This window comes from Pseudomonas sp. GD04015 (assembly GCF_029837675.1).
GTDB lineage: Bacteria > Pseudomonadota > Gammaproteobacteria > Pseudomonadales > Pseudomonadaceae > Aquipseudomonas > Aquipseudomonas paralcaligenes.
In genome coordinates this window covers 1-55712 of sequence record NZ_JAOEEE010000022.1, presented here as the reverse complement: position 1 = coordinate 55712, position 55712 = coordinate 1, and the positions used below count along the sequence as shown (strand labels likewise).

The 55712-nt window shown below is 67.9% G+C and carries 50 protein-coding genes and 1 pseudogene (1 of these 51 running past the window's edge); 20 read left to right on the top strand and 31 right to left on the bottom strand.

The genetic code is table 11. The features are described from left to right. A protein-coding gene (locus tag N7640_RS17550; RefSeq protein WP_001138014.1) for a Tn3-like element TnAs1 family transposase crosses the window boundary here: on the bottom strand, nucleotides 1-362 show its start. Its footprint begins 2605 nt before the window's first position; the window shows 362 of its 2967 coding nt (coding positions 1-362); it begins with the start codon at nucleotides 360-362; its stop codon lies off the left edge, out of view. Between the two features lie 3 nt (nucleotides 363-365). Next, complete coding sequence (locus N7640_RS17545; protein ID WP_001161490.1) at nucleotides 366-926, bottom strand: recombinase family protein; 561 nt, start codon at nucleotides 924-926, stop codon at nucleotides 366-368. A gap of 309 nt (nucleotides 927-1235) precedes the next feature. On the opposite strand from N7640_RS17545, the pseudogene N7640_RS17540 reads away from it, so the two are divergent. Further along, a pseudogene (locus tag N7640_RS17540) lies at nucleotides 1236-2812 on the top strand (PAS domain-containing methyl-accepting chemotaxis protein). Between the two features lie 147 nt (nucleotides 2813-2959). Here N7640_RS17540 and N7640_RS17535 read toward each other — a convergent pair. The 12 genes from N7640_RS17535 to glgA all read right to left on the bottom strand — a co-directional run bounded on the left by N7640_RS17535 (nucleotide 2960) and on the right by glgA (nucleotide 19386). Next, nucleotides 2960-3172, bottom strand: coding sequence for a hypothetical protein (locus N7640_RS17535; protein ID WP_279902563.1), 213 nt, complete (start codon nucleotides 3170-3172; stop codon nucleotides 2960-2962). A gap of 44 nt (nucleotides 3173-3216) precedes the next feature. Then, nucleotides 3217-4200 carry a lysylphosphatidylglycerol synthase domain-containing protein gene (locus N7640_RS17530; protein WP_220815108.1) on the bottom strand — a complete coding sequence of 328 codons (984 nt, stop codon included), beginning with the start codon at nucleotides 4198-4200 and terminating at the stop codon, nucleotides 3217-3219. After that, nucleotides 4197-5408, bottom strand: a complete 1212-nt coding sequence (gene clsB / locus N7640_RS17525; RefSeq protein WP_279902562.1) for a cardiolipin synthase ClsB — start codon at nucleotides 5406-5408, stop codon at nucleotides 4197-4199. The genes N7640_RS17530 and clsB overlap by 4 nt, the downstream gene beginning before the upstream one ends. Further along, complete coding sequence (locus N7640_RS17520) at nucleotides 5405-6187, bottom strand: endonuclease/exonuclease/phosphatase family protein (protein WP_279902561.1); 783 nt, start codon at nucleotides 6185-6187, stop codon at nucleotides 5405-5407. Before N7640_RS17520 ends, clsB begins: the two co-directional genes overlap by 4 nt. Next, nucleotides 6184-7083, bottom strand: coding sequence for a DUF72 domain-containing protein (locus N7640_RS17515; protein WP_279902560.1), 900 nt, complete (start codon nucleotides 7081-7083; stop codon nucleotides 6184-6186). Before N7640_RS17515 ends, N7640_RS17520 begins: the two co-directional genes overlap by 4 nt. Before the next feature lie 70 nt (nucleotides 7084-7153). After that, nucleotides 7154-8437, bottom strand: coding sequence for a glutathione-dependent formaldehyde dehydrogenase (locus N7640_RS17510; protein ID WP_279902559.1), 1284 nt, complete (start codon nucleotides 8435-8437; stop codon nucleotides 7154-7156). Nucleotides 8438-8886: 449 nt separating this feature from the next. After that, on the bottom strand, nucleotides 8887-11013 hold the full coding sequence (glgX, locus tag N7640_RS17505; RefSeq protein WP_279902558.1) for a glycogen debranching protein GlgX: 2127 nt from the start codon (nucleotides 11011-11013) through the stop codon (nucleotides 8887-8889). A 9-nt stretch (nucleotides 11014-11022) separates the two neighbouring features. After that, complete coding sequence (locus N7640_RS17500) at nucleotides 11023-11295, bottom strand: DUF2934 domain-containing protein (RefSeq protein ID WP_220815102.1); 273 nt, start codon at nucleotides 11293-11295, stop codon at nucleotides 11023-11025. After that, nucleotides 11282-14089, bottom strand: a complete 2808-nt coding sequence (locus N7640_RS17495; RefSeq protein WP_279902557.1) for a malto-oligosyltrehalose synthase — start codon at nucleotides 14087-14089, stop codon at nucleotides 11282-11284. Before N7640_RS17495 ends, N7640_RS17500 begins: the two co-directional genes overlap by 14 nt. After that, nucleotides 14082-16139 (bottom strand): 4-alpha-glucanotransferase, encoded by a 2058-nt coding sequence (gene malQ, locus N7640_RS17490; RefSeq protein WP_279902556.1) that lies wholly within the window; start codon nucleotides 16137-16139, stop codon nucleotides 14082-14084. Before malQ ends, N7640_RS17495 begins: the two co-directional genes overlap by 8 nt. Continuing rightward, a complete protein-coding gene (gene treZ, locus N7640_RS17485) occupies nucleotides 16136-17890 on the bottom strand; it encodes a malto-oligosyltrehalose trehalohydrolase (RefSeq protein ID WP_279902555.1) in 1755 nt (584 codons plus the stop codon). The genes malQ and treZ overlap by 4 nt, the downstream gene beginning before the upstream one ends. After that, nucleotides 17890-19386: a glycogen synthase GlgA gene (glgA, locus tag N7640_RS17480; protein WP_279902584.1), complete on the bottom strand. Its 1497-nt coding sequence runs from the start codon at nucleotides 19384-19386 to the stop codon at nucleotides 17890-17892. Before glgA ends, treZ begins: the two co-directional genes overlap by 1 nt. A 301-nt stretch (nucleotides 19387-19687) precedes the next feature. Here glgA and N7640_RS17475 point away from each other — a divergent pair, with 301 nt between their 5' ends. Continuing rightward, nucleotides 19688-20170 carry a CinA family protein gene (locus N7640_RS17475; protein WP_220815097.1) on the top strand — a complete coding sequence of 161 codons (483 nt, stop codon included), beginning with the start codon at nucleotides 19688-19690 and terminating at the stop codon, nucleotides 20168-20170. Between the two features lie 676 nt (nucleotides 20171-20846). Here N7640_RS17475 and N7640_RS17470 read toward each other — a convergent pair. The 3 genes from N7640_RS17470 to N7640_RS17460 are packed head-to-tail and all read right to left on the bottom strand — an operon-like array spanning nucleotide 20847 to nucleotide 22835. Further along, nucleotides 20847-21971 (bottom strand): mechanosensitive ion channel domain-containing protein, encoded by a 1125-nt coding sequence (locus N7640_RS17470; RefSeq protein ID WP_279902554.1) that lies wholly within the window; start codon nucleotides 21969-21971, stop codon nucleotides 20847-20849. Further along, nucleotides 21964-22311: a hypothetical protein gene (locus N7640_RS17465; protein WP_279902553.1), complete on the bottom strand. Its 348-nt coding sequence runs from the start codon at nucleotides 22309-22311 to the stop codon at nucleotides 21964-21966. Before N7640_RS17465 ends, N7640_RS17470 begins: the two co-directional genes overlap by 8 nt. Continuing rightward, nucleotides 22308-22835, bottom strand: coding sequence for a DUF4142 domain-containing protein (locus tag N7640_RS17460; RefSeq protein WP_279902552.1), 528 nt, complete (start codon nucleotides 22833-22835; stop codon nucleotides 22308-22310). Before N7640_RS17460 ends, N7640_RS17465 begins: the two co-directional genes overlap by 4 nt. A gap of 166 nt (nucleotides 22836-23001) precedes the next feature. Between N7640_RS17460 and N7640_RS17455 the strand changes: the two genes are divergently transcribed. After that, nucleotides 23002-23472, top strand: a complete 471-nt coding sequence (locus N7640_RS17455; RefSeq protein WP_279902551.1) for a hemerythrin domain-containing protein — start codon at nucleotides 23002-23004, stop codon at nucleotides 23470-23472. 64 nt (nucleotides 23473-23536) lie between these two features. Here N7640_RS17455 and N7640_RS17450 read toward each other — a convergent pair whose 3' ends face one another. Next, the gene (locus N7640_RS17450) at nucleotides 23537-24667 is read right to left on the bottom strand and encodes a carboxylate-amine ligase (RefSeq protein WP_279902550.1); all 1131 of its coding nucleotides are present in this window, start codon (nucleotides 24665-24667) and stop codon (nucleotides 23537-23539) included. Between the two features lie 102 nt (nucleotides 24668-24769). Here N7640_RS17450 and N7640_RS17445 point away from each other — a divergent pair, with 102 nt between their 5' ends. From N7640_RS17445 to nudC, 9 genes are all read left to right on the top strand, one after another. Continuing rightward, nucleotides 24770-26131 (top strand): iron-containing redox enzyme family protein, encoded by a 1362-nt coding sequence (locus tag N7640_RS17445; RefSeq protein ID WP_279902549.1) that lies wholly within the window; start codon nucleotides 24770-24772, stop codon nucleotides 26129-26131. Then, nucleotides 26131-27075 carry a class I SAM-dependent methyltransferase gene (locus N7640_RS17440; RefSeq protein WP_279902548.1) on the top strand — a complete coding sequence of 315 codons (945 nt, stop codon included), beginning with the start codon at nucleotides 26131-26133 and terminating at the stop codon, nucleotides 27073-27075. Before N7640_RS17445 ends, N7640_RS17440 begins: the two co-directional genes overlap by 1 nt. 65 nt (nucleotides 27076-27140) lie before the next feature. Beyond that, nucleotides 27141-28055, top strand: coding sequence for a UTP--glucose-1-phosphate uridylyltransferase GalU (gene galU, locus N7640_RS17435; protein ID WP_220814243.1), 915 nt, complete (start codon nucleotides 27141-27143; stop codon nucleotides 28053-28055). A 145-nt stretch (nucleotides 28056-28200) separates the two neighbouring features. After that, nucleotides 28201-28953, top strand: coding sequence for a DNA polymerase III subunit epsilon (dnaQ, locus tag N7640_RS17430; protein ID WP_279902547.1), 753 nt, complete (start codon nucleotides 28201-28203; stop codon nucleotides 28951-28953). Between the two features lie 528 nt (nucleotides 28954-29481). After that, complete coding sequence (locus tag N7640_RS17425) at nucleotides 29482-31722, top strand: Orn/Lys/Arg decarboxylase N-terminal domain-containing protein (RefSeq protein WP_279902546.1); 2241 nt, start codon at nucleotides 29482-29484, stop codon at nucleotides 31720-31722. Nucleotides 31723-31771: 49 nt separating this feature from the next. Beyond that, entirely contained in the window at nucleotides 31772-33109 is a 1338-nt protein-coding gene (locus N7640_RS17420) for an amino acid permease (RefSeq protein WP_262880233.1), read from the top strand. Nucleotides 33110-33335: 226 nt separating this feature from the next. After that, entirely contained in the window at nucleotides 33336-34148 is an 813-nt protein-coding gene (locus tag N7640_RS17415; protein WP_220814239.1) for a crotonase/enoyl-CoA hydratase family protein, read from the top strand. Nucleotides 34149-34176: 28 nt separating this feature from the next. Then, nucleotides 34177-35850: a ferrous iron transporter B gene (locus tag N7640_RS17410; protein WP_279902545.1), complete on the top strand. Its 1674-nt coding sequence runs from the start codon at nucleotides 34177-34179 to the stop codon at nucleotides 35848-35850. Beyond that, the gene (gene nudC / locus N7640_RS17405; RefSeq protein WP_279902544.1) at nucleotides 35850-36683 is read left to right on the top strand and encodes an NAD(+) diphosphatase; all 834 of its coding nucleotides are present in this window, start codon (nucleotides 35850-35852) and stop codon (nucleotides 36681-36683) included. The genes N7640_RS17410 and nudC overlap by 1 nt, the downstream gene beginning before the upstream one ends. Before the next feature lie 147 nt (nucleotides 36684-36830). Here the strand turns inward: nudC and N7640_RS17400 are convergent, their stop codons facing one another. Together N7640_RS17400 and N7640_RS17395 are read right to left on the bottom strand one after the other, a co-directional pair. Next, nucleotides 36831-37196 (bottom strand): glyoxalase superfamily protein, encoded by a 366-nt coding sequence (locus tag N7640_RS17400; protein WP_220814236.1) that lies wholly within the window; start codon nucleotides 37194-37196, stop codon nucleotides 36831-36833. Between the two features lie 16 nt (nucleotides 37197-37212). Then, complete coding sequence (locus N7640_RS17395; RefSeq protein ID WP_279902543.1) at nucleotides 37213-37989, bottom strand: TSUP family transporter; 777 nt, start codon at nucleotides 37987-37989, stop codon at nucleotides 37213-37215. Between the two features lie 100 nt (nucleotides 37990-38089). On the opposite strand from N7640_RS17395, the gene N7640_RS17390 reads away from it, so the two are divergent. After that, nucleotides 38090-38740, top strand: coding sequence for a hypothetical protein (locus N7640_RS17390; RefSeq protein WP_220814234.1), 651 nt, complete (start codon nucleotides 38090-38092; stop codon nucleotides 38738-38740). Between the two features lie 134 nt (nucleotides 38741-38874). On the opposite strand, the gene N7640_RS17385 is transcribed toward N7640_RS17390, so the two are convergent. The 4 genes from N7640_RS17385 to N7640_RS17370 form a co-directional block, all read right to left on the bottom strand. Further along, on the bottom strand, nucleotides 38875-39642 hold the full coding sequence (locus tag N7640_RS17385; protein ID WP_279902542.1) for an SDR family oxidoreductase: 768 nt from the start codon (nucleotides 39640-39642) through the stop codon (nucleotides 38875-38877). A gap of 25 nt (nucleotides 39643-39667) precedes the next feature. After that, entirely contained in the window at nucleotides 39668-40735 is a 1068-nt protein-coding gene (locus N7640_RS17380) for a phosphotransferase family protein (protein WP_279902541.1), read from the bottom strand. Between the two features lie 200 nt (nucleotides 40736-40935). Further along, a complete protein-coding gene (locus N7640_RS17375; RefSeq protein WP_220814231.1) occupies nucleotides 40936-41250 on the bottom strand; it encodes an SCP2 sterol-binding domain-containing protein in 315 nt (104 codons plus the stop codon). Between the two features lie 60 nt (nucleotides 41251-41310). After that, nucleotides 41311-42021: a histidine phosphatase family protein gene (locus N7640_RS17370; protein WP_220814230.1), complete on the bottom strand. Its 711-nt coding sequence runs from the start codon at nucleotides 42019-42021 to the stop codon at nucleotides 41311-41313. A 200-nt stretch (nucleotides 42022-42221) separates the two neighbouring features. Here N7640_RS17370 and sohB point away from each other — a divergent pair, with 200 nt between their 5' ends. Both sohB and N7640_RS17360 read left to right on the top strand, forming a co-directional pair. Continuing rightward, nucleotides 42222-43244: a protease SohB gene (gene sohB, locus N7640_RS17365; protein WP_279902540.1), complete on the top strand. Its 1023-nt coding sequence runs from the start codon at nucleotides 42222-42224 to the stop codon at nucleotides 43242-43244. A 10-nt stretch (nucleotides 43245-43254) separates the two neighbouring features. Beyond that, nucleotides 43255-44244 (top strand): YhdH/YhfP family quinone oxidoreductase, encoded by a 990-nt coding sequence (locus N7640_RS17360; RefSeq protein ID WP_279902539.1) that lies wholly within the window; start codon nucleotides 43255-43257, stop codon nucleotides 44242-44244. 102 nt (nucleotides 44245-44346) lie between these two features. Here the strand turns inward: N7640_RS17360 and N7640_RS17355 are convergent, their stop codons facing one another. Next, nucleotides 44347-44784, bottom strand: coding sequence for a hotdog fold domain-containing protein (locus N7640_RS17355; RefSeq protein ID WP_220814227.1), 438 nt, complete (start codon nucleotides 44782-44784; stop codon nucleotides 44347-44349). A gap of 98 nt (nucleotides 44785-44882) precedes the next feature. Here N7640_RS17355 and N7640_RS17350 point away from each other — a divergent pair, with 98 nt between their 5' ends. Then, on the top strand, nucleotides 44883-45461 hold the full coding sequence (locus N7640_RS17350) for a TetR/AcrR family transcriptional regulator (protein ID WP_279902538.1): 579 nt from the start codon (nucleotides 44883-44885) through the stop codon (nucleotides 45459-45461). On the opposite strand, the gene N7640_RS17345 is transcribed toward N7640_RS17350, so the two are convergent. Continuing rightward, entirely contained in the window at nucleotides 45458-46414 is a 957-nt protein-coding gene (locus N7640_RS17345; protein ID WP_279902537.1) for a LysR family transcriptional regulator, read from the bottom strand. The genes N7640_RS17350 and N7640_RS17345 overlap by 4 nt on opposite strands. A gap of 100 nt (nucleotides 46415-46514) precedes the next feature. Here N7640_RS17345 and N7640_RS17340 point away from each other — a divergent pair, with 100 nt between their 5' ends. Further along, nucleotides 46515-47267, top strand: coding sequence for a sulfite exporter TauE/SafE family protein (locus N7640_RS17340; protein WP_279902536.1), 753 nt, complete (start codon nucleotides 46515-46517; stop codon nucleotides 47265-47267). Nucleotides 47268-47307: 40 nt separating this feature from the next. On the opposite strand, the gene N7640_RS17335 is transcribed toward N7640_RS17340, so the two are convergent. Next, nucleotides 47308-48159 (bottom strand): LysR substrate-binding domain-containing protein, encoded by an 852-nt coding sequence (locus tag N7640_RS17335; protein WP_279902535.1) that lies wholly within the window; start codon nucleotides 48157-48159, stop codon nucleotides 47308-47310. 97 nt (nucleotides 48160-48256) lie between these two features. Here N7640_RS17335 and N7640_RS17330 point away from each other — a divergent pair, with 97 nt between their 5' ends. Genes N7640_RS17330 through N7640_RS17320 form a run of 3 tightly spaced genes read left to right on the top strand, consistent with a single transcriptional unit; the run spans nucleotide 48257 to nucleotide 50669 of the window. After that, complete coding sequence (locus N7640_RS17330) at nucleotides 48257-48490, top strand: DUF1127 domain-containing protein (RefSeq protein ID WP_279902583.1); 234 nt, start codon at nucleotides 48257-48259, stop codon at nucleotides 48488-48490. A 36-nt stretch (nucleotides 48491-48526) separates the two neighbouring features. Further along, nucleotides 48527-49450, top strand: a complete 924-nt coding sequence (locus N7640_RS17325; protein WP_279902534.1) for a DMT family transporter — start codon at nucleotides 48527-48529, stop codon at nucleotides 49448-49450. 10 nt (nucleotides 49451-49460) lie between these two features. Further along, the gene (locus N7640_RS17320) at nucleotides 49461-50669 is read left to right on the top strand and encodes a crosslink repair DNA glycosylase YcaQ family protein (RefSeq protein WP_279902533.1); all 1209 of its coding nucleotides are present in this window, start codon (nucleotides 49461-49463) and stop codon (nucleotides 50667-50669) included. Between the two features lie 39 nt (nucleotides 50670-50708). On the opposite strand, the gene N7640_RS17315 is transcribed toward N7640_RS17320, so the two are convergent. The 4 genes from N7640_RS17315 to N7640_RS17300 form a co-directional block, all read right to left on the bottom strand. Further along, a complete protein-coding gene (locus tag N7640_RS17315) occupies nucleotides 50709-51461 on the bottom strand; it encodes a M48 family metallopeptidase (RefSeq protein WP_279902532.1) in 753 nt (250 codons plus the stop codon). Between the two features lie 158 nt (nucleotides 51462-51619). Beyond that, complete coding sequence (locus tag N7640_RS17310; RefSeq protein ID WP_220814220.1) at nucleotides 51620-52963, bottom strand: 3-deoxy-7-phosphoheptulonate synthase class II; 1344 nt, start codon at nucleotides 52961-52963, stop codon at nucleotides 51620-51622. A 208-nt stretch (nucleotides 52964-53171) separates the two neighbouring features. Continuing rightward, entirely contained in the window at nucleotides 53172-54959 is a 1788-nt protein-coding gene (locus N7640_RS17305; RefSeq protein WP_279902531.1) for an amidohydrolase family protein, read from the bottom strand. Further along, nucleotides 54956-55693, bottom strand: a complete 738-nt coding sequence (locus N7640_RS17300; protein ID WP_279902530.1) for a sulfite exporter TauE/SafE family protein — start codon at nucleotides 55691-55693, stop codon at nucleotides 54956-54958. Before N7640_RS17300 ends, N7640_RS17305 begins: the two co-directional genes overlap by 4 nt. Nucleotides 55694-55712 lie beyond the last annotated feature (19 nt).

Here is a 55712-nt window from a genome sequence, read left to right as displayed (position 1 = left end):
AAGTCGGACAGGCCGAACGGGGCCAGTTGCAGGTAGGTGCGCAGTTCCTGGGCATGCTCGCGACGGGTCACGTCGCGCTCGCCGTACTTTGCCCAGCTCGCCGGCTCGGCCTGGACTTGCTTCGCCACCCACAGGATGACCGGCTCGGGCAGCTCGCTGTCGGTTCCCAGCGCGTAACCGGGGTAGCGCAGCAGGCAGAGCTGCACGGCGAAGCCGAGGCGGTTGGCGTCGCCGCGTCGCTGGCGGATCAGCGACAGGTCGGAGTCGTTGAAGGTGTAGTAGCGGATCAGGTCATCCTGGCTTTCCGGCAGCGCAAGCAGGGTGTCCCGCTCCGTGGCCGAGAGGATCAAGCGACGCGGCATGTGTCAGTCGTCCGTGCGGAGGTACTGGTAGAGGGTTTCCCGGCTGATGTTGAACTCGCGGGCAAGCTGCGCCTTGGGCTCGCCGGCCGTCGCTCGCTGCCGCAGGGTAGCAGCCTGCTCATCGGACAGGGCTTTCTTGCGGCCCCGGTACGCGCCACGCTGCTTGGCCAAGGCGATGCCCTCACGCTGCCGCTCGCGGATCAGGGCGCGCTCGAACTCAGCGAAGGCCCCCATCACCGACAGCATCAGGTTGGCCATCGGCGAGTCCTCGCCAGTGAACACCAGGCCCTCCTTCAGGAACTCGATGCGCACGCCGCGCTGAGTCAGCTTCTGTACCAAGCGACGCAGGTCATCGAGGTTGCGGGCCAGCCGATCCATGCTGTGCACCACCACTGTATCGCCTTCGCGGACGAAGCTCAGCAGCGCTTCGAGCTGGGGGCGCTGGGTGTCCTTGCCCGATGCCTTGTCGGTGAACACCTTGCTCACCTGGGTTTGTTCCAGCTGGCGTTCCGGGTTCTGGTCAAAGCTGCTGACCCGGACGTAGCCGATGCGGTGCCCCTGCACGATGTCTCCTTGGTTGAAGGCGGCTTAAGTGCACTTTCTGTTCCGTTGTGCCTCAAAGCCCATTTCTGTCAGGCTGAAATCTATAACCTTCGCGGGCATGTGTCAAAAAATGGGAAAGCAGACTCTATTCTGACGAAGCGGCGCGGCCCTGCCTGACATCAAGTTAGGGTATAGCCTAGATTGACATGCGCGATGCAACCCTTAACTTGCTTGCACCTATCGTTTCCATGCTAGCTTTATCGTAACGCTCAAGAAATTGGGCTTAATGCCGAAAACAATAAAATAAAACAGCCAACCCTTGAGGTTCTTATGCGCCAGAATTTACCAGTGACGGGGCGAAACTTAGAACTCCCAAAAGATGCCAATATTCTTTCGACTACCTCCCCTCAAAGCCATATCACGTACGTTAATCCTGACTTCATTAAAATCAGTGGTTTCACTGAGGAAGAACTATTAGGCCAGCCTCACAACATCGTAAGACACCCAGATATGCCGCCTGCTGCATTTGAGCATATGTGGAGTACATTAAAATCTGGCCGCTCATGGATGGGGCTAGTAAAAAATCGCTGTAAAAATGGCGACCACTATTGGGTAAGTGCTTATGTAACGCCAATAGCTAAGAATGGTTCGATTGTTGAATACCAGTCTGTAAGGACCAAGCCTGAACCTGAGCAGGTTTTGGCTGCGGAAAAATTATATGCTCAATTGAGAAGCGGGAAGGCCGCAGGCCGAAATTGGCTGCTAGCTTTTCCGTGAAAATACTCTTGCTCATATGGGGTAGTATTATATCAAGCGCAATGGCTGCCGGCATGCTTACTGATACATCAATAAGCAGCTTATTGTTAGCCACTTTAATGTCAGGAAGCTTAAGCTCTGTTAGTGTTTTGGCTATTCTCTCTCCTCTTGGAAGACTGGTTGAAAGAGCCAGGAATATTTCCAATAACCCATTAAGTCAATCCCTCTACACTGGGCGCACCGATGAGTTTGGCCAAATAGAGTTTGCTTTACGAATGATGCAAGCTGAAACAGGCGCCATAGTAGGTCGCATAGGTGATGCATCAAATCGGCTTAGCGAACACACCCGAGGCCTACTAAAGGATATTGAGTCAAGCAATGTACTTACAGTTGAGCAGCAGGCAGAGACAGATCAAATAGCAACGGCAGTAAACCAAATGGTGGCAAGCATTCAAGAGGTTGCGAGCAATGCACAGCATGCTGCAGATGCGGCCGGAAGAGCAGACACTGAGACGGCATCTGGCCAGCGTCTGGTAGCCCACACAAGCCAGTCAATCACTGCCCTTGAAGGTGAAATTAGGCAAGCCGCTCAGGTTATTCATGAGCTTGAAGGTCAAAGTAACGAGATATCAAAAGTTCTTGACGTTATACGAGGGATCGCCGAGCAAACGAATTTGTTGGCACTCAACGCAGCAATTGAGGCCGCGCGTGCTGGTGAGCAGGGGCGTGGTTTTGCTGTTGTCGCCGATGAGGTTCGCAGTCTTGCTGCTCGCACACAGCAATCGACAACGGATATTCAAAGCATGATCAGCGCTCTACAAGAGCGAGCGCAATCCGCTGTTACAGTCATGGAGCAAAGTAGTCGGCAAGCGCACACGAGTGTAGCTCACGCAGAGGAAGCAGCTACAGCTCTTGATGGAATTGGCCAACGCGTTAACGAAATTACCGACATGAACGCGCAAATAGCGACTGCGGTCGAGCAGCAGGGAGCAGTAAGTGAAGACATAAACCGCAGTATTATCAATATACGCGATGCTGCTGATACCAATGTACAGACCGGGCAGAATAATTTGCAAAGTGCGAAATCTGTCGCTCAGTTAACTAGCGCTCTGAGCGAACTGGCAAAACAGTTTTGGGAAAAACGAGGATAACGCTTTTCAGTATCTCGACAGGGATAACTTACTTTACCATCGGTTATCCCTTTTAGCCGCACAAATTTTAGCCATGGCTTTTCAGGAAGTCAGGGCTATCAGAATGGCCTTAGAAAGCCTAGTCAAAGAGCTGTCACGAGAACACCGTTAGCTTAGCGTACGATTTTTTCCGAATTCTGCGGTTCCCCCCAGATCGTTCAGGCCCAGGGCGATGCTGCCGCCCCGTTCTCCATGGCCGCCGCCGATGGACTCGGAGAAGACGAAAGGCGTGGTACTCGCCCGGTCCAGATGCAGGGCGTACAGGTGATGGGTGGCGTGCTCGGCGGTGGGCGCGGCATTGCGGCGGGCGACAAGAAGCATGGCGGTACGGGCGCTGAGGGTTCAGCGCGCCGTTATACACCAACTCAGGCGCCTTCCGACTCCAGCCGGCCGGCGCGTTCCGATTTTTGCCGCAGTTTCTTCGCCCGTTTCTCCAGCACCAGGTAAACCACCACGGCCACCAGCAGCGGCAGCAGCAGGTAGATGGCGCGGTAGCCGATCAGCGCGGCCAGCACGGCGCCCTTGGGCACCTGGTCCTGGAGCATGGCGATGAACACCGCCTCCAGCACGCCGAGCCCGGCGGGAATATGGGTGACCACCCCGGCGATGCTGCTGACCAGCATGATGCCGAGCACTGTGGGGTAGTCGACGCCCTTGGGCAGCAGCAGGAACACCAGCAGGCTGGACAGCGACCAGTTGCACATGGACATGCCGGCCTGGGCCAGCGCCAGCTTCAGCGACGGCAGGGTCACCTCGTGGTCGCGCCAGGACCAGGAGCGGCGCGTGGCGAAGCGGCACGCCAGCAGGTAGGTGGCGGCGACCAGCAGCAGGCCGATGCCGATCGCCTGCAGCGCGGTGGCGCCGATCTCCCACTGCTCGGGCAGGCGCACCAGGCGCAGGGAGAACACCCCGCCGGCGAGGATCATGTAGCCCAGCCAGTTGGTGATCAGGCTGAAGGTGAGGATGCGGGTGACGGTGGCCACGCCGAGCCCCAGCCGTGAATACAGCCGGTAGCGCAGGGCGATGGCACCGACCCAGGAGCTGAGGTTGAGGTTGAAGGCGTAGCAGACGAAGGTCAGCGGCAGGATCTGCCGTGCCGGCAGGCGGTGGCCGGTGTAGGCGCGGCCGAGCAGGTCGTAGCTGCTGAACAGCAGGAAGCTGGTGGCGGTGATCGCCACGCAGCCCGCCAGCATCAGCGGGCTGTAGCTCTTCAGCGCCTGCACCACCTCGCTCCATTCGAGGTTCTTCACCAGCATGAACAGCAGCACCGGCACCAGGATGAAGAAGAGCGCCGTGAGCAGGCGCTTGCCCCAGCGCAGCCAGGGGTTGGTCTGGGTCTGCTGGCTCATGATGCCTTGCCCTGCGGGTAGATGTTCTCCGACGCGTCCGCCGGCTCGGGGTGCAGCGACGCCAGCCGCGGGGCATGGGCCGGGAACCAGCCGGCGATGGCCGGGAACAGCCGGGTGAAGTGGAAGCACAGGAAGATCAGCGGCGCGCGCCACCAATAGCCGCGGATGGCGCGCTCCAGGCTGATGCGCTTGCAGTGGTCGCCGGCCAGCCCCTGCAGGTGGTCGTGGAGCTGCCGGTTGAAGCGGCGGTCGCGGATGATCAGATTGGCCTCCAGGTTCAGCGCCAGGCTGAGTGGGTCGAGGTTGCTGGAGCCCACCGTGGTCCACTCGTCGTCGGCCAGCGCCACCTTGCCGTGCAGCGGCCGCTGGCAGTATTCGAAGATTTCCACCCCGTCGCGCAGCAGGTAGTTGTAGAGCAGGCGCGAGAAGCCCCGGGCCCAGGGCATGTCCGGCTGGCCCTGGAGGATCAGGGTGACGCGCACGCCGCGGCGCGCCGCGTTGCGCATCTCGCGCAGCAGGCGGTAGCCGGGGAAGAAGTAGGCGTTGGCCACCACCAGCCGCTGCCTGGCCGAGCGGATGGCCTGCAGGTACTGGGTCTCGATGTCCCGGCTGTGGCGCTCGTTGTCGCGTATCGACAGCAGCATGCGCGCGCTGCCGGCCGGGTCGGTCTGCGGGCGCACCTCGCTGGGCGCGTCCAGCGCCGGGCGCATCAGGCGCAGGCTGGCGCGGTGCAGGTCGGCGACGATCGGCCCGGTGACTTCCACCGCATAGTCCTGCTTGGCCATCGGACCGAAATCGCCCAGGTGGTCGGCCGAGTAGTTGATGCCGCCGACGAAGGCGCGCTCGCCGTCGATCACCACGATCTTGCGGTGCAGGCGGCGGAACAGGTTGGTGCGCACGCCCAACCGGCGCGGGCTGGGGTCGAACACGTGGATGTTGACCCCGGCGCCGGTCATGGCGGCGACGTACTCGCGGCTTAGCTCGGCGGTGCCGTAGCCGTCCACGGTCAGCTCCACCCGCACGCCGCGGCGGGCGGCGTCGATCAGCACCTGCTGCAGCTCGTTGCCGACCTTGTCCTCGTAGATGATGAAGGTCTCGATCAGCACCTCGTGGCGGGCTGCGCGGATGCACTCGAACACCCGGGGGTAGTATTCCTCGCCGTTGATCAGCAGCCCTACCTGATTGCCTTCGCGCCAGTCGTAACTCATAGGTGGATCTCCACGGCCAGGGGGGCATGGTCGGAAAGGTGGGACCAGGGGTGGCTGGACAGCACCACCGGCTCATGGCTGGTGGCGTTGCGCACGTAGATGCGGTCCAGGCGCAGCATCGGCCAGCGGGCGGGGAAGCTCCTGGCCGGCTCGCCGAACTGGCTGGCGAAGACTTCGTGCAGGCCCTGTTCGGCGAGAATCGCGCCGGCCCGCAGGCGCCAGTCGTTGAAGTCGCCGGCGACGATCACCGGGTCGTCCGCCGGCAGCCGCTCCAGCAGGCCGCAGAGCAGGGCCAGCTGCTGCCGGCGATGGCCTTCGCGCAGGCCCAGGTGCACGCAGATGGCGTGCACCTGGCGCGGGCCGGGCACGTCCAGCACGCAGTGCAACAGGCCGCGCTGCTCGACCACGCCGATGGACACGTCGAAGTTCTCGTAGTGGCTGATGGGGAACTTGCTCATCAGCGCATTGCCGTGGTCGCCGTCCGGGTAGACCGCGTTGCGGCCGTAGGCGAACTGCGGCCACATGCTGTCGGCGAGGAACTCGTAGTGCGGCGTCTGCGGCCAGTTGTCGTGGCGCCGGGCGTGGCGCTGGTGGGCGCCGAGCACTTCCTGGAGGAACACCAGGTCGGCGCCGGTGGCGCGCACCGCCACCCGCAGTTCCGGCAGGATGAAGCGCCGGTTGAGCGGGGTGAATCCCTTGTGGGTGTTGATCGTCAGCACCTTGATCCGGTGTACCGCGGGGGCGCTGTCGACGGTCATGATCGGCACGGAATCGCTCATGCCTGGGCTCCTTGGCGTGGGCGGGGCGACAGCCCCAGGCTTTCCAGCAGGTGGCGCGCGTCGTAGGGCGCGCGCACCTTCACGTCGTTGTCGAAGTAGCAGTACAGGTCGCGCCGGCGCTTGGCCGGCTTGTGCCCGGGGTCGATCAGGCGGGCGTCGTCCGGCTGCTCGCCGGTGGTCCAGGCCTCGATGCGCGCCTGCCAGCGGCGCAGCGCCTGGGGCGTGTAGCCGCTGGCGTACAGTTCCGAGTCGCCGTGCAGGCGCAGGTAGAGGAAGTCGGCAGTGACGTCCTCGGCGCAGGGCCACTTGCCCGCGGTGTCCGCCACCACCAGGGCCACCTGGTGCCGGCGCAGCAGCTCGACGAAGGCGGGCGTGGCGAAGCTGTCGTGGCGGATTTCCACGGCGTGGCGCAGGGCGGCGTCCGGCGCCGCTTCCAGGTAGCCGGGCCGATGCAGCCGGGCCTCGGCGTGACGGGCGCAGGCGCGGGCCTGCTCGGTGTCGCGCGGCAACTGGGCGAGGAAGTCGCCGAACAGCACGGCATCGAAGCGCAGGCTGGGCGGGAACTGCCAGAGGAAGGCGCCCAGCTTGTCCTTGAGTTGCAGCGGCCCGGAGGCGAAGAAGTTGGCCAGCGGCTGGGCCGGCTCGCGCAGGCGCAGCACGTGGGTGATGTAGCGCGGCGCCTTGACGCTGAAGACGAAGTCCTCGGGCGTCTCGGCGTACCAGCCGGCGTAGCGCTCGGGCGTCTGCAGGCCGTAGAAGGAGCCGTTGATCTCGATGCTGTTGACCTGCCGTGAGGCGAACTCCAGTTCCCGGCGCTGGACCAGCCCCTTGGGGTAGAAGTCGCCACGCCAGGGGGCGTAGCGCCAGCCTGAAATGCCGATGCGGATATCGCTCATGGAGTCTCTCGGGTCCTTTTCTCCGGGGTCGCTCGTTCTGCCGGGTTTCTCCAGCGGTGCCTGGGCGCCGTCATGGCCGGCGGGGCGCTGGGGAGTTCTCGATGGCGTCGTCCAGGGGCTGCCGCTCGATCCGTTCCTCGCTGCCCACGCCCAGCTGCATCTGCGGGTGCAGCTCGACCTTGATCCAGCCCGCGTCGCGCCGGTCGAAGGCCTTGAACGCCTCGATGGCGTCGCTCATCGGCTTGACCTGGGTGAGGATCTTGGCCGGGTCGATACGGCGGTTGAGCACCAGGTCGATCAACTGCGGGATGTACTTGCGGTGATGGCAGTTGCCCATGTTGATCGTCAGGTTCTTGTTCATCGCCATGCCGATCGGGAAGTGCCGCGCCTGCTCCGGATAGACGCCGATGATCGACAGCGTGCCGGCCTTGTCGAGCGCCTCCACGGCCCACTGCAGGGCCTGGCTCGGCGCCTTGCCGGGGTGCCAGGTGGCGCCGTCCGGGTGGGTGTTGGGGGCGACCTCGGCCATCTCCTCGCGGAACGCGCCGACCTGCGGCGCAGTGGCGTGGCAGGGGCACTCGGCGTCCACGCCGACGGCGTCGATGGCGCGGTCCACGCCGATGCCGTTGGTCAGCCGGCGCAGGGTCTGCACCGGGTCCTCGCGGTCGAAGTCGATCACTTCTGCACCCTGTTGGCGGGCCATGCGCAGGCGGTCTTCGAGATGGTCGATGGCGAACACCCGGGCGGCGCCGAGCAGCTTGGCGCTGGCGATGGCGAACTGGCCGACCGGGCCACAGCCGAACACGGCCACGGTGTCGCCGGGGGTGATCTCGGCCATCTCCGCACCGAAGTAGCCGGTGGGAAAGATGTCCGAGAGCAGGATCGCCTGGTCGTCGCTGATCTCGCTGGGCAGCCGCACCAGGCCGACGTGGGCGAAGGGAATGCGCGCCTTCTCGGCCTGCAGCCCGTGGAACGGGCCGGAGGCCGAGGGGCCGCCAAAGAAGGCCGTGCCGGCCTGCTTGCCGTTGGGGTTGGCGTCATCGCACTGGGCGTAGTAGCCGGCGCGGCAGTAGGCGCAGTTGCCGCAGGCGATGGTCGAGGGGATCACCACCCGGTCGCCGACCTGCAGGTTGCGCACGTCCTCGCCGAGGGCTTCGACGATGCCGACGCCCTCGTGGCCGAGGATGGTGCCCTTGGCCATGCCGCTGACCGTGCCACGCACGAAGTGCAGGTCGGTGCCGCAGATGGCCGACGCGGTGATGCGGACGATGGCATCGGTGGGCGCTTGCAGCGTGGGCTCGGGAACGTCGTCGAGGCGGATGTCGCCCACGTCATGGAATACCACGGCTTTCATCTCGGCTGTCCTCCGTCCGGCACGGCCCGTGGGCCTCAATGGGCCTGCGCGCCGCCGCGCAGCACGGTGTCTTCGGTGGGACGCACGGTGCGGGTGATGATTTCGCTGGTTTTCATGTCGTCCCCCTGTGTCGAAAGTGACGCCGCCGCGTTCGCGGCGCCTACTCAGGTTGGGACTGGAGGGGGTGGAGGCGGTTCAGGGTTTTTTGAGACCTGGACGGGTGATTCGCAGGGTGCGCCGCGCGCACCATCCCGGCGCCATTGGTGCGCATGGCGCACCCTACGGGACCAGGCAGCGGATCATCCCCGGATTTCATCCGGGCTACACAGTGAGCGGGAATTCCTCCGGGTTGCTGATGGCCCGGAGGAAATCAGGATTTTTGCGCGACCTGTCGTAGGGTGCGCCATGCGCACCGCCTCGGAGCATCGGTGCGCACGGCGTACCCTACGTCACTCGCTTTCCTTCTCCAGCTTGAACAGCAGCAACGAGCGCGGAGCGGCTTGATAGCGGCTGTCGAACGGCAGGTGCTCGGTGGTGCGCTGGCGCGGCTGGTTGCTATCGAGCAGGTTGGTCCAGGCCGAGCCTTCGGCGACTTCCGGGAGGAGGAAGTCCACCGCTTCGTGGTGCGCGTTGAGGATCAGCAGCAGGGTGGCGTCCGCGCCGCTGCGGCGGATGCCGGTGGGTTGCGCGCGGCCGTCCATGAGCATGCCCATGCAGCGCGCCTCGCCGTCGTGCCACTGTTCTTCGCCCATCTCCGCGCCGTCCGGGGTCAGCCAGGTGACGTCCTTGATCCCCAGTTCCTCGTTGTAGTGGCCGACCAGGAAGCGTCCGCGGCGGAGGATGGGGTAGGCCCGGCGCAGGGCGATCAGGCGCCGGGTGAAGGCGATCAGTTCCTGGCCTTCCTCGTCGATGTTCCAGTCGACCCAGCTCAGTTCGTTGTCCTGGCAGTAGGCGTTGTTGTTGCCCTGCTGGGTGCGGCCGAACTCGTCGCCGGCCAGCAGCATGGGCGTGCCCTGGGAGAACAGCAGGGTGGCCAGCAGGTTGCGCATCTGGCGCAGGCGCAGTTCGCGGATTTCCGGATCGTCGGTGGGTCCTTCGCTGCCGTGGTTCCAGGAGATGTTGTGGTCGGTGCCGTCGCGGTTGTCTTCGTCGTTGGCCTCGTTGTGCTTGTGGTCGTAGGAGACTACGTCGCGCAGGGTGAAGCCGTCGTGGGCGGTGATGAAGTTGACCGAGGCGAACGGTCGCCGGCCGCGCTGGTTGTACAGGTCGCCGGAGGCGGTGAGGCGGCTGGCCAGCTCGGCCAGCTGGCCTTCGTCGCCCTTCCAGAAGGCGCGCACGTTGTCGCGGAACTTGTCGTTCCACTCGGCCCAGCCGGGCGGGAAGCCGCCGACCTGGTAGCCGCCCGGGCCGCAGTCCCAGGGTTCGGCGATCAGCTTGACCTTGCTCAGCACCGGGTCCTGGCGGCAGGCGACGAGGAAGCTGTGGCGCTCGTCGAAGCCGTCGGCGTAGCGGCCGAGGATGGTCGCCAGGTCGAAGCGGAAGCCGTCCACGCGCATTTCGGTGGCCCAGTAGCGCAGCGAGTCGGTGACCATCTGCAGCACGCAGGGGTGGGACAGGTCGAGGGTGTTGCCGGTGCCGGAGTCGTTGATGTAGTAGCGTCGGTCGTCCGGCATCAGGCGGTAGTAGCTGGCGTTGTCGATGCCGCGCATGCACAGGGTCGGGCCGCGCTCGTTGCCCTCGGCGGTGTGGTTGTAGACCACGTCGAGGATCAGCTCCAGGCCGGCGTCGTGCAGGTGGGCGACCATTTCCTTGAATTCGCTGACCTTGCCGCTGGCGAGGTAGGCCGGGTGCGGGGCGAAGAAGCCGATGCTGTTGTAGCCCCAGTAGTTGTTCATGCCCTTTTCCAGCAGATGCTGGTCGTTGACGAAGGCATGCACCGGCAGCAGTTCGATGCTGGAGACGCCGAGCGAGCGGATGTGCTTGAGCAGCTCCGGGTTCATCAGCCCGGCGCAGGTGCCGCGCAGGTGCTCGGGCACGGCCGGGTGGCGCATGCTGATGCCACGCAGGTGGGTCTCGTAGAGGATGGTGCTGTCCCACGGCACGCGGATCGGCGCCTGTTCGGCCCAGGTGAAGGCCGGGTCCATCACCTTGCACTTGGGCACGAAGGCCGCGCTGTCGCGTTCGTCGAAGCTGAGGTCATCGTCCGGATGGCCGATGGTGTAGCCGAACAGCGCCTCGGACCACTTGAGCCGCCCCACCAGCTGCTTGGCGTAGGGGTCGATGAGCAGCTTGTTGGGGTTGAAGCGGTGGCCGGCGTCCGGTTCGTAGGGGCCGTGCACCCGGTAGCCGTAGACCTGGCCGGGGTGGGCGTCGGGCAGGTAGCCGTGCCAGATCTCGTCGGTGTACTCGGGCAGCTCGATGCGCTCCAGTTCGGTCTGGCCCTGTTCGTCGAACAGGCACAGTTCCACTTTTGTGGCGTGGGCCGAGAACAGCGCGAAGTTGACGCCCAGCCCGTCCCAGGTGGCGCCCAGGGGGAAGGGGTGGCCTTCGGCGATACGCGAACGTGTGGCTTTCATGGGTGGGCCTCAGGCCTTGTTGCGCGGGGCGCGCGGCTTCTTCAGCAGCGCGGGTTTGTCGGCGGGGTTGGCGGCCTGGGCTTCCGCCTCGGCCAGGGTCACCGCCTTGGGTTTGCTGATGCGGCGTGGCCTGGGCGCGGCCGGCAGCTGTTCGCTGACCGCTTCGGCCTCGGCCAGCTTGCGTGCCATTGCCCAGTGGCGTTCTTCCTGGCCGGCGGGTTTGCCCTCGGATTCCCAGATCTGGTAGGCGAATTCGCGGACGCGTTGTTCATCGATGCTCATGGCTAGGCTCCTGGAGATGGGGTTTGAGGCAGAGCAGGTTGACGGGGAACTGCGCCAGCACTTCGGCCAGCGGCAGGTGGCCGCGATTGTCCAGTTGCCCGGGCGGCAGGATGCTGGTCAGGCTCAGGCCCGCCAGTTCCGGCGGCAGCACCACGCGGGTGTCGCCCCAGCGTTCGGCGGGCACGTGGGGCAGGGCCTGGTCGCCCAGCAGGCCGGTGGCCAGGTGCGGCACCACGGCCACCAGATGGGTGTCGCCCAGGCGGCGGACGAAGGCCAGCGCCCGCTCGGCGTGTTCGCCCTCGATCACCAACGGCCGGTAGTCGCCCCGGGCGAACAGCGGGTGGCGGGCGTGGCGGAGGGCCAGGACACTGGCGATCAGCCATTGCTTGACCCGGCCGTCGCGCCAGTGTTCGAGCAGCTCGCCCGGTTCGGCCAGGCCGTCGAGGGACTCGACGCGGGCGGTGAAGTCGACCGGACGGCGGTTGTCCGGGTCGACCAGGCTGAAGTCCCAGTATTCGCAACCCTGGTACAGGTCCGGCACGCCGGGCGCGGTCAGGCGCAGCAGGCACTGGGCCAGGCCGTTGAGGGCGCCGGCCGGGGCGATGGTGGCCACCGCGTCGGCCAGCTCCCCGCGCAGTTCGCGGCCTTCCGGCGCGGTCAGCAGGCGTTCGAGAAAGGTGTGGCAGGCCGCCTCGTGGGCCTCGTTCGGCGCGCTCCAGCTGCTGTTCAGCTTGGCCTCGCGCAGGGCCTTGCGCTGCCAGGTGAGCAGGCGCTCCAGATAGGCGCGCAGACCGGCGTCATCGTCCGCGTCGAGGTCCAGCGGCCAGCTGCCGAGCAGGGCCTGGTAGAGGATCAGTTCCTCGCCGGCGTCCGGTGCATCTTCTTGCAGGCCGGCGCGCAGCGGTGCGGCCAGCTCGCGCCAGCTGCGCACCCGCTCGGCGTACCAGTCGGCGCGCTCGCTCAGCACCGCCAGGCGCGCGCGGCTGTCCTCGCCGCGCTTGTGGTCGTGGGTGGCGGTGGCCAGCAGGTTGTCCGGCAGGCGCGCGGCGCGTTCACCGCAGCACTGGTGGAAGTGCTCCGCCGGGTAGCTGAAGTGCTCGGCGTCGAAGCCCACGTCGTAGCGCGACAGCAGCACGCCGGCGCGGTAGCAGGCGGTGTCTTCCACCGCCTTGGCCGCCACCGGTGAGGTGAGCTGCTGGAAGCGCCCCAGCACCCGGGCGCGCAGCTTGCGCGGGCGGCCCGGCGGCAGTTCGTGCAGCGGCTGGCCGCCGAGCCAGCGGTCGAGGTGTTCGAGCAGCGGCCAGTCGGCCTCGGCCAGGGTCCGGCGCGCGCCTTCCAGGGCCTGGCCGAACACCTGGCGGTCCTGCTCGGAGCGGCCACAGGCGTTGGCGTAGGTGCGGTATACCGGGAAGTGCACGATCAGTTCGAGCAGCGCGCGGCGGATCGAGGCCAGGGTCAGGTCGCGGGTGGCGATGTCGTTGCGTGCGACTTGGAGCAGGCCCTGGGCCACTTCTTCCAGGTCGCCGGTCAGGGAGGTGGTGAGCACCAGGCGGCGCGCTTCCAGCGCCTCGTCCTCGAACGCCGCCGGGCGCCCGCTCAGCTCGCTCCACAGTGCCCGCAGCGGCTGTTCGCCGCGCGGGTCGTGCTGCAGCAGGGACACCTGGTTCATGAAGGCGTAGCCGGTGCAGCCGGAGGTGTTCCAGTCGCCGGGCAACTGCTCGCCGTGGCCGAGGATCTTCTCCACGTAGATCGGGAAGCCCTGCTCGGGCTGTGGCCGCCCGGCCAGCAGCAGGTCGACGCGGCGGCGCAGGCGCCGGCAGTAGGCGCGCGGGTTGGCCAGGCCGTCTACGTGGTCGATGCGCAGGCCGTCGACCAGGCCCTGTTCGATCAGCTGGAATATCTTGGCGTGGGTCAGCTCGAAGACTTCCGGGCGCTCGACCCGCAGGCCGCCCAGTTCGTTGATGTCGAAGAAGCGGCGCCAGTTGATGTCGTCCGCCGCGGTGCGCCAGCTGGCCACCCGGTAGTGCTGGCGCTCCAGCAGCCGGTGCAGGCGCTGCAGGCCTTCCTCGCTGTCGCATCGGTAGCGGGCCAGGGCGTGGCGCACGGCATCGCCGCCGGCCTCCGGGCGGCCCAGCTGGGCCAGTTCGGCGCACAGGCCCTGGGCCGTCTGCCAGGCGTCGGGGGCGTCGCGCAGGGCCTCGAAGCGTGCGCCCAGCAGCATCAGCGCACCGTCCTCGCTGCCGCGCAGGATCTCGCCGTAGCTCGGCGGGGTGAGCGGCAGGCGGTGCTCGAAGTGCTGGGCGTAGAAGGTGCCGCGCTCCGGGTCGAAGTGCAGGGGGATTTCGCCGTTGGCCAGCACTTCGCCGTAGTCGCTGCGCAGGAAGGGCACCAGCAGCTGGCCGGCCAGCAGCGGGTCGTGGGAGTGCCACTGGATGTCGAAGAACTTGGCGAAGGGGCTGTCCTGGCCCCATTCCAGCAGGTCCAGCCACCAGGGGTTGGCGTCGCCGCCGACCGCCATGTGGTTGGGCACGATGTCGAGGATCAGGCCGATGCCGCGATCGCGCAGGGCCTCGACCAGGCGCACCAGGCCGGGCTCGCCGCCCAGCTCGGGGTTGATCCGGGTCGGATCGACCACGTCGTAGCCGTGCATGGAGCCGGGCCGCGCGGTGAGCAGCGGCGAGGCGTACACGTGGCTGATGCCCAGGCGCGAGAAGTAGGGCACCAGGGGCACTGCGTCGTGCAGGGTGAAGCCCTGGTGGAACTGCAGGCGCAGGGTGGCGCGCAGGTCAGTCATCGGCGGCCTCCCGGCGCGCGTCGGCGAGGCGTTGCAGGCGCCGCCGGGTGGCTTCGGTGTCCAGCAGTTCGCGCACCGCCAGGGCGTGGCGCCGGCGCCAGTTGGGGTGCTCGTCGCCGGGGCCGGGCAGGTTGGGCTGCTGGTTGTCGCCGAGGGCGTCTTCCAGGGGCAGCAGCACCAGCGGCGCCGGGGTGCCGCCGAGGTAGCCGATGGCGGCTTCCAGGCAGGCCTCGGCGTCTTCGCCGTCCGCCAGACCGGCGTGTTCGCCCAGGGCCTCGACCAGCGCCGCGCGCTCGCGGCGGCGTTCGGCGCGGTCGCCGTCTTCCTGGTCCGCGTGGCTGTGGCCGGCGCGCAGGCGCCAGTCGATGTCGTGGCCGGCCAGCCAGCCCTTGAGGCTCGGCAGGTCGTGGGTGGTGCTGGTGGCGAGGGCGTCGCGCGGCCACTGGCGCGGCGCCACGAAGCGGCCGTCCTGCTGCTCGAACAGCAGCACGCGCATGCCGAGGATGTTGCGCCGCGCCAGTTCCTCGCGCAGGCCCTCGGGCACGGTGCCCAGGTCCTCGCCGATGACTAGGCCGCGGTGGCGGTGGGATTCCAGCGCCAGCAGGCGCAGCAGGTCGGTGAGCGGGTAGCGCAGGTAGGCGCCGTCCTGCGGGGCCGCGCCGTGGGGGATCACCCACAGGCGCTGCAGGCCCATGATGTGGTCGATGCGGATGCCGCCGGCGTGGGCCAGGTTGGCCCGGAGCATTTCGATGAAGGCGCGGAAGCCGTGGCGGCGCAGGCCGTCGGGGGAGAAGGCGGACACTCCCCAGTTCTGCCCGGCGCGGTTGAGGATGTCCGGCGGCGCGCCGACCGTGACCCGGGGCAGCAGCTCGTCCTGGCGGGTCCAGGCCTGGCTGCCGCTGCAGGCGGTGCCCACCGCCAGGTCGGCGATCAGGCCGATGCCCATGCCGGCGCCGGTGGCGACCGTCTGCGCGTTTTCCAGGCCGCGGGCGATCAGCCACTGGCCGAAGGCGTGCAGGCCGACCTCGTCGGCGTAATCGGCGGCGAAGCGGGTCACGGCCGAGTTGCGCGGGTCGCGCAGCGCCTCGGGCCAGTCGCGCCAGTCGCCGGATTCGCCGCGGCGCAGCATGTGGCCGTGCAGCGCCTCGAAGCGGCAGTGCTGGAGCAGGGCGTCGCCGCCCTGGTCGCAGAAGGAGGTGAAGTCGCCGAGCAGGCTGCCGTCGCTCTCGCGGAAGTCGCGGTAGAGCTGGGCCAGCAGGCGCTGGCGGGCCTCGCTCACGGCGGGCCAGTCGATCAGCTCGTCGCGCTCCAGGCGGGCCATCTCGTCCTGCAGCCCGCAGGCGGCGATGGCGCGGGCCACCGCGTCGCTGCCGAGCACGGTGCCCGGCGCGGCGTGCAGCACGTTGAAGAACAGCCGGCTGGAGGGCGAGTAGGGGCTGTAGTGGTCGCGGGCGGCGGCGAACATGGCGTGCACTGGACTGATGGCCAGGGCGTCGGCGCCCAGGTTGGCGGCGTGGCGGGCCAGGTCCTCCAAGGCGCGGGTGTCGCCCAGGCCGCCGTCGCCGGGGCGGCGCAGGGCGTACAGCTGGGCGGTCAGGCCCCAGGCGTGGCGCTTGCCGCACAGCTCCTCGACGCTGCGGCAGGCCGGCGGCGCCACGGCCAGGGTGACGCGCTGGTCGCCGATGTCCAGGCGGTGGTAGCCGGGCAGGTCGATGGCCGGCACGCGGGCCTGGTCGTCCAGCCGGCCGGAGAGCGTCTCGCCGTCCTCGCGGGTCAGTTTGTAGGCGCTGTCCGCCCGCTGGCCGGGGATGGCGATCGGCTGGCCCAGTTCGGCGGTGAGCAGCGGCGGCGTGGCGGCCTCGGCGGCACGCTGTTTCAGCTCGGCCAGACTGCTCTCGATCTGCCGTGGGTCCGCGGCCGGGTGGCCGAGGGCTTCCAGCAGTTGCCGCTGGGCCTCCGGGCTGACCCGTTGCGGGCGCCCGTTGGCGTCCGTCCAGTCGATGCTGAGGCCGGCGGCGTCGGCCAGTTCGGCCAGCAGGGCGTCACTCATGGCGCTATCTCCAGAACGGCCTGGGCACTGCGCGCCGGCAGCAGGCCCTGGCGGTAGTCGTCTTCGCCGACGCCGTGGGCACACAGCAGGTCGCCGGCCTGGGAACGGGCGCCGGTGGGCACCGGCGCGTCGCTCAGGTTGATGTCGATGCGCAGCAGGCGGCCGTCACCCAGGCGCCAGCCGGCGGACAGCGCGCCACGGGCGAGCACGTCCACGCCCAGCGCGCGGGTGCCTTCCAGCACCGGCACCAGCTGGCTCTGGCGCAGGCGCAGCAGGCGCCGGTAGAAGCTCAGCCAGGCGCGCTGCCGCGGCTGGTCGGCGGGGGCCAGGTCCGGCCGGGAAGCGTCGAAGGTGTCCTGGGCGTTGGGATCGGGGATGTCCAGCAGCAGCTGCGGGTCGGAGAAGCGCGAGAATTCGGCGAACTCGTGGCGGCGGCCTTCGCGCACCGCGTCCGCCAGCTCGCCCTGGTGGTCGGTGAAGAACAGGAAGGGCCGGGTCGAGCCCCATTCCTCGCCCATGAACAGCAGCGGCACCATGGGCGAGAGCAACAGCAGCAGGGTGGCGGCCTTCAGCGCGTCCTCGTCGGCCAGGGCGGCCAGGCGCTCGCCGAAGGCGCGGTTGCCGACCTGGTCGTGGTTCTGCAGGAACAGCACGAAGGCGCTCGGCGGCAGGTGCTCGCTGGGCTCGCCCCGGAGCTGGCCACGGCGGTCGGCCTGGCCCTGGAAGACGAAGCCCTGGGCCAGGCAGGTGGCCAGCTGGGCGGTGGCGTCGTCGGCGAAGTCGGCGTAGTAGCCTTCCTGTTCGCCGGTCAGCAGCACGTGCAGGGCGTTGTGGCCATCGTCGTTCCACTGGGCGTCGTAGCCGCGCTGCAGCAGGCCGGCGCGGTTGTCCTCGTTTTCCAGCACCAGGTGCACGTGGCGGCCGGGCTCGACCGCGGCCCGCACCCGGGCGGCCAGGTCGACCAGGAAGTCGTCGTCGCCGATGGCGTGCACCGCGTCCAGGCGCAGGCCGTCGACCCGGTAGTCGAGCAGCCACATCAGCGCGTTCTCGCAGAAGAAGTCGCGCACCTGCGGGCGGCGGAAGTCGATGGCCGCGCCCCAGGGTGTGTGCCGGTCCTCGCGGAAGAAGTCGCGGGCGTACTGGCCGAGGTAGTTGCCGTCCGGGCCGAAGTGGTTGTAGACCACGTCGACGAACACCATCAGGCCCATGCCGTGGGCGCTGTCGATCAGGTGCTTGAGCTGTTCCGGGGTGCCGTAGCTGCCGTCCGGGGCGAACGGCAGCACGCCGTCGTAGCCCCAGTTGCGCCGCCCGGGGAATTCGCCCAGGGGCATCAGTTCCAGCGCCGTGACACCCAGTTGCACCAGGTGCGGCAGCAGGGCCTCGACGCCGGTGTAACCGCCGAGCAGGCCGACGTGCAGTTCGTAGATCGCCGCCTCGTGCCAGGGCCGGCCGCGCCAGTGCGGGTGGCGCCAGGCGTAGGCGGTGTGGTCGACCACCCGGCTGAAGCCGTGGACGTCGCCGAACTGGCGGCGCGAGGCCGGGTCGGGCACGCGCAGGCGGCCGTCGACGACGAAGCGGTAGCAGGTGTCGGCGGGGCACTCCAGTTCCAGGGCGAACCAGCCGTCCTCGCCGGCGTGCAGCGGGTGCAGCGATTCGTCCTGCAGTTCCAGGGCCACTTCCCGGCAGTCCGGGGCCCACAGGGCGAAGCGGGTGCGCCGTTCATCCAGGCGCTGGGCGCCGTGGCGGTACATCAAAGCGGGTCCGCGGCGAGACGGTCTGCACCGAGCAGTCGCTGATACAGCGCGTCGTAGGGGGCCACCGACTGGCGCCAGCACAGCGGCGCGGCCATCGCCCGGCAGCGCATGGCGTTGAGCAGCTCCGGGTGGTGGAACACGTTGAAGGCGCGCTGCACCGCTTCCAGGTAGCTCTCATGGCTGGCCTCGCGGAACAGGAAGCCGGTGACGCCGTCCTCGATGGTGTCGGCCAGGCCGCCGGTGCGCCGGGCGATGGGCAGCGAGCCGAAGCGCTGGGCGTACATCTGGCTCAGGCCGCAGGGCTCGAAGCGCGAGGGCATGAGCAGGAAGTCGCTGCCGGCGAAGATGCGCCGGGCGTCGGTCTCGTTGAAGCCGACGTGCACGCCGATGCGCCCCGGGTGGCGGCGGCCCAGGTCGGCCATCGCCGCTTCCAGTTCCGGCTCGCCACGGCCGATCACCACCAGCCGGCCGCCCTGGGCGACGATCGCCTCGGCCACGCCGAGGGTCAGGTCGATGCCTTTCTGCTGCACCAGGCGCGAGACCACGCCGAACAGCGGGCCGTCGTCGGCGTCCAGGCCGAAAGTCTGCTCGACGTAGGCGCGGTTGGCCTGCTTGCCGTGCCACTGGTGGATGGCGAAGCCCTCGACCAGGTGCGGGTCGGTGCGCGGTTCCCAGCTCTCGTCGATGCCGTTGATGATGCCGCTGAGCCCGCCGCTGGCGACCTTGGCGCGGAGCATGCCGTCCAGTCCGCAGCCGAAGTCCGGAGTGGTGATTTCCTGGGCGTAGGTGTGGCTGACGGTGGTCACGTGGCTGGCGTAGGCGATGCCGGCCTTGAGGAACGACAGCTTGCCGTAGAACTCCATGCCATCGCTGGCGCAGGCTTCGGCCGGGATGCCCAGCTCGGGGCAGGAGTGCACGTCGCACAGGCCCTGGTAGGCCAGGTTGTGGATGGTCAGCACGGTGGGCGTGCCGACCTGGCGCCAGGCCATGTAGGCCGGCGCCATAGCCGCCGGCCAGTCGTTGGCGTGGACCAGTTCCGGGCACCAGCGGATGCAGGCGGTGCCGCTGGCGATCTCGGCGGCGGCCAGGCCCAGGCAGGCGAAGCGGATGTGGTTGTCCGGCCAGTCGCGGCCCTGGCTGTCGCCGTAGGGCGTGCCGTCGCGCTCGTAGAGTTCGGGGTTGATCACCACGTAGACGATCAGACCGTCGGCCAGGTCCATGCGGCCGATCTTGCACGGCGGCAGCGCCGCCATGCCGGGAATCTCGCCGACGATGCGGATCTGCTGGCCGCTTTCCATCACCTGGCGGTAGCCGGGGATCAGCACGCGCATGTCGTGGCGGCTGGCCATCGCGCGGGGCAGGGCGGCCGAAACGTCGCCCAGGCCGCCGACCTTGATCAGGTCGGCGAACTCCGAGGAGACGAAGAGAATCCGCTTCTTCTGTTCACGCAGACTCTCGACGTGCAATTGAGGCTGAGCCGGGAGATTGGCCATGTCTTGTGCATCGATACGAGCGGTCACTGCAGCGTTTCCCATGTCGTCCTCCAGTAGAATCGAGTTCCCTGCCGCCGGGGGTAGCCGGGCGAGGCACCGCGGCCACGTCGGCGCGTCCTGGCCCGACCGGCGTCGTCTAGAGCGACCGACTAACCCCATACTCTTTCCCTGACTGGAGCCGAAGCCGGAAAGTTTCGACTTTTTTCGGCTCTGCGACGGGGCTTTCGCTTGAACTTTGCGGGCCGCGCGAGCTTCCCATTCCGGGAGAGGCAGAACCCTTTTTCGCGAGAGGTCGGGCACCATGCAGAGCGTCGAGCAGGTCGTGCATTTCCTGGACAAGTACCACCTCACCCTGAGCACCGCCGAGTCCTGCACCGGCGGGCTGATGGCCTCGCTGCTGGCGGAGATTTCCGGCAGCGGCTCGGTGCTGGACAGCGGCTTCGTGGTGTATTCGCCGGAGGCCAAGCAGCTGTGCCTGGGGGTCAACCCGCTGACCATCGACCGCTTCGGCCTGACCAGCGAGGAAGTGGCGCGGGAGATGGCGGTGGGCGCACTGAAGCTGGGCCGCGCCGACATCGCCATCGCCAACACCGGCCTGGCCGAGGCGGAGGGACCGATGGACGGGGTGCAGTGCTTCGCCTGCGCGATGCGGGTGAACGATCACCAGGGGGTGGTGAGCGAGACGCTGAAGTTCGAGGGCGACCGCAACGAAGTGCGCTATGCGGCGGCGCGGTATGCGTTGTTGCAGTTGCCTTATTACTACGAGCGGTTGAGGGGGCTTTGAGGGGGGTGTAGGTTTTCTGAGTTTCGAGCTGATTTTCGGGGGAGTTCGAAGCTTCTGGTTTCGCCCACCCGGGCGAGTCACTTTTGTCAGTCGCGCCTGCCCGGCCGGGATAAAAGCAACCAAAAGCGCTTGCTCCGTCATCCGGCTCTACGCTTCGCATTTGGTATTGCCTGACCGCTCGCATAGAACAGCCTTGTTGGATATCCCCCGTAGGGTGCGCCGTGCGCACCGCCCCCGAGAACATCGGTGCGCGCAGCGCACCCTACGTGGAACGCCGCCCGGCTCTTGTAGGAGCGAGCTTGCTCGCGAACCAGGTCCGCAAAGAGCTTCGCGAGCAAGCTCGCTCCCACAGTCGTAGCCCGGATGCAATCCGGGAGAAAGATATGGCTCCCATCCCGGATTGCATCCGGGCTACCAAAATGCGCGGAAGCGCCTGAAAGAACCCAACAGGCAACTCGGAGCCGGGGTGGCCTTCTCTTTGGTTACTTTCTCTTGGCCCTGGCGGCGATCCGCAACCAAGAGCAACGAAGCGAAGCGGAGTAACAGCCGCAGGCTGGCCCGAAGGGCGAGCGTAGCGAGTCAAGTGACTCGCCCGGGAGGGCGAAACCAGAAGTCACCAACTACTCGGTAATGAGCCTTAAATTGTGAGCATGAAACCAAAACTTTCATCTCCCACCTAAACCGGCGGTTGCCGCTCCGCCTCCACCACCTGCCCCGATGCAGGGTTCTCCACCAGATGCTCCTCCGACGCACTCCCCACCAAAGCCCTGACCTGCGGCAGGCACCCCGGATAGTGGGCGCAAAGGAAATTCACCAGGTTCTCCCGCACATAGCAGCGCAGGTCCCAGTTGCGCGACGAGTCCGCCGAACTCACCAGCACCCTTAGCTGTACCGCCTTGTCGGTGGCGTCCACCAGCTGCAGCACGCTGACCCGGCCGTCCCACAGGTGCCGTGCCTCCTCGCACAGGCGCGTCAGCTCCTGGCGCAGCGGCTCCAGCGGGGTGGCGTAGTCGACCCAGAGGATCACCGCGCCGGTCAGCGACGAAGTGCTGCGGGTCCAGTTCTGGAACGGGTTCTCGATGAACCACTGCAGCGGCACCACCAGCCGGCGGTCGTCCCACACCCGCACCACCACGTAGCTGCCGGTGATCTCCTCGATGCGCCCCCACTCGTTCTCGACGATCACCACGTCGTCCAGGCGGATCGGCTGGGTGAGGGCGATCTGCAGGCCCGCGATCAGGTTGCCCAGCACCGGCTTGGCGGCGAAGCCCACGGCCAGGCCGGCCAGCCCGGCGGAAGCCAGCAGACTGGTGCCGAACTGGCGCGCGGCGGGGAAGGTCATGAGCATGGTGGAGACGCCGAAGATCACCACGAACACGCCGAGCGTGCGCACCAGCACCCGGGTCTGGGTCTGGATGCGCCGGGCGTGCAGGTTGTCGGCGATGTCCACCGGGTGGCGGGCGACGATGATCCGCTGGATCGCGTCGGTCGCCCGCAGGCCGAGCCAGGTGAACGCGGCGATCATCGCCAGCAGCACCAGGCGCCGCGCGCCGTCGATCATCAGCAGGTCGTCCGGCGCGGAGCCGAGCACCACCTGCACGCCGGACAGCGGCAGCAGCAGCCGTGCCGGGGCGCGGGCGCGCTGCAGCAGCACGCGGGCGACCGGCAGCGGGCGGGCCAGGCGTTCCAGTAGGCCGAGCAGCCAGCCGCAGGCCAGCATCAGCACCAGGGCGACCAGCAGCGCGACGGCGAGGGTGCGCAGTTCCGGCCAGGGCAGCAGGGCGAGCCAGTCGTCAGCCATGCAGGGTCGGCGCGCGCTGGCGGTCCATAAGGCGGGCGAAGGCGCGGTGGGCCGGCAGGAACAGGGCGCCGACGGTCAGCCACAGGGTCAGGTGCGGCAGCAGCTGCCAGACGTCCAGTTCCACCTCCAGCAGCACCCACAGCCCGGCGATCAGCGAGATCAGCGCGTACAGCGCCAGCGCCTCGACGCGCCGCAACAGCAGCAACGCGCCGACCGGCAGCAGGAGCAGGTGGCCGAAGAACTCGCTCAGCGGCGCGCCGAGGCGGATGTCGCCGGCGGCCAGCACCAGGCCGCCGAGCAGCAGGCCGGCGCCGAGCAGGCGCAGCAGCAGGATCATCATTTGTCAGGCAGCTGTGCGTTGATCTGCTCGGCCATCTTCAGGTGCGATTCGAGCCTGGGCAGCATCTCTTTGGCGAAGGCCGCCACTTCGGCGTCCTCGGCGTTGCTGGCCTTCTCGAACAGCTCGATGGTCTGCTGGTGGGCCGCCACCTGGTTGTTCATGTAGGCCTTGTCGAACGAGCCTTCGCCGCGCAGCTGGAGGATCAGCGCCTTGGCCTGGGCGATCAGCTCGGCGTCGCTGGCCACCTCGAGGTCCTTCTGCTGGGCCAGGGCGCGCAGCTTGTCGTTGGCGGCGGTGTGGTCCTCGACCATGGTCTGGGCGAATTCGCGGACATCGTCGGTGGTGCCCTTTTCCAGGGCGAGCCGGCCGGTCTCGATCTCGGCGATGCCCTTGGCCGAGGCTTCCTCGACGAAGTTGCGCGGGCTGACCTGGCCCTGTTCGGCGCTGCCCTCGGCGTGCAGGTTGGCGCTGACCAGCGCGGTGGCGGCGAGCAGCCCCAGGGAGAGGCGTTTCAGACTGTGCATGGCGGGTCCTCCAGTCAGGTTACGAGGTTGTAGAAGCCCCGCGCGGCGGTGAAGTTCAGCTAAATCGCCCGGGCACCGATCGCTCGAACTTCGAGGCGCAGCGGGGAGTCGACCTTATGTCCGCACACCGTGACGCGGACGCAGTCCCCCTAGCCTGGAGAAAACGATGAACGCCGTAGAGCTGCTCAAACAGGACCACCAGGTGGTCAAGCAACTGCTGGAGAAACTGGTCGCCACCACCGAACGCGCGGTGAAGACCCGCCAGGACCTGGTGCACCGGCTGCACATGGAGCTGGCGGTGCACACCGACCTCGAAGAACAGATCTTCTACCCGGCCTATCAGGCGGCCGGCGCCCGGGACGAGGCGGTGATGACCGCCGAGGCGACCGAGGAGCACCGCGCCGTGGATGCCCGCGTGCTGCCCGAGCTGATGAAGACCGATCCGTCCACCACCACCTTCGCCGGCCGCGCCAAGGTGCTCAAGGAGCTGCTGGAGCACCATATCGAGGAAGAGGAAAAGGACATGTTCCCCAAGGCCAGGAAGCTGCTCGGGGCGAAGAAGCTGGAGGAGCTGGGCCAGCAGATGGAGGCGCGCAAGCGCAGCCTCAAGCAGTCCCTGGGCCGCGAGGCGGCCTGATCTCGACGCGCGTAGGGTGCGCTGTGCGCACCGTGGGAACGAGTTGCGGTGTGCGCGGCGCACCCTACGGCGGGTCACAGGCCGCAGAGGTTTCCTTCAATACCTGATCGACCACGTCGGCGAGCGCCTGCCGCGGGTCGAGGCCGGCTCCGATGGCCTGCTCGTAGTGCGCCAGTTGGCGCTCGCCGCTGCTGCCGTCGCGCAGGATGCGCCGGGCTTGCTCGAACGCCGCCTCGTCCCGCCACGGGCCAATCCGCTCGCCCAACCGTTCCAGCCAGTCGCCCGCCGCCAGTTCCTCGCCATCCGCGCCGAGGAAGCGTGCCGCACAGCCCAGGCGCCGGGCGCGCCAGTAGTTTTCTTCCAACCATATTCGCCCAGCGCCATCGGCCGGCGTGTCGCCCGTCCCGCTGGCCCAGGCCACCAAGCCGCGAAACAGCCCGGCGATGCACAGCACATCGTCCACCCGGGGGCAGGCGTCGGCGATGCGCAGTTCGAGGGTGGGGAAGCGCGCCGAGGGGCGGATGAACCACCACAGGTCGCCGGCCTTGCGGATCGCGCCGCAGGCCGTCAGCCGCTCGACATAGCCGGCCAGCGCGGCGGCGTCGGCCAGCGGCTCGGGGATGCACATGCGCGGCCATTCCCCGCACAGGGTGCGGCGGTAGCTGAGCAGGCCGGTCCGTCGGCCCTCCCAGAACGGCGACGAGGCGCTCAGGGCCAGCAGCAGCGGCAGCCACGGCAACACCCGGTTCATCACCTTCACCCGGTCGATTTCTGGCGCCACGCCGACGTGCACGTGCAGCCCCGACACCAGGCTGCGTTGGGCCACGTCGCGGTAGTCGCCGAACAGCCGGCGGTAGTGCGGCGAGTCGGTGGCCAGCTGCCGGCGCCAGTCGGCGAAGGGGTGGGACGCCGCGCCATAGGGCGCCAGGCCGAAGCCCGCGGCCAGCTCGGTCAGGCGCCGGCGGCTCTGCAGCAGACAGTCGCGCGCCGCGCCCAGGTCGTGCAGCACTGGGGTCACCAGTTCGATCTGGCTGCGGAACATCTCCTCGGCCAGGCATGGGCCGAACGCCTGGCGCAGGGCTTCGATCAGCTCGCGCGGGGGCTCGGCGCAGACGTCGCGGCTGGTCTGGTCGACGAGGAGGAACTCTTCCTCGATGCCGAAGCCGGGGGCGCAAGGGGGCAGGGGGGCTCGCATTCCCAAGGGACGGGCGGCCGCGAGGGCAAGTTCAATCCGCCTGAATCTTTGCCGCGCCGCGAAATCCGAGAGCTTAACCAGACCACGATCCGGGAACAGGCCATGAGCACAGCGTCAACGCCTTGCAGTCAGCTGAGCGCGGTGGATTGCCATCCGCTGCGCGATCTCTACCAGGCGCTGCTGCACACGCCCGCCGAGCCCGCCCCCCTGGCCCGCGCGGCGGACTTCCTGGACACCCAGCTGGCCCACGCCGAGCAACTGCCCTGCGACCTGCCGGACGACCCGCAGCGCCTGCTCGACTGGGTGCGGGCCGGCGCCAAACGCACCACCGAGGCCTACGCCGAGTACCTGCGCGACCGCCGCGACGGCGCGCCGCGGCGCTACTTCGGCGGCCGCGCCCACGCCCTGTACTTCCTCCGCGCCGTGGCGCCGACCAAGCTGGTCGACGGTGCCTGGCTCTACGGCGTGCTGCCCCACTGGCACGAGCTGCGCCTGCAGCCGCTGGTGCAGACCTACGTGGAAGAACTCGGCGGCGGCCAGGCGGCGCAGAACCACGTGCTGCTCTACCGCCGGCTGCTGGCCGAGCACGGCTGCGACGACCTCGCCGGCCTGGGCGACGCGCATTATGTGCAGGGCGCCCAGCAGCTCGCCCTGGGCCACCTGGCGGAGCGCTACCTGCCCGAGCTGATCGGCTACAACCTGGGCTACGAGCAACTGCCGCTGCACCTGCTGATCACTACCTACGAACTCGGCGAACTGGGCATCGACCCCTATTACTTCCAGCTCCACGTGACCATCGACAACGCCGGCAGCGGCCACGCCCAGCGCGCGGTGCAGGCGCTGTGGGACAACCTGCCGGTGGTCGGCGACCGCGCCCGCTTCCTGCGCCGGGTCGGCCTCGGCTACCGCCTCAACGACCTCGGCCTGGGCAGCACGGCGGCCATCGCCGAGTTCGACCTGCAGCGCGAGCTGCTGGCGATGCTCGAACGCAAGCGCCAGGTCGCCGGGCGGGTGCACTCGGACCATTGCCGCATCGACGGGCGCACGGTCAACCAGTGGCTCGGCGCGCCGGGGCGCATGGGCGAGTTCCTCGCCGCCCTGCAGGCGCGCGGCTGGATTCGTCGCCACCAGGACCCGCGCGACAGCCACTTCTGGCAACTGATCGACGGCGAGAAGGCGGCCATGTTCGGCGTGTTCAGCCCCTACGAGCGGGCGCTGCTGCACGACTGGATCGCCGGCGACTGGCTGGCGGAGCAGGGCGCCGCCGTGCCCCGGCGCCAGCCCGCCGAGGCAGCGCCGACGCAAGGCGACTTCGCCAGCGAGGCGCGGGCGCTGCTGGCCGAACTGGAGGGCCTGTCCGCCGGGCAGCGCACGCACCGCCTGATCGAGCTGATGGCGCCGGCGCTGCACCACACCCCGGCGGGGCTGCTGGCCACCCGCCTGTTCGCCGCGAGCCATCACTGATGGGCCGGCTCAACCGCCACCTGCTGCGCCTCGGCCAGGCGCTGCACGCTCGCGCCTACCGCTTCACCACGGTCACCCCGCTGACCCACCAGCGGGTCAACGCCCGCCCGGAGAACGCCTGGGCCACGGACCTGGCCGGCGTGTTCGGCTGGAGCCGGCCGTTCCGCCGGGAAACGGTCGGCGAGGAACTGTTCGCCCTGATGGACAGCGCCAACGTGCTGCTCGAAGTGCCCGGCGGCTGGGCCAGCGCGGTGCGCTGGTCGAGCCTCGGCGACGAACTCTACGTGCACGCGTGCTACCCGACCCTGGCGCAGGACGCGGTGTTCTTCGGCCCGGACACCTACCGCTTCGCCCAGGCCATCGACCAGCAGCTGCGCCGCCAGCCGGCCGGCAGCCTGCGCCGCGCCGCCGACATCGGCTGCGGCGCCGGCCCGGGCGCGCTGCTGATGGCCCACGCCAATCCCGCCGCGGAGGTGTTCGGCCTGGACATCAACCCGCTGGCGCTGGAATACGCCGAGGTCAACGCCCGGCTGGCCGGCGTCGGCAACCTGCGCGCGCTGCGCAGCGACCTGCTGGATGGCGTCGCCGGCCAGTTCGACCTGATCGTCAGCAACCCGCCGTACATGCTCGACCCCCAGGAGCGCGCCTACCGCCACGGCGGCGGCGAGCTGGGCGCGGAGCTGGCGCTGCGCATCATCGAGGCCGCGCTGCCGCGCCTGGCTCCCGGCGGCAGCCTGCTGCTGTACACCGGGGTCGCCATGGTTGGCGGCCGCGACCCGCTGCTGGAGTACTGCAAGGCCTGCCTGGCCGGCCAGGACTTCGTCTGGAACTACCGCGAGATGGACCCGGACGTGTTCGGCGAGCAGCTGCTGGAGCCCGGCTACGATGCGGTCGAACGCATCGCCGCGGTGATCCTGAGCGTCACCCACCCGCCGGCGAAATAGCTTGAACCGGGCCGCCGCGGGGCGAGTCAGCTGTTCATGCTGACACATCAATCGGTGATACCAAGATGATCAAGAAATGTCTGTTTCCCGCCGCGGGCTACGGCACCCGTTTTCTCCCGGCCACCAAGTCGATGCCCAAGGAAATGCTGCCGGTGGTGGACACCCCGCTGATCCAGTACGCGGTCGAGGAGGCGTACGAGGCCGGCCTCCACCAGATCGCCATGGTCACCGGGCGTGGCAAGCGCTCGCTGGAGGATCACTTCGACATCAGCTACGAGCTGGAGCGCGAGATCAGCAACACCGACAAGGAGAGCGCCCTGCGCGGCATCCGCCGGCTGATCGACAAGTGCACCTTCTCCTACACCCGCCAGATCGAGATGAAGGGCCTCGGCCACGCCATCCTCACCGGCCGCCCGCTGATCGGCGACGAGGCCTTCGCCGTGGTGCTGGCCGACGACCTGTGCCTGAACCCCGGCGGCGACGGGGTGCTGACCCAGATGGCCAGGCTGTACAACCAGTTCCGCTGCTCCATCGTCGCCATCCAGGAAGTGCCGCCGGAGGAGACCCACAAGTACGGCATCATCGCGGGCGAGGCGATCCGCGACGACATCTTCCGGGTCGATCGCATGGTGGAGAAACCCAGGCCCGAGGACGCGCCGTCGAACCTGGCGATCATCGGCCGCTACATCCTCACCCCCGACATCTTCAAGCTCATCGAGCAGACCGAACCGGGCAAGGGCGGCGAAATCCAGATCACCGACGCGCTGATGAAGCAGGCCCGGCAGGGCTGCGTGCTGGCCTACAAGTTCAAGGGCAAACGCTTCGACTGCGGCGCCGCCGAAGGCTACGTCGAGGCCACCAACTTCTGCTTCGAGCACCTGTACAAGCCGGAGCAGGAGCGCCGCCGCCTGAGCAAACTGGCGACGGCGCAGCCGGCCAAGGTCGAAGCGCCGGCGGAAAGCGCCGCCTCGGTCGCCTGACCATCCCGTGCCGCGGGGGCCTTCGTGCCTCTGCGGCAGACTCTCCGTCGAGCGACCGGCAAAACCACTCGCCATCCGCGTCCATCGAGGTTCTAATTGTGCCCGGCATTCACAGGCACTTTTCTTGATGGGGTTCTGCGGTTCTATGAGTGGACAATTCTCCGGTACTCGTCTGGTCGTGCTGGATACCGAAACCACCGGCATGCCGGTGACCGACGGTCACCGCATCATCGAAATCGGTTGCGTCGAACTGGATGGCCGCCGCCTGACCGGCCGCCACTTCCACGTCTACCTCAACCCGGACCGGGAGATCGACGAAGGCGCGATCGCGGTCCACGGCATCACCAACGAATTCGTCGCCGACAAGCCGCGTTTCAAGGACGTGGCCGACGAGTTCTTCGAGTTCATCAACGGCGCCCAGCTGATCATCCACAACGCGGCGTTCGACATCGGCTTCATCAACAACGAGTTCGCCCTGCTGGGCCAGAGCGAGCGCAGCGAGGTCAACGACTACTGCTCGGTGCTCGACACCCTGCTGATGGCCCGCGAGCGCCACCCTGGCCAGCGCAACAACCTCGACGCCCTGTGCAAGCGCTACGGCGTGGACAACTCCGGCCGCGACCTGCACGGCGCACTGCTCGACGCCGAGATTCTGGCCGACGTCTACCTGACCATGACCGGTGGCCAGACCCACCTGTCGCTGGCCGGCGAGGGCGGCGACGGCTCCGGCCGCATACTGCCCAGCCCGATCCGCCGGCTCGACCCGAACCGCGCGCCGATCCGCGTGCTGCGCGCCACCGAGGAAGAACTGGCGGCCCACGCGGTACGCCTGGCGATCATCGAGAAGGCCGCCGGCGGCCCGTCGCTGTGGGTCAAGATGGAAGAAGCGCAGCCATAAGAGACAAGCTGCCAGCTACAGGCAGACGGCTAAGTTCCGTTGGATTATGTCCCCGTTGGATGTGGCGGTGCCCAGAGCCCTTCTGGGTCCCCGCCTGCGCGGGGATGACGGTTTCAGAAGAACCTCCCCCTACCTCGTCATTCCCGCGTATGCGGGAATCCAAGGGCAGGCAGCTGCAGCGTTCAGTCAGGGGCTTGACCACGTAGCGCGTAGGGTGGGTTAGCCGCTGGCCGGCGTAACCCACCAGTGGTGCCACGGTGCGAGCCATGGTCTGTGGCCTGACCCACCTACAGGTTTGCAGGCAGGCCGTTTCCGCAGAGCAGCTGTAGCGGCAACACGCAACGGGGACATAGCCAAGCAAAAACTCTGGTAAGTCTGGCAGGCCTCGGCTCGCATACTAATCAACTTGCAGCTGCCGTATTGCGACCTTTTCTTATAGCCTTCCGCACAGGGGGTTCCGCCGCCCACGGCGAACTTCTACCCTGAGGTGATCAGGCGCCGCAGAGCGCCTACCCTCAGGAACCTCCAATGTATAAAGACCTGAACTTCCCCATCCTCATCGTCCACCGCGACATCAAGGCCGACACCGTCGCCGGCGAACGCGTCCGGGCCATTGCCGAAGAACTGGGCAAGGACGGCTTCACCATCCTCTCCACCGCCAGCTCCGCCGAGGGCCGCATCGTCGCCTCGACCCACCACGGCCTGGCCTGCATCCTGGTGGCCGCCGAAGGGGCGGGGGAGAACCAGCGCCTGCTGCAGGACATGGTCGAGCTGATCCGCATCGCCCGGGTACGCGCGCCGCAGCTGCCGATCTTCGCCCTGGGCGAGCAGGTGACCATCGAGAACGCGCCGGCCGACGCCATGGCCGACCTCAACCACTTGCGCGGCATCCTTTATCTGTACGAGGACACCGTGTCCTTCCTCGCCCGCCAGGTGGCGCGCGCCGCGCACAATTACCTGGACGGCCTGCTGCCGCCGTTCTTCAAGGCGCTGGTACAGCACACGGCGCAATCCAACTATTCCTGGCACACGCCCGGCCACGGCGGCGGCGTGGCCTACCGCAAGAGCCCGGTGGGGCAGGCCTTCCACCAGTTCTTCGGCGAGAACACCCTGCGCTCGGACCTGTCGGTGTCGGTGCCGGAGCTGGGCTCGCTGCTTGACCACACCGGCCCCCTGGCCGAAGCCGAGGCACGCGCGGCGCGCAACTTTGGCGCCGACCACACCTTCTTCGTGATCAACGGCACCTCGACGGCGAACAAGATCGTCTGGCACTCCATGGTCGGCCGCGACGACTTGGTGCTGGTCGACCGCAACTGCCACAAGTCGATCCTCCACTCGATCATCATGACCGGCGCCATCCCGCTGTACCTGTGCCCCGAGCGCAACGAGCTGGGCATCATCGGGCCGATTCCGCTCTCCGAGTTCAGCCGCGAATCGATTCAGGCCAAGATCGACGCCAGTCCGCTGGCCAAGGGGCGTGCACCCAAGGTCAAGCTGGCGGTGGTCACCAACTCCACCTACGACGGCCTCTGCTACAACGCCGAGATGGTCAAGCAGGCCCTGGGCGACTCGGTGGAAGTGCTGCACTTCGACGAGGCCTGGTACGCCTACGCCGCCTTCCACGAGTTCTACGCCGGGCGCTACGGCATGGGCACCCACAGCGACGAGCACTCGCCGCTGGTGTTCACCACCCATTCCACCCACAAGCTGCTGGCCGCCTTCAGCCAGGCCTCGATGATCCACGTGCAGGACGGCGGCGTGCGCCAGCTGGACCGCGACCGCTTCAACGAAGCCTTCATGATGCACATCTCCACCTCGCCGCAGTACGGCATCATCGCCTCGCTGGACGTGGCTTCGGCGATGATGGAAGGGCCGGCCGGGCGTTCGCTGATCCAGGAGACCTTCGATGAGGCGCTGAGCTTCCGCCGCGCGCTGGCCAACCTGCGCCAGAACCTGGCGGTGGACGACTGGTGGTTCAGCATCTGGCAGCCGGAGCAGGCCGACGGCGCCGACGCAGTCGCCACAGGCGACTGGCTGCTGGCGCCCGGGGCCGACTGGCACGGCTTCGGCGATGTGGCCGAGGACTATGTGCTGCTCGACCCGATCAAGGTGACCCTGGTGATGCCCGGCCTGAGCGCCGACGGCAGGCTGGCCGAGGCGGGCATTCCCGCGGCGGTGGTCAGCAAGTTCCTCTGGGAGCGCGGCCTGGTGGTGGAGAAGACCGGCCTGTATTCCTTCCTGGTGCTGTTCTCCATGGGCATCACCAAGGGCAAGTGGAGCACCCTGCTCACCGAATTGCTGGAGTTCAAGCGCCTGTACGACGCCAACGTGCCGCTGGCCGACGCACTGCCGTCGATTGCCCGCGAGGGCGGCGCGCGCTACGCCGGCATGGGCCTGCGCGACCTATGCGATGAGCTGCACGCCTGCTACCGGGAGAACGCCACGGCCAAGGCGCTCAAGCGCATGTACACCGTGCTGCCGGAGGTGGCGATCAAGCCGGCCGATGCCTACGACCAACTGGTGCGCGGCGGGGTCGAGGCGGTGCCCATCGAGCAGCTCGAAGGGCGCATCGCCGCGGTGATGCTGGTGCCGTACCCGCCGGGCATCCCGCTGATCATGCCGGGCGAGCGCTTCACCGCCGAGACCCGCTCGATCATCGACTACCTGCAGTTCGCCCGCACCTTCGACAGCCGGTTCCCCGGCTTCGACGCCGACGTCCACGGCCTGCAGCGCGAGGATGCGTGCTATACCGTGGATTGCATCAAATAGTCCCTGCGCCGCCACACAGGCACGGGCTGGCTTCGATCCGGGGGAGAGCATGGCGCAGCAGAAGGGCGGGCGGGGCGAAATGGGGTTCTGGACCTGTACCGCCCTGGTGGTCGGCAACATGGTCGGTTCCGGCGTCTTCCTCCTGCCGTCGGCGCTGGCGCCCTACGGCGGGCTGAGCCTGGTCGGCTGGCTGGTGTCGAGCACCGGCGCCGTGCTGCTGGCCCTGACCTTCTCCCGCCTGGCGCGGCTCAACCCGGCGGCGGGCGGGCCCTATGCCTACACCCGCGACGCCTTCGGCGGCTTCGCCGGCTACCTGTGTGCGTGGACCTACTGGAAGGCCGCCTGGATCGGCAACGCCGCCATCGCCGTGACCCTGGTCGGCTACCTGCAGGTGTTCCTGCCGGTGCTGCGCGCGCCGCTGCCGATGGTGGCGACGGCGATCGGCGCGATCTGGCTGTGCACCCTGATCAACCTGCGTGGCATCACCGCCTTCGGCTACGTGCAGAACGTGCTGACCCTGCTCAAGCTGGTGCCGCTGGTGCTGGTCGGCGTGCTCGGCTGGTTCCACTTCCATCCCGAGCATCTGGCCATCCCCGAGCCGACGGCGCTGCCGGGCGGCGGCTACGTGCAGGCCATCGCCACCACGGCGGCGCTCACCCTGTGGTCGTTCATCGGCCTGGAATCGGCCACCGTGCCGGCCGAGCACGTGCGCGACCCGCGCCGCACCATCCCGCGCGCCACCCTGTGCGGCACCCTGGTGGCCGCCGGCGTGTACATCCTCTCGATCACCGCGGTGCAGGGCGTGCTGCCGCCGGAGGTGCTGGCCCGCTCCACCGCGCCGTTCGCCGACGCGGCCCGGGTGATGCTGGGCGACTGGGGCTACTACTTCATCGCCGGCGGCGCGGTGATCGCCTGTCTCGGCGCGCTCAATGGCTGGGTGCTGCTGCAGGGGCAGATTCCCATGGCCACCGCCCGCGATGGCCTGCTGCCCGAGGCCCTGGCCAGGACCAACCGCTATGGTGTGCCGGCCAACGGCCTGCTGGTGTCCGGGGTGCTGGTGACCCTGCTGGTGCTGGTGGACGGGCAGGGCGACCTGGTCGAGGTGTTCAACGTAATCATCCTGCTCGGCACCATGGCCGGCGTGGTGCCCTACGTGTTCTGCGCGGCGGCGCTGATGCACCTGCTGGCGATGCAGCCGGGGGACTTCGGCGAGCGCGAGCGCGGGCGGCTGTTGTGGATCGGCTGCTGTACCTTCATCTACTCCATGTGGGCGCTCTACGGCACCGGCGAGCAGGCGATCTTCTGGGGTTTCCTGGTATTGATGGTCGGCATTCCCCTCTATACCTGGCGCCAATGGCGCAACCGGGTGGAAGGCCAACGGCTCTGAAATCGCCCAGAATTTCGTCGATCGGAACGCGCGGCGGGAGTGGCAAGCTCCAAAAATATCAACTATTTATCGAACATAGGCAGAAACCATCTGAGGTCTGCTAGCGTGTTCTCCATCACAGTTGCCAGCATCGACATTTATTGCACGCTTGTTATAGTTGGGCGATTGATTCCAAAACAACATATCTATGGCGCCATCGCGTGCCTTGCCCTCGAGGATGATCTGCGTGCCTGATTACAAAGCTTTCCGAGTCGAACTCGTCGACAAGATCGCCCATGTGCAGATCAATCGCCCCGAGAAGGTCAACGCGATGAACGCCGACTTCTGGGAAGAGATCATCGACATCTTCCGCTGGGTCGACGACACCGACGAGGCCCGCGTCGTGGTGCTGTCCGGCGCTGGCAAGCACTTCTCCTCGGGCATCGACCTGATGCTGCTGGCCCAGGCCGGCAGCCAGCTGGGCAAGGACGTGGGCCGCAACGCCGAGGGCCTGCGCCGCAAGATCCTCCAGCTGCAGGGCTCGTTCAACGCCGTCGACAACTGCCGCAAGCCGGTGCTGGCGGCCATCCAGGGCTACTGCCTGGGCGGCGCCATCGACCTGATCTCGGCCTGCGACATGCGCTACTCCACCGCCGACGCCCAGTTCTCCATCAAGGAGATCGACATGGGCATGGCCGCCGACGTCGGTACCCTGCAGCGCCTGCCGCGCATCATCGGCGACGGCATGATGCGCGAGCTGGCCTTCACCGGCCGCACCATCGACGGCGCCGAGGCCCTGCGCATCAACCTGGTCAACCGCACCTACGCCAGCCAGGAAGAGCTGCTGGAGGGCGTGTTCGAAATCGCCCGCGAGATCGCCGCCAAGTCGCCGATCGCCATCCGCGGCACCAAGCATATGATTCGCTACATGCGTGATCACCGGGTCGACGACGGCCTGGAGTACGTCGCCAACTGGAACGGCGCCATGCTGCAATCCGCAGACCTGCGCGTGGCCATGGCTGCGCACATGAGCAAGCAGAAGCCGGAATTCGCGGACTGACCTAGCCTAGAAGAGGTTCAGCAGACCCATGGTCACTGGAGCGACATCCCTGAGTCTGGTGCGTGACGAACTGTTCACCACCATGGAAGAGACCGAACAGAGCCTCGAGCAGTTCATCGCCGAACGCAACAACGGCAGCCTGCTGCAGCAGGCCGTGGAAAACCTGCAACAGGTGCGCGGCACCCTCAACCTGATCGAACTGGCCGGCGCCGAGCTGCTGGCCCAGGAAGTGCTGCAGCAGGCGACGGACATCCCCACCGGCGCAGGTGAGGAGCGCGACGGCCAGCTGTCCGCCCTGAGCAACGCGCTCTACGTGCTGCGCCGCTACCTGGAAAACGTCGACGCCCACCGCCAGGAAATGCCGGAGCTGCTGCTGCCGGCGATCAACGACCTGCGCCAGGCCGGCGCCCAGCCGCCGTTGCCGGAAAGCTTCTTCTTCAGCGTGCGCCTCGACCAGCCGCGCCCCGCCGGCACGCCGGGCGGGGCGGTCAGCGCCGCCGACGCGCGGCGCCTGCGCCACATGTTCCAGGTCGGCCTGCTCGGCTTCATCCGCGAGGACAACCCCCAGGCCGGCCTCAAGCTGATGCTGCGCGCCCTGGGACGCCTGGACAGCCTGTTCGCCGACAAGCCGGCAGGGCGCCTGTACTGGATCGGCGCCGCGGCCGTCGAGTCGCAACTGGACGGCCAACTGCTGCCGCGCAAGGCACGCAAGCAGCTGTTCTCCCGCCTCGACCGCGAGATCAGGCAGGCCCTGGGCGGCAACGGCGGCTACGAGGCGCCGCGCAGCCTGCTCAAGGAACTGCTCTACCTGGTGGCCCTGGCGGACAGCCGTGGGCCACATGCCAGCGCGGTGCGCGAGGTGTTCGGGCTGACCCCTCTGCCGTTCACCGACCACCTGCTGGACGAGGAATACCAGCGCCTGTCCGGCCCCGGCCAGGGCGTGCTACGTTCGCTGTCCACCGCCATCCGCGAGGAACTGGCCAGCGTCAAGGACCTGCTCGACCTGATCGAGCGCGGCACCGCCCAGCCGGACAGCTACGGCAACCTGCACGCGCTGCTCGGCAAGCTGGCCAAGACACTCGGCATGGTCGGCCTGAGTTCCGCCGCCAGCGCCCTGCAGGGCCAGCTGCCGCTGGTCGCCGGCTGGGGCGAAGACAACCGGGCCGAGAGCGGTGACCTGCACAAGCTGGCCGAGGCCGTGCTGTACGTGGAGAGCATGGTCGCCAGCCTGGAACGCGGCGAGCAACGCAACCAGCGTCCCAGCGTGGCGCAGCCGGGCGACGAGGGCGAGGCGTTCGCCGCCCACCAGCTGGCCGAGGCGCGCATCGTGGTGGTCGACGAGGCCCGTGGCGGCCTGGCCCTGGCCAAGCGGGCGATCACTTCCTACCTGGAATCAGCCGGCGACAAGCTGCACCTGGCCAACGTGCCCTTCAGCCTGCAGGCGGTGCGTGGTGGCCTCTGGTTCCTCGACCAGGAGCGCGCGGCACGGTTGATCGGCCTGTGCGCCGACTACATCCAGACGCAGATGATCGACTCCCTGCAGATGCCCTCCGAGCAGATGCTGGAGACCCTGGCCGACGCCCTCAGCAGCCTGGAGTACTACCTCGAAGGTGGTGCCGTGCTGCGCCCCGAGACCACGCCGAGCGTGCTCGACCTCGCCGAGGAGAGCGTCCGGGCTCTTGGCATGCCGGTAGCCGCCTGATGGCTGCCGGCTGGCAGACCCAGCCCCCGCTGGACAACGGCCAGCCCGGCGGCTGGGCGCTGGTGCGCAGCCCGCAGGGGTTTCTCGCCGACGCCAACGGCGTGCTGTTCCCCCGCGAATGGCTCAAGCGCCAGGACCTGCCGCTGATCGCCGAGCACGGCCTCGGCCACTTCGACGGCGAGCCGGTCTGGCTGCTGGCCCTGGATCGCCCGGCGGAGATGCCCGGCTGCTTCTGGCAGGGGCTGCGCCAGTTCATGCTGCAGGCCGACTACCCGACCTTCCGCATGCTCTCGTTCGCCGAGCAGGTCGGCAACTGGGACCTCAACCACCGCTTCTGCGGCCGCTGCGGCAGCCGCAACCGCCAGGTGCCGGGCGAGCGCTGCATGCGCTGCCCCGAGTGCGGCCTGGACAGCTACGCGCGCATCTCGCCGAGCATGATCGTGCTGGTCACCCGCGGCGACGAAATCCTGCTGGCCCGCTCGCCGCGCTTCGTCTCCGGCATGTACAGCACCCTGGCCGGCTTCGTCGAACCCGGCGAGTCGGCGGAGGAGTGCGTGGCCCGCGAGGTGCTGGAGGAGGTCGGCATACAGGTGCGCGACCCGCAGTACCTGGGCAGCCAGAGCTGGCCGTTCCCCCATTCGCTGATGCTCGGCTTCCATGCCGAATACGCCGGCGGCGAGATCGTGCCCCAGGCCGACGAGATCGAGGACGCCGCCTGGTTCCCCCTCGACCGGCTGCCGCCGCTGCCGATGCCGCGCTCCATCGCCCGCTACCTGATCGACCTCTATGTGGCCCGCCGCCTGGGGCAGCCTGAGCCGCAGCTGCACCGCTGAGCCTCAGAACCTGTTCACGATCTCCTGGCTAGCGGCCATACGGCGTTAAAAACGCCCTCGGAATGCTCATTTACCACTCGTAAACTCCGCTTCCTCGGTCGTTTTTGCCACCATCTGGCTCTAATCCAGAAGATCGTGAACAGGTCCTCAGCCCACCGCGTCGGTGAAGGTCAGGCGGTTGCCGAAGGGGTCGCGCACATTCATGTCGCGGCTGCCCCAGGGCATCGCCTCGATGCCGGGGCGCGCGTAGCCGTAGTGCTTCTGTTCCAGTTCCCGGTGGAAGGCGTCCAGCGCGTCGGTCTCGATGCGCAGCGCGGCGCCCGGGCAGGCGTCGCCATGGTGCTCGGACAGGTGCAGCACGCAGCCATCGCGGGAGACCTGCAGGTACAGCGGCAGGTCGGGGGCGAAGCGGTGCTCCCAGTCGACCCGGAAGCCGAGGAAGTCGACGTAGAACTCCCGTGTCTTGGTCTCGTCGAAAACGCGCAGGATCGGAGTGGTCTTGCCAAGTTTCATGGGGATGCCTCGTGAGTCAGAACCAGTGCTGCCAGGCCAGGCGCGCGGTCAGCGCCAGGACCACCAGAATGAAGACCGGACGGATGAAGCGCGAGCCGCCGCTGATCGCCGTGCGAGCGCCGAGGAAGGCACCGGCCATCAGCGCCAGGCCCATGGCGATGCCGAGCAGCCAGGCCACCTGGCCGGCGATCACGAACACCGCCAGGGCCACGCCGTTGCTGACGAAGTTCATGCTGCGCGCCACGCCGCTGGCGCGCACCAGGTCCATGGGGTAGAGCAGCAGGGTACTCACCGTCCAGAACGCGCCGGTGCCGGGGCCGGCCACGCCGTCGTAGAAGCCCAGGCCGAGCCCCTGGGGCCACTGGCGGCCCTGGGCCACGGGCGCATCTTCCTGGCCGTGGGTCTCCGGCGTCTTGCCGAACAGCAGGTACAGGCCGCAGCCGAACACCACCGCCGGCAGCATCTGGTTGAGCCAGGCGGCGGGCAGCCAGTGGGCGATGATGGCGCCGATGGCCGCGCCCACGGCCGTGGCGATCAGCGCGTTGCGCCATTGCCGCGGGGCGAACAGCTTGCGCCGGTAGAAGGTGTAGCTGGCGGTGGCGGAGCCGAAGGTGGCGCACAGCTTGTTGGTGCCCAGCACCAGATGAGGTGGCAGGCCCGCGGTGAGCAGTGCCGGGATGGTCAGCAGACCGCCGCCGCCGGCGATGGCGTCGATGAAACCCGCGGTGAAGGCGACCAGGGCGAGCACCAGCAGCGTGGCCGGGTCGACGCCCAGTTCGAAGGGAAACGGCATAAAAAACTCGAAGTGGATTCAATTGTGGCGGGCCGTTGCTGGTTAGCCGGGCGGCCACTCCGCATAATGCCGGCAAAAAACCGCAGAAGGAATCGCATCCATGCAGTACGACGGCCTGGCCTGGTTCACCGGCCTGCTGGCCTTGCTGGCGCTGTTCATCGCCGCCCGCATCCTGTTCACCCCCCACTGGTTCCTGGCCTGGCTGCGCGGCACCGTCGGCCTCGCGTTCCTCGCCCTGGCGCTGCTGATCGGCGTGGTGGCCTACGACCTGCGCAGCTACGATCCGCAGGTGCAGGACCGGCCGCTGGTGACCCTGAGCTTCGCGGCCGACGGTCCGCAGCGCTACCGGGTCAGCGTGATCGAGGGCGCCGAGGAGCGCCAGGTGACGCTGGAAGGCGACCTCTGGCAGCTCGACGCCCGCCTGCTGGGCTGGAAGGGCCTGGCCGCGCTGATCGGCCTGGAGCCGGGCTACCGCCTGGAGCGGCTGTCCGGCCGCTTCCTCGCCATCGAGCAGCAGCAGACCGCCCGCCATGCCCAGGTCCAGCTGGCGCAGAGCCCCTACGGCATCGACCTGTGGCGCTGGCTGCGCCTGGGGCAGCGCGACCTGTTCCTGTTCGACGCCCAGGCCGGCCGGGTCACCTACCTGCCCATCGCCGACGGCGCCGCCTACAGCGTCAGCCTCAGCCCGACCGGCCTGCTGGCCAAGCCGATGAACCAGGCGGCCGAGCAGGCCTTGAAGGAGTGGGAGTAGCCCGGATGCGATCCGGGAACACCGCGTGAGTTTCCCCGGATGTTTCGGTGCGCGCGGCGCACCCTGCGGGCAACAACCCGTACCAATGAAAAAGGGACCCGAAGGTCCCTTTTTTCATGGCTGTGCGGGCGTCCTCAGGAGAGGAAGCCGCCATCCACGTTCAGCGCCACGCCGGTGGTGTAGCTGGAGGCATCGCTGGCCAGGTACAGCACGGTGCCGGCCATCTCGCTCGGTTCGGCCACGCGCTTGAGCGGGATGCGCTGCAGGGCGACGTTGAGGATGGAGTCGTTCTTCACCAGGGCGGAGGCGAACTTGGTGTCGGTCAGGCCCGGCAGCAGGGCGTTGCAGCGGATGCCGAACTGGGCGCATTCCTTGGCGAACACCTTGGTCATGCTGATCACGGCGGCCTTGGTCACCGAGTAGATGCCCTGGAACTCGCCCGGGGAGACGCCGTTGATGGAGGCGACGTTGATGATGCTGCCGCCGCCGTTCTGCTTCATCAGCTTGCCGCCTTCGATGGACATGAAGTAGTAGCCGCGGATGTTGACGTCCACGGTCTTCTGGAAGGCGCCCAGGTCGGTGTCCAGCACGTTGCAGAACTGCGGGTTGGTGGCGGCGTTGTTGACCAGGATGTCGAGGCGGCCGAACTGCTCGCGGATGAACGCGAAGACGTTCTGGATCTGCTCCATCTCGCCGATGTGGCAGGCGATGGCGGTGGCCTTGCCACCCTCGGCGATGATCGCGTCGGCCACGGCCTGGCAGCCTTCGATCTTGCGGCTCGAGACGATCACGTGGGCGCCCTGCTGGGCCAGCAGCTTGGCGATGGCCTCGCCGATGCCGCGGCTGGCGCCGGAAACGAAAGCGATCTTGCCGTCGAGGTCGAACAGGTGGGTCTTGGACATTGTGGTTACCTTGTCTGAGCCGGGGTTAGAGGGTGGATTTGCCGATGACCTGGAGGGCCATCTGTTCCAGCAGCTTGTTCATGTGGATGAACTGGGCGAAGCGCTTGTCCTTGGTCTGGCCATGGAAGAAGCGGTAGTAGATCTGCTGCACGATGCCGGCCAGGCGGAACAGGCCGTACACGTAGTAGAAGTCGAAGTTGTCGATGCGGATGCCGGCGCGCTCGGCGTAGTAGTCGACGAACTCCTGGCGGGTCAGCATGCCCGGCGCGTTGCTCGGCTGGCGGCGCATCAGTTGCACGGGGGGCGGATCGTTGGCGTCGATCCAGTAGGCGAGGGTGTTGCCCAGGTCCATCAGCGGGTCGCCGATGGTGGTCAGCTCCCAGTCCAGCACGCCGATGATCTGCATCGGGTTGGCCGGGTCGAGGATGACGTTGTCGAAGCGGTAGTCGTTGTGCACGATGCCCGGCTTGTGGTGGTCGGCCGGCATCTTGTCGCGCAGCCAGGTCTTGACCGCTTCCCAGGCCGGCGCGTCGGGAGTCAGGGCCTTCTCGTAGCGGTCGCTCCAGCCTTCGATCTGGCGCTTGACGTAGCCTTCCGGCTTGCCCAGGTCGGCGAGGCCGCAGGCCTGGTAGTCGACGTTGTGCAGCTCGACCAGCTTGTCGATGAAGCTCTTGCACAGCTCGCGGGTCTGCTCGGCGCTGAAGTTCAGCTCGGCCGGCATGTCGCTGCGCAGGATGATGCCCTTGACCCGCTGCATCACGTAGAACTCGCTGCTGATCACCGATTCGTCGGTGCAGTGCACGTAGGCCTTCGGGCAGTAGGGGAAGCCGGCGTTGAGCTGGTTCAGGATGCGGTATTCGCGGCCCATGTCGTGGGCCGACTTGGCCTTGTGGCCGAAGGGCGGGCGACGCAGGACGAATTCCTGCCCCGGGTATTCCAGCAGGTAGGTCAGGTTGGAGGCGCCGCCGGGGAACTGGCTGATGCGCGGGGTTCCGGTGAGACCGGGGATGTGCGCCTTCAGGTAGGGGTCGATCTGCGCGGCGTCTAGCTCTTCGCCTTCGCGGATGCCGGTGGACTGGTCTGTCAGCGTCATGCTTATCCCTTCTGCTGATGATGGGGGCCACTAATCATTGGCTAATTTAATGGTGCCCTTAAGCAAAGCACAGCGTTATAGATGTGGCTGTTGGTCATCGATCAAGAGCCCTGATTGCCGCGTTTCGCCTGGGCGCGGGCGAAAAAAAACCGGAGTCCGAAGGCTCCGGTTTTTCGCTGTTGCGCGGTGTGCCCCGAGGCTTATACCGGGAACAGCTCGGCCAGTTTCATGGCCAGCATCATGTCGCCTTCGGCGCGCAGCTTGCCGCCCATGAAGGCCTGCATGCCGTCGGTTTCGCCGCTGGCGATGCCGGCCAGGGTGGCGCTGTCCATGATCAGGGTGACGTTGGCGTTGGGGTTGTCGCCAGCCTGTACGTCGCAGGTGCCGTCTTTGACGATCAGCGCGTAGTTCTCACCGTCTTCGATGTTGAACTGGAAGACCAGGTCCAGGCCGGACGCAGCGCTGGCGTTGAATTTGGATTTCATGGTGTTGATGATGTCGGCAACGGAGCTCATGGTTTCTATCCTTTTTATCTAGGGTTGCTCGCGACCTTGCGGGGCCGCTGTGGGCCGGACTCAGCGATAGGTGATGAGTTCCGGGGTCCTCAACAGTTCCAAATGCACACGGCTGTTGAAGGAAGCCAGGGTCACGTCGCTGCCGCGGAACTGCAGGCGCGAGAGCGAGGTGTTGACGATCTGCCAGTTGAGTTCGAAGGCCTTGTCGGCCGGCACGCCGGTCAGCAGGTGGAGCAGGGCGGTGATGGTGCCGCCGGACGTGAATACCGCCACCGAATGGCCGCGCTCCGCTTGCGCCAGCAGGCGTTGCAGACCATCCTCCACGGTCTCGACGAAGGTCCGCCAGGTGTTGTGGCCCGGTGCGTCGTGCTCGCCGCTGACCCAGCGCCGGATGATGCGGGCGAACAGGTGCTGGAAGGCGGCGCGGTTGTCCTTCGGGTTGCGCAGGATGTCCAGCGCGTCCGGCTCGTCGGGGAGCATGGCGGGCAGCAGGTTGCGGATCACCGCCTCGGCGTCGAATTCGTTGAAGGCCGGATCGATTTCCAGCTCCGGCGCGTTCAGGCCGGCGGCCACGCAACGCTGCAGGGCGGCGGTGGCGGTATGCTGCTGGCGGCGCAGGCTGCCGCTGAGGCAACGGTCGAGGCTGACGCCCAGTTGGGCGAGGTGGTCGCCGAGCACTTCGGCCTGGCGCACGCCGAGGGGCGACAGCACGTCGTAATCGTCCGCACCGAAGGAGGCCTGGCCATGTCGTATCAGATAGATGCTGCCCACGTCGGCTACCGATCCTGACGGGTTGAGGTTTCGCGAGGTTAGGGGCAGAGTCGAGCCGCTGTCAACGAAAAAACATACGCTTGTTTGAATTCGCCGGCGCCCGTTCGCGGCGGTTGGCCGGCGCGTCCCGGCGCCGGTATGCTTGGGGCTGGCAAGCCGCCCTGCCGGGGGCCTGCGACAGGATAGACGAGGGGGAACCTGTGGAGTTTCTGTTGGATTATGCGGAGTTCCTGCTTCGCACCCTGACGGTGGTGGTCGCGATCATCGTGGTCCTGCTGACCATCGCCGCGCTGCGCGGCAAGGGCCGTGGCAAGGGCTCCGGCCACTTGCAGGTCAACAAGCTCAACGATTTCTACAAGGCGCTGCGCGAACGCCTCGAGCACGAACTGCTGGACAAGGCGCAGCTCAAGGTCCAGCGCAAGGCCGAGGCGAAGCAGGCCAAGCTGGAGAAGAAGGAAGGCAAGCACAAGCCGCGGGTGTTCGTGCTCGACTTCGACGGCGACATCAAGGCCTCGGCCACCGACAACCTGCGCCACGAGATCACCGCGCTGCTGACCATGGCCACCGCCCAGGACGAGGTGGTGCTGCGCCTGGAGAGCGGTGGCGGCATGGTCCACGGCTACGGCCTGGCCGCCTCGCAGCTGGCACGCATCCGCCAGGCCGGCGTGCCGCTGACCGTGTGCGTGGATAAGGTCGCCGCCAGCGGCGGCTACATGATGGCCTGCATCGGCGACAAGGTGCTCTCCGCGCCCTTCGCCATCCTCGGCTCCATCGGCGTGGTGGCGCAGCTGCCCAACGTCCATCGCCTGCTGAAGAAGCACGACATCGACGTCGAGGTGCTCACCGCCGGCGAGTTCAAGCGCACCCTCACGGTGTTCGGCGAGAACACCGAGAAGGGCCGGGAGAAGTTCCAGGAGGACCTGGAGACCACCCACGAACTGTTCAAGAACTTCGTCGCACGCTACCGCCCGCAGCTGAGCATCGACGAGATCGCCACCGGCGAGGTCTGGCTGGGCATCTCCGCGCTGAACAAGCACCTGGTCGACGAACTCCGGACCAGCGACGAATACCTGGCCGAGCGCGCCCGCGAGGCCGAACTGTTTCATCTGCACTTCGCCGAGAAGAAGAGCCTGCCGGAGCGTTTCGGGCTGGCTGCCAGCGTCGCGCTCGACCGCGTGCTGCTGAACGGGTGGAGCCGTCTCAATCAACAACGATTCTGGTAAGGAGCATGGCATGAGCCAGTTCAAGGCATTGCTGGTCAGCGAGGAGAACGGCGCCTTCGTGCCCAGGGTGGTGGAGCGCGCGGTGGCCGACCTGCCGGCCGGCGAAGTGCTGATCCGCGTGCAGTATTCCTCGCTCAACTACAAGGACGCCCTGTCCGCCAGCGGTAACCGCGGCGTGACCAAGGCCTACCCGCACACCCCGGGCATCGACGCCGCCGGCGTAGTGGCCGAGTCCTCGGTGAGCGAGTTCGCCGCGGGCGACGAGGTGATCGTCACCGGCTACGACCTGGGCATGAACACCGCCGGCGGCTTCGGCCAGTACATCCGCGTGCCGGCCGCCTGGGTGATCAAGCGCCCGGCGGGCCTGTCCCTGCGCGAGGCCATGCTGCTCGGCACCGCCGGCCTGACCGCCGCGCTGTGCGTGGACAAGCTGGAGCAAGCCGGCCTCACGCCGGCCGCCGGCCCGGTGCTGGTCACCGGCGCCACCGGCGGCGTCGGCAGCATCGCCGTGGCCCTGCTGGCGCGCCTCGGCTACAACGTCGCGGCGTCCACCGGCAAGGCCGGGCAAGGCGAGTTCCTGCGCCAGCTCGGGGCCCAGCAGATCGTGCCGCGCGAGGAGCTGCAGGACGGCGCCGAGAAGGTCATGCTCAAGGAGCGCTGGGCCGGCGCGGTGGACACCGTGGGCGGGGAGATCCTGTTCAACGTGGTCAAGTCGCTGCGCTACGGCGCCAGCGCCGCCTGCTGCGGCCTGACCGCCGGCATGGGCTTCAAGGGCAACGTGGCGCCCTTCATCCTGCGCGGGGTCAACCTGCTGGGGGTGGATTCGGTGGAGCTGCCGCTGGTGGTCAAGGCCTCCATGTGGGACAAGCTGTCCCTGCAATGGAAGCTGGGCAACCTCGAGAGCCTGGCCGAGGAGGTGAGCCTGGAGCAACTGCCGAAGGCCATCGAGCAGATCCTCGCCGGCAAGCTGGTCGGCCGGGTGCTGGTCCGGCTGGACTGAGGCTTGTGATGGAAGAAAGGGCCCGGTCGATCCGGGCCTTTTCGTTCGTAGGGCGGGTGAAACCCGCGAAACGACAGCGCGGGTTTCACCCGCCCTACGTAATCAGCCCTGGCTGACGTACATGGTGATCTCGGCGCGAAACACCGGCTCGCCCTCGACGTAGGCCACCACTGGCACCTTCACGTCGCCGACCTGGCTCCAGTCGATGGCACTGCCGTCGGCCACGGCGCGTACGTCGCCCTTGGCCTTGGCCAGGTACTCGACCGTCATGCCGCGTGGAATCCAGCGGTGGCCGGCGGGGATGGAGGCGTCGGTCATGGTGCCGGCCACCAGCTCAGCGGCGTTGCACAGGGCGATGGCGTGCACGGTGCCGATGTGGTTGAGCACCTCGCGGCGCTTGGGGAAGGTCACCTCGGCATAGCCCGGACGCAGCTCGACGAAGCGCGGGGCGATGCTGGCGAAGTAGGGGGCGACCTGGCCGATCATCGAGCTGAACTGCTCCGGGCCGACCTGCTGGTACATCTGCATCATCTGACTCATGGGGTGCTCCTGTTGATTGAAGAGAAGCGCGCGCCCAGGCAGTATACGGATACTAGAAAGTAATTCTAGAAAATTATTCTAATTTCATCGGAGGCCCCATGGCCCGCCGTTCCCGCAAGGACGAAATCCTCCAGGCCGCCCTGGCCTGCTTCACCGAATCCGGGGTGGACGCCACCACCATCGAGATGATCCGCGACCGCTCCGGCGCCAGCATCGGCAGCCTCTACCACCACTTCGGCAACAAGGAGCGGATCATCGGCGCCCTCTACCTGGCCGGCACGGCCGAGTACGCCGCGTTGCTCGACGAGGGCTTCGCCGTGGCCGATAGCGCCGAGGCCTGCGTGCGGCTGCTGGTGACCAGCTACATCGACTGGGTAGTGGCCAACCCCGACTGGGCGCGCTTCGTGCTGCACAGCCGCGGCCGGGTCGAGGCCGGGGAGATGGGCGAGGCGTTGCGCGAGGCGAACCGGGTGCACTTCCAGCGCATCCTCGACGCCCTGGCCGGCTACCGCGAGCAGGGGCTGTTCAAGCACATGCCGGCGGACTGCTTCGCCTCGGTGATCATCGGCCCGACCCACGACTTCGCCCGCAACTGGCTGGCCGGCCGCACCCAGACCGAACTGGCCGACTGCCGGGAGCTGCTGGCGAGGGTCGCCTGGGAGTCGGTGCGGGCCTAGTCCTGCTTCAACCCGCGTTGCAGCGCCAGGTCCCAGGGCGGGACCGGGCCGAAGCGGCGCCTGAGGAATTCCAGCAGCAGGCGGCTGCGCGAGCTGGCGTCGCTGGCCAGGCGCAGCGCGTAGATGCCGCTGGGCTCGGCCGGTGGCAGGCCGCCCTCGCACAGCAGCGGCACCAGCTCGCCACGCAGCAGGTAGTCGCTGATCAGCCAGGTCGGCAGGTGGGCGATGCCGAGGCCGGCCACGGCACTGAACAGCAAGGTCTCGGCGTTGTTGGCGGTCAGCCGCAGGCGGCCGGGGCGCAGCACCTGCAGGCGGCCGTCCACCTCAAAGCGCCAGGCGTGCGGCGGCGACAGGGCGTCCCAGTCCAGGCCGTCGTGCTCTGGCAGCTCGCGCGGGTCGCGCAGCAGGCCGCGACGTCGTATGTAGTCCGGGCTGGCGCAGAGTATCCGCACCATCGGCGCCAGCGGCGTCGCCACCAGGCGGGTGTCGGCCAGCGGGCCGATGCGCAGCACCAGGTCCACCTCGCCGAGGTGTTCGCCCTGCATGTCGACGAAGCTGTCGATCAGGCGCAGCTGCACGTCCAGCCCCGGGTAGGCGGTGAGGAATTCGGCGATGGCCGGGGCCAGGTGGCGACGGCCGAAAGGAGCGGGGGCATCGATGCGGATCAGCCCCTCGGGCGCGCTGCTCAGGGACACCGCCTCGGCGCGGGCGTGGCGCAGCTCGGCGAGGATGCGCCGGGCCCGCTCGGCGAAGGCCAGGCCGGCCGGCGTGGCGCGCACGGCGTGGGTGCTACGCACCAGCAGCGGGCAACCCATCGCCCGTTCCAGCGCGTCGATGCGGCGCGCCACCGAGGACGGGCTCAGCTGCTGGCGGCGCGCGGCGGCGGAGAAGCTGCCGGCCTCCAGCACATCCAGATAGAGGTCGAACTGTTCGGTGAGGGCGTCGGGGTTCATGGTCATGGCTTTGCGAATTGCGCAAAGCCATTGTGCGTTGCTGTGCGTTTCCCCGCCAGCCGTGGCTGGCTAGGATGCCGGCCTGCAACCGGAGGCCCCCATGAATCCCCTCGACCTGATCCTCAACCTGCTGCTGGGCCTGGCCATGGGAACCCTCGGCGGGCTGTTCGGCATCGGCGGCGGGCTGGTGGCGATTCCCGCGCTGGGCGTGCTGTTCGGCCTGGACCAGCAGCTGGCCCAGGGCACGGCCCTGGTGATGGTGGTGCCGAACGTGGTGCTGGCGCTGTGGCGCTACAACCAGCGCAACCGCATCCAGCCGCGCCACGCGCTGCTGCTCAGCCTTTCCGCCGTCGTCTTCGCCTGGCTGGCATCGCTGTACGCGGTGGAGCTGCAGGCCGAGCGCATGCGCCTGGCCTTCGTCGGCTTCCTCGTGGCGCTGGCGCTGTACAACCTAGCGCGGCTGTTCATGCGGACCCCGGCGCCCTCGGCGCAGTTGCGCCATCCCTGGCCCTGGCTCGGCGTGCTGGGCAGCGCCGCGGGCGCCCTGGGCGGCATGTTCGGGGTCGGCGGCGCGGTGCTGGCGGTGCCGGTGCTGACCAATCTGTTCGGTGTCGGCCAACTGGTGGCCCAGGGATTGTCATTGGCGCTGGCCCTGCCCAGCACCGGCGTGACGCTGTTGACCTACGCCCTGCACGACCATGTGGACTGGGCCATGGGCATTCCCCTGGCGGTGGGTGGCCTGCTCAGCATCTCCTGGGGCGTGCGACTGGCCCATGCGCTGCCGGAGCGGGTGCTGCGCGGCCTGTTCTGCGGCTTCCTGCTGCTCTGCGCGGTGTTGTTGGGAGTGCGCTAGTAGGGTGCGCCGCGCGCACCGATCGCACCGAGCGCGATGCTCAGAGCCTGAAACCCTCGACGATGTGCTCGGCCAGGGTGTCGGTGACCTGCGACTGGCGCTGGGGATGGCGCAGCAGGACGATGCTGGTCATCGGCAGGGTGGGCATGCCCTCGGCTTCTCCGAGGATGCGCATGTCCGGGGTGATCAGGCTCTGCAGCTGGGCGGTGACGGCGAGGCCGGCGCCGACCACGGCGAACAGGGCGGCCAGGCTCGGGCTGGTGTAGGCGATGCGGTAGGGCCGCTCTATCGCGTCGAGCGCGTTGCAGGCCCAGGCGCGGCAGAAGCAGTCGGCGTTGAACATCGCCAGCGGGATCGGGTTCTGCTCGTGGGGGCTGTAGCCCTGGGCCTCGGCCCAGACGAAGCGCTCCTGGCGCAGCATCTGGCCGATCTCCTTGCCCGGCTCGCGGGTGACGATGGTCAGGTCCAGGTCCTGCCGCTGCAGCAGCTGGGTCGAGGGTTCGCAGTGCACCTCCACCTGGACCAGCGGGTAGGCCTGGGCGAAGCGCGAGAGGATGTCCGGCAGGAAGCGCATCACGTAGTCGTCCGGCGTGCCGATGCGCACGGCGCCGACCATGTGCGGCTCGCGCAGGGTGTTGAGCACCTCGCCGTGCAGCTTGAGGATGCGTCGTGCGTAGCCCAGCAGCACCTGGCCCTCGGGGGTGAGGCGCACCTGCCGACCGTCGCGTTCGAACAGGGTGCGCTGAACTACGTCGTCCTCCAGACGTTTCATCTGCATGCTGACCGCGGACTGGGTGCGATTGACCACTTCCGCCGCGCGGGTGAAGCCGCCGTTGTCGGCGATGGCGACGAAGCTGCGCAGCAGTTCGGTGTCGATGCTGGGGTAGCTCATTCATCAATCCTCAAGATGTGAGGCATAAGAAACATTCGTTGGATTGATCTTAATCGCGAAGGGAAACTGGCGCCAACCCCACAGGGAGGACGTCATGATGAAAGGTCAGAAAGGTTATGCACTGGTTCGCTCGGTATCCTTCGAGCCCGCTCTGCCGGGCCTCGGTCTCGGCCGGTTGTGGCTCCGCCTGCGGCGCTGGCGTCAACTGGCGATGCAGCGCCGCCGGCTGGCGATGCTGGACGACGCGGCGCTCAAGGACATCGGCCTGAGCCGAGCCGATGCGCTGCAGGAAAGCGAGCGTCCGTTCTGGGACGATCCGTCGCAACACTGATACGAGGAGAATGCGGGTGGTTGCTGGAGTCTGCGCATGAGTGCGTCGCGCAAGGGTGCCGATGTCTTCCTGTTCCAACTGATGCTGTTGCTGTGCGCCATCTGGGGCAGCCAGCAGGTGGCCATCAAGCTGGCCGCTCCCGATATCTCGCCGCTGCTGCAGGTGACGCTGCGCTCGGCCATCGCCGCGCTGCTGGTGGGCCTGGTGCTGCTCTGGCAGCGCAGCTGGCGCGGCTGGCTGGGCAGTACCTGGCGCGGCGGGGTGCTGGCCGGCGCCTTGTTCGCCCTCGAGTTCTTCTTCATCGCCCGCGGCCTGCAGTACACCTCGGCCTCGCACATGGCGGTGTTCCTCTATACCGCGCCGATCTTCTCCGCCCTGGGGCTGCATCTGCTGCTGCCCGGCGAGCGGCTGCGGCTATTGCAGTGGCTGGGCATCGGCCTGTGCTTCGGTGGCGTGGCCATCGCCTTCGGCGCCGGCGCGGACTGGGCCGCGATGGATGCCCGCATGCTGCTGGGGGATCTGCTCGGCCTGCTCGCCGGCATGGCCTGGGGCGCCACCACCGTGGTGGTGCGCGGCTCGCGGCTGTCGGAAGCGCCGCCGGCGCTTACCCTGTTCTATCAGCTGGCGGTGTCCTTCGTCCTGCTGCTGGGCTTCGTCGTGGCCACCGGCGCGCTCGGCCCGGTGCGCTGGACGCCGATCGCCATCGGCAGCGTGCTGATGCAGGGCGTGGTGGTGTCGTTCCTCAGCTACCTGGCCTGGTTCTGGCTGCTGCGCCATTACCTGGCGTCGAACATGGCGGTGTTCTCCTTCATGACGCCCATGTTCGGCGTCAGCTTCGGCGTGCTGGTGCTGGACGAGCCGCTGAGCCTGAACTTCGTGATCGGCGCGCTGCTGGTGCTGCTGGGCATCTGCCTGGTCAGCGGGGAGAGCTGGCTGCGTCGCCGCTTTAGGGTGAGCTAGGCTTGCCGGCATGACCCGATCCCTTTCCCTCGCCGAGGCCCGCCGCCTGGCCCTGGCCGCCCAGGGCTTCGTCGCCGTGCCGCGTGGCCCCGTGCGTCACCGGCAGCTGCTGGCCCGCATCGAGCGCCTCGGCGTGCTGCAGATCGATTCGGTCAACGCACTGGTGCGTTCCCACTACCTGCCGGCCTTTTCCCGGCTCGGCCACTACGAGGCCACGCTGCTGGACGACCTGGCCTGGGGCCGGCTGCGTCAGCGCCGGCTGTTCGAGTACTGGGGGCACGAAGCCTCTCTGCTGCCGCTGGAGTTGTATCCGTTGATGCGCTGGCGCATGCGTCGGGCGGCGGACGGGCAGGGCATCTATCGCCAGCTGGCCGAATTCGGCCGCCAGCGGCGGGACGTCATCAAGCGCGTGCTGGAAGCGGTGCGCAGCCAGGGCGCACTGGGCGCGGGCAGCCTCGCCACCCGCACCGAGCGAGCCGGGCCCTGGTGGGACTGGAGCGCCGAGAAGCAGGCGCTGGAATGGCTGTTCGCCGCGGGCCAGGTGGCGGTGGCCGGGCGGCGTGGCTTCGAGCGCCTGTACGACCTGCCCGAGCGGGTGATTCCCGCGCCGTTGCTGGCGCATCCGGAGATCGACGAGGCCGAGGCCCAGCGGCAACTGCTGCTGCGTTCGGCGGACGCCCTGGGCGTCGCCACGGAACGCGATCTGCGCGACTACTACCGGCTGGACGCCGCCGACGCGAAGCGGCGCCTGGCCGAACTGGTGGAGGCCGGCGAGCTGCAACCGCTGGCGGTCGAGGGCTGGAAGCCCCTGGCCTATTGCCGCGGCGAGCCGAGCATTCCGCGCCGGGTCCGGCGCAGCGCGCTGCTGTCGCCGTTCGACTCGCTGATCTGGGAGCGCGAGCGCACCGAGCGGCTGTTCGGCTTCCGCTACCGCCTGGAAATCTACACGCCGCCCGCCAGGCGCGTGTACGGCTACTACGTGCTGCCGTTCCTGCACCACGAGCGCCTGCTGGCGCGGGTCGACCTGCGCAGCGAGCGCGCACACGGGCGCCTGGCGGTGCATGCCGTGCATCTGGAGGAAGCTGTGTTGAACGAGGAAGCGCTGCTTGCCCTGGCCGCGGAACTGCGGGCGCTGGCGAACTGGCTGGGGCTGGAGAGGGTGGCGCTGAACTGCCGCTCGCCGGTGGCGGGGCTGCTGCGGCCGTTGCTGCAGGAGTAGCACCCGCCCGCGCACGCGGCGCGGACGGGCGTGGAGCGCTTACTTGCCGGCGGCGATGCGCTGGCGGATGTGCGCCGCGCGGTCGGCCGAGCCCGGGTGGGAGTCGAACATGCTGCTGTCGCCGCCGCCCAGCTTGGCCAGCTTGTCGAAGGCGCTGGCCAGGCCTTCCAGGCGGATGCCGCGCTTCTTCAGCAGGTCGAAGGAGAAGTCGTCGGCGTCGCTTTCCTGGGACTGGGAGAACTGGGCGTTGACCAGGGCTTCACCCAGTGCGCCCAGCTGCGAGCTGGACAGCGCGGCGACGGCGCCGTTGCCGGAGGAGGCGGCCGCGTCACGGGCGATAGAGGTGGCGTAGGCGGTCTGCATGGCTTTCTTGCTGTGGCCCAGGGCGACGTGGCCCATCTCGTGGCCCAGTACGCCTTCCACTTCGTTGTCGTTCATCAGGTCCATCAGGCCGCTGTAGACGCGCACGCAGCCGTTGGCCATGGCCCAGGCGTTGACGTCGTTGGTGAGGTAGACCTTGTAGTTGACCGGGGTGCCGCCTGCGTCGCTGCCCAGGTTGTTGGCGATCTTCTTCAGGCGCTGGCTGTACTTGCTGCTGGCCGGAGCGATCTTGGCTTCCGAGTCCATCTGGGCGCAGGCCTCGTCCGACATCTTCTTCACGTCGGCATCGCTGAGGGTCACGGCCTGGAAGGCCTGCAGGCCGGTGTTCAGCATGCTGTCCGCGCTCATGTTCTGGCAGCCCGAAACCAGAGTGGCAAGTGCGAGGGCGGAAAGGGTGTACTGCAGCTTCATGGCATCATCCTTAAATGTGGCGTATGGGGTGGCCGAGAGGCGTCGGCTTCCGGCCGGCTGCGCATTGTCGGCGATCTGACCCCGGCGAGGCGTGAAGCGATTCGCACTCCTCGGTCAATTCGTGACGCCAATCTCACCTTGAAGCGGTGGCCAGGGCGTCAGCTCCTGGCCTGTTTCAGCGTCTCGGCGATCATGAAGGCCAGTTCCAGGGACTGGTCGGCATTCATCCGCGGGTCGCAGTGGGTGTGGTAGCGGTCGGAGAGGCCGTCCTCGGTGATCGGCCGCGAGCCGCCGATGCACTCGGTGACGTTCTGCCCGGTCATCTCGATGTGGATGCCACCGGCCACGGTGCCTTCGGCGCGGTGCACCTGGAAGAACTGCTTCACCTCGGAGAGGATCTGCGCGAAGTCGCGGGTCTTGTAGCCGCTGGACGCCTTGATGGTGTTGCCGTGCATGGGGTCGGAACTCCACAGCACCTGGCGGCCTTCGTCCCTGACCTTGCGCAGCAGGCGCGGGAAGTGCTGCTCGACCTTGTCCGCGCCCATGCGCACGATCAGGTTGAGACGGCCGGGGTCGTTGTCCGGGTTGAGGATGTCGATCAGGCGGATCAGCTCGTCCGGGTCCATGCTCGGGCCGACCTTGACCCCGATGGGGTTCTCCACGCCGCGCAGGAACTCGACGTGGGCACCGTCCAGCTGGCGGGTGCGGTCGCCGATCCAGAGCATGTGCGCGGAGCAGTCGTACCAGCGGCCGGTGAGGCTGTCCTGGCGCACGAAGGCCTGCTCGTAGCCGAGCAGCAGCGCTTCATGGGCGGTGAAGAAGCTGGCTTCGCGCAGCTGCGGCGCGCTGTCCATGCCGACCGCGCGCATGAAGGCCAGGGTCTCGTCGATGCGGTCGGCCAGGGCGCTGTATTTCTCGCCCAGCGCCGAGTGGGCGATGAAGTCGAGGTTCCACTGGTGCACCTGGTGCACGTCGGCGAAACCGCCCTGGGCGAAGGCGCGCAGCAGGTTGAGGCTGGCGGTGGCCTGGTGGTAGGCCTGCAGCAGGCGCTCCGGGTCGGGCACGCGGCTGGCGGCGTCGAAGCCGATGCCATTGACGATATCGCCGCGGTAGGCCGGCAGGGTGACGCCGTCGATGGTCTCGTCGTTGGCCGAGCGCGGCTTGGCGAACTGGCCGGCCATGCGCCCCACCTTCACCACCGGGCAGCCGGCGGCGAAGGTCATGACGATGGCCATCTGCAGCAGCACCTTGAAGGTGTCGCGGATCTTGGCGGCGGAGAATTCGGCGAAGCTCTCAGCGCAGTCGCCACCCTGCAGCAGGAAGGCGCGGCCCTGGGTCACCTCGGCGAACTGGCGGCGCAGCTCGCGGGCCTCGCCGGCGAACACCAGCGGCGGGTAGCCGGCCAGGGTCTGCTCCACGCGGGCGAGGTGGGCGGCATCGGGGTATTCGGGCTGCTGCTGGATGGGCTTGGCCCTCCAGCTCTCGGGACTCCAGGGGTGCATCGGGCTTCTCTATCGGCTGATCGGGCAGGCCAGCATGGTAACCGATAAGCCCTCGTGGCGGATTGCATCCGGGTCATGGAGGTGGGTGCGAATGCGCTGTGTGGGAGCAATCTTGTGTGGGAGCGGCCTTGGCCGCGAATGTGCCGGTAAGAATTCGCGGACAAGTCCGCTCCCACAGAGGCCCACAGTGGGCCATCCTCGGACTGGGCTACGCCGTGGCCGGCTGGAAGGCGCCGTTCGGCGCCTGGCGCGGCAACACGTCGCGGCCGGGCAGGAAGCGGCCGTAGCCCTGCGCCTTGCCGAGATCGTCCGGGTATTCCAGGCCGCGCCGGTAGGCGATGCGGCCGTTGATCAGGGTGGCGTCCACCGCCGCGTCGTTGCGCTTGACCACCCGCTCCAGGCCGAGCACTTCCATGGGCGCCTCGTGCATCTCGTCCAGTGCATCGGTCAGCCCGGCGGGGTCGATGATCACCAGGTCGGCGCGGTCGCCGACGCGGATGCGGCCGGCGTCCACCCCGATGAAGTCGGCCAGTTCGCCGGAAAGCCGGTGGATTGCCTGGCCCAGCTCCATGAAGGGCGCGCCGGCCAGTTCGGCGTCGCGCACGTACTTGAGGAAGCGCAGCGGGAAGTTGTACTGGGCGATGGAGCGCAGGTGCGCGCCGGAGTCGGCGAAGCCCGGCTGGGTCCATGGGCTGGCCAGCAGCTTGTGCATCACCGGTAGGCGCTGGTTGCCGTAGCAGGTGGTCCACTTCAGGGCCTCGCGGTACTGGCAGGCCAGCTCGAAGTAGGCGTCCACCGCGTCCAGGCCACGGGCCTGGCCGAGCTGCTTGAAGTTCTTGCCGACCAGGCTGGCGTCCGGGCACTCGGTCACCCAGCAGTCGGAGAAGTCGCGGTGCCACAGGCCCTTGGTCAGCACGGCCTTGACCTGCTTCTTGAACAGGGCGCGGAACTCCGGCTCCTTGACCTTGGCGTACAGCTCGTCCGGGTCCTTGATGTTGCGCAGGATTTCGCCGGCGCCGAACTCCTCGAAGGCGTTCACGTTGAGGCCTTCCAGGCGCAGGGTGAACGGCGCCGGCAGGGTCTGCCAGCGGAAGTGGCCGCGCAGCACGCGGTTGGCCAGCCAGCCGGAGAAGCGGGTGAAACGGTGCAGCAGCGGCTGCGACTTGAGGTCCAGCGCGGTGAGCATCGAGCACTTCAGCGGTGTGCGCAGCCAGCCATGGGCTTGCCAGAGGAAGGCGAACACGTTGACCTTGGTCACCGCGTTGGGCGCGCCCTGCATCACCGCGCCACGCCGGCGGAGGATGGCGAACAGGCGGGAGAATTCCTTCCAGCTGGCGAAGGTCGAGGGCAGCGGGCTGGACCAGGCGCGGTCGCCGTCCATCTTGTCCAGCCGCGTGGTCATCACCGAAAGGCCGATGCAGCCGGCGTCCAGCGCCTCTTCCAGCAGCTGCTCCATGCGCTGCAGTTCCTGCTCGGTCGGCTCCACCTTGCGGGTGGCGCGCTCCAGGCCCATCACCGCCACGCGCAGCTCGGAGTGGCCGAGGAAGGAGCTGACGTTGGGGCCCAGTGCCAATTGGTCATAGAAGGCACGGTAGCCGGCGGCGTCGCGCCAGGTCTTCTTCTCCTGCAGGATCGGCAGTACGTATTCGCGCGGCACCGCCTCGACGCGGGTAAACAGGTCCGAGCAGTCCTCGGCGTCGGCCAGCACCATGCTGATCGAGCAGGAGCCGATGGTCACGCTGGTGACGCCGTGGCGCACCGACTCCTTGAGCGCCGGCGCGGCGATCACCTCGGCGTCGTAGTGCGAGTGGATTTCCAGGAATCCGGGGGTGACCCACTTGCCGGTGGCGTCGATGACCTCGGCGCCGCTCTCGTCGAGCGGGCTGACGCTCAGGGTGTCGATGCGTCCGTCCTTGATGCCGATGTGGCGCAACGCGCCGGGCGCGCCGCTGCCGTCGAAATACAGGCCGTTGTTGATGACGATGTCGTAGCTCATACGAAGCTCCAGGGGGCGAGCAGCAGGGTGCCGGTGACCAGCAGCAGGGCGTAGATGGCGATGCGGAAGTGGCGTTCGTCGAAGCGCCGGTGCAGGTGTTCGCCCAGCCACAGGCCGACCAGCAGCAGCGGGGCGTAGGCCAGCACCTGGGGCAGGGCCGGTTGCAGGCGGCCGTCGAGCAGGAAGGCGACGGTCAGCAGGCTGTTGAGGGTGAACCAGACGCTGACCAGGGTGGCGCGCAGGCGCGCCTTGTCCAGCGTGGTGCCGGCCAGGCCGTAGACCAGCAGCGGCCCGCCAGAGGCGAACAGGCCGTGGCTGAAGCCGGCGCCGAGGGTGAGCAGGCGGGTCAGCCACGGCGGGCGTACCGGTAGCGCCGCGGCATGGCGCAGGCGCCACAGCTCGCGGCCGGCGAACCACAGGATCAGCAGGCCGAAGCCTCGCTTGAGCAGCGCCGCGTCCAGCCAGGGCAACAGCCAGTAGCCGAGCAGGGTGCCGACGAGCATGCCGGGCAGGATGGTGCCGAACAGCAGCGGGCGGTCGATCTGCGCGCGGTGGCGCCACATCAGGTAGCCGGTCATGCCGATGTTCAGCGGCACCAGCACCGGCAGCAGCTGTTCGATGGGCAGCAGCAGAGCGCCCAGCGACAGGGCAATGACGATGCTGCCGAAGCCGGTGACGGCCTCCAGGGTGTAGGCCAGCAGAATGAAGGCGCCGAGGGCGTAGGAGGCGCTCATAGCTGGGCGCCTTCCTGTT

Bases quoted from the DNA above. Each gene is read 5' to 3' on its own strand.
- N7640_RS17535 (WP_279902563.1), bottom strand. From the start codon at position 3,172: ATGCTTCTTGTCGCCCGCCGCAATGCCGCGCCCACCGCCGAGCACGCC.
- N7640_RS17530 (WP_220815108.1), bottom strand. From the start codon at position 4,200: ATGAGCCAGCAGACCCAGACCAACCCCTGGCTGCGCTGGGGCAAGCGC.
- clsB (WP_279902562.1), bottom strand. From the start codon at position 5,408: ATGAGTTACGACTGGCGCGAAGGCAATCAGGTAGGGCTGCTGATCAAC.
- N7640_RS17520 (WP_279902561.1), bottom strand. From the start codon at position 6,187: ATGAGCGATTCCGTGCCGATCATGACCGTCGACAGCGCCCCCGCGGTA.
- N7640_RS17515 (WP_279902560.1), bottom strand. From the start codon at position 7,083: ATGAGCGATATCCGCATCGGCATTTCAGGCTGGCGCTACGCCCCCTGG.
- N7640_RS17510 (WP_279902559.1), bottom strand. From the start codon at position 8,437: ATGAAAGCCGTGGTATTCCATGACGTGGGCGACATCCGCCTCGACGAC.
- glgX (WP_279902558.1), bottom strand. From the start codon at position 11,013: ATGAAAGCCACACGTTCGCGTATCGCCGAAGGCCACCCCTTCCCCCTG.
- N7640_RS17500 (WP_220815102.1), bottom strand. From the start codon at position 11,295: ATGAGCATCGATGAACAACGCGTCCGCGAATTCGCCTACCAGATCTGG.
- N7640_RS17495 (WP_279902557.1), bottom strand. From the start codon at position 14,089: ATGACTGACCTGCGCGCCACCCTGCGCCTGCAGTTCCACCAGGGCTTC.
- malQ (WP_279902556.1), bottom strand. From the start codon at position 16,139: ATGAGTGACGCCCTGCTGGCCGAACTGGCCGACGCCGCCGGCCTCAGC.
- treZ (WP_279902555.1), bottom strand. From the start codon at position 17,890: ATGTACCGCCACGGCGCCCAGCGCCTGGATGAACGGCGCACCCGCTTC.
- glgA (WP_279902584.1), bottom strand. From the start codon at position 19,386: ATGGCCAATCTCCCGGCTCAGCCTCAATTGCACGTCGAGAGTCTGCGT.
- N7640_RS17475 (WP_220815097.1), top strand. From the start codon at position 19,688: ATGCAGAGCGTCGAGCAGGTCGTGCATTTCCTGGACAAGTACCACCTC.
- N7640_RS17470 (WP_279902554.1), bottom strand. From the start codon at position 21,971: ATGGCTGACGACTGGCTCGCCCTGCTGCCCTGGCCGGAACTGCGCACC.
- N7640_RS17465 (WP_279902553.1), bottom strand. From the start codon at position 22,311: ATGATGATCCTGCTGCTGCGCCTGCTCGGCGCCGGCCTGCTGCTCGGC.
- N7640_RS17460 (WP_279902552.1), bottom strand. From the start codon at position 22,835: ATGCACAGTCTGAAACGCCTCTCCCTGGGGCTGCTCGCCGCCACCGCG.
- N7640_RS17455 (WP_279902551.1), top strand. From the start codon at position 23,002: ATGAACGCCGTAGAGCTGCTCAAACAGGACCACCAGGTGGTCAAGCAA.
- N7640_RS17450 (WP_279902550.1), bottom strand. From the start codon at position 24,667: ATGCGAGCCCCCCTGCCCCCTTGCGCCCCCGGCTTCGGCATCGAGGAA.
- N7640_RS17445 (WP_279902549.1), top strand. From the start codon at position 24,770: ATGAGCACAGCGTCAACGCCTTGCAGTCAGCTGAGCGCGGTGGATTGC.
- N7640_RS17440 (WP_279902548.1), top strand. From the start codon at position 26,131: ATGGGCCGGCTCAACCGCCACCTGCTGCGCCTCGGCCAGGCGCTGCAC.
- galU (WP_220814243.1), top strand. From the start codon at position 27,141: ATGATCAAGAAATGTCTGTTTCCCGCCGCGGGCTACGGCACCCGTTTT.
- dnaQ (WP_279902547.1), top strand. From the start codon at position 28,201: ATGAGTGGACAATTCTCCGGTACTCGTCTGGTCGTGCTGGATACCGAA.
- N7640_RS17425 (WP_279902546.1), top strand. From the start codon at position 29,482: ATGTATAAAGACCTGAACTTCCCCATCCTCATCGTCCACCGCGACATC.
- N7640_RS17420 (WP_262880233.1), top strand. From the start codon at position 31,772: ATGGCGCAGCAGAAGGGCGGGCGGGGCGAAATGGGGTTCTGGACCTGT.
- N7640_RS17410 (WP_279902545.1), top strand. From the start codon at position 34,177: ATGGTCACTGGAGCGACATCCCTGAGTCTGGTGCGTGACGAACTGTTC.
- nudC (WP_279902544.1), top strand. From the start codon at position 35,850: ATGGCTGCCGGCTGGCAGACCCAGCCCCCGCTGGACAACGGCCAGCCC.
- N7640_RS17400 (WP_220814236.1), bottom strand. From the start codon at position 37,196: ATGAAACTTGGCAAGACCACTCCGATCCTGCGCGTTTTCGACGAGACC.
- N7640_RS17395 (WP_279902543.1), bottom strand. From the start codon at position 37,989: ATGCCGTTTCCCTTCGAACTGGGCGTCGACCCGGCCACGCTGCTGGTG.
- N7640_RS17390 (WP_220814234.1), top strand. From the start codon at position 38,090: ATGCAGTACGACGGCCTGGCCTGGTTCACCGGCCTGCTGGCCTTGCTG.
- N7640_RS17385 (WP_279902542.1), bottom strand. From the start codon at position 39,642: ATGTCCAAGACCCACCTGTTCGACCTCGACGGCAAGATCGCTTTCGTT.
- N7640_RS17380 (WP_279902541.1), bottom strand. From the start codon at position 40,735: ATGACGCTGACAGACCAGTCCACCGGCATCCGCGAAGGCGAAGAGCTA.
- N7640_RS17375 (WP_220814231.1), bottom strand. From the start codon at position 41,250: ATGAGCTCCGTTGCCGACATCATCAACACCATGAAATCCAAATTCAAC.
- N7640_RS17360 (WP_279902539.1), top strand. From the start codon at position 43,255: ATGAGCCAGTTCAAGGCATTGCTGGTCAGCGAGGAGAACGGCGCCTTC.
- N7640_RS17355 (WP_220814227.1), bottom strand. From the start codon at position 44,784: ATGAGTCAGATGATGCAGATGTACCAGCAGGTCGGCCCGGAGCAGTTC.
- N7640_RS17350 (WP_279902538.1), top strand. From the start codon at position 44,883: ATGGCCCGCCGTTCCCGCAAGGACGAAATCCTCCAGGCCGCCCTGGCC.
- N7640_RS17345 (WP_279902537.1), bottom strand. From the start codon at position 46,414: ATGAACCCCGACGCCCTCACCGAACAGTTCGACCTCTATCTGGATGTG.
- N7640_RS17340 (WP_279902536.1), top strand. From the start codon at position 46,515: ATGAATCCCCTCGACCTGATCCTCAACCTGCTGCTGGGCCTGGCCATG.
- N7640_RS17335 (WP_279902535.1), bottom strand. From the start codon at position 48,159: ATGAGCTACCCCAGCATCGACACCGAACTGCTGCGCAGCTTCGTCGCC.
- N7640_RS17330 (WP_279902583.1), top strand. From the start codon at position 48,257: ATGAAAGGTCAGAAAGGTTATGCACTGGTTCGCTCGGTATCCTTCGAG.
- N7640_RS17325 (WP_279902534.1), top strand. From the start codon at position 48,527: ATGAGTGCGTCGCGCAAGGGTGCCGATGTCTTCCTGTTCCAACTGATG.
- N7640_RS17320 (WP_279902533.1), top strand. From the start codon at position 49,461: ATGACCCGATCCCTTTCCCTCGCCGAGGCCCGCCGCCTGGCCCTGGCC.
- N7640_RS17315 (WP_279902532.1), bottom strand. From the start codon at position 51,461: ATGAAGCTGCAGTACACCCTTTCCGCCCTCGCACTTGCCACTCTGGTT.
- N7640_RS17310 (WP_220814220.1), bottom strand. From the start codon at position 52,963: ATGCACCCCTGGAGTCCCGAGAGCTGGAGGGCCAAGCCCATCCAGCAG.
- N7640_RS17305 (WP_279902531.1), bottom strand. From the start codon at position 54,959: ATGAGCTACGACATCGTCATCAACAACGGCCTGTATTTCGACGGCAGC.
- N7640_RS17300 (WP_279902530.1), bottom strand. From the start codon at position 55,693: ATGAGCGCCTCCTACGCCCTCGGCGCCTTCATTCTGCTGGCCTACACC.